General features: G+C 71.7%; 54 protein-coding genes and 1 tRNA gene (2 of these 55 cut by a window edge). 21 read left to right on the forward strand and 34 right to left on the reverse strand.

Going from position 1 to position 56768, the window contains the following annotated elements:
- The 5 genes from ACGFIG_RS21425 to ACGFIG_RS21445 all read right to left on the reverse strand — a co-directional run.
- Positions 1–234, reverse strand: the start of a protein-coding gene (locus ACGFIG_RS21425; protein ID WP_393005394.1) for a DUF5701 family protein. The gene continues 432 nt to the left of window position 1, outside the view; the window shows 234 of its 666 coding nt (coding positions 1–234); it begins with the start codon at positions 232–234; its stop codon lies beyond the left edge, outside the window.
- 520 nt (positions 235–754) lie between these two features.
- Positions 755–1516: a LytR/AlgR family response regulator transcription factor gene (locus ACGFIG_RS21430; RefSeq protein ID WP_393005396.1), complete on the reverse strand. Its 762-nt coding sequence runs from the start codon at positions 1514–1516 to the stop codon at positions 755–757.
- A complete protein-coding gene (locus tag ACGFIG_RS21435; protein WP_393005398.1) occupies positions 1513–2763 on the reverse strand; it encodes a sensor histidine kinase in 1251 nt (416 codons plus the stop codon). The genes ACGFIG_RS21430 and ACGFIG_RS21435 overlap by 4 nt, the downstream gene beginning before the upstream one ends.
- A 38-nt stretch (positions 2764–2801) precedes the next feature.
- The gene (locus ACGFIG_RS21440) at positions 2802–4373 is read right to left on the reverse strand and encodes a sugar transferase (protein ID WP_393005605.1); all 1572 of its coding nucleotides are present in this window, start codon (positions 4371–4373) and stop codon (positions 2802–2804) included.
- Between the two features lie 264 nt (positions 4374–4637).
- Positions 4638–5498 carry an Fpg/Nei family DNA glycosylase gene (locus tag ACGFIG_RS21445; protein ID WP_393005400.1) on the reverse strand — a complete coding sequence of 287 codons (861 nt, stop codon included), beginning with the start codon at positions 5496–5498 and terminating at the stop codon, positions 4638–4640.
- Between the two features lie 80 nt (positions 5499–5578).
- Between ACGFIG_RS21445 and ACGFIG_RS21450 the strand changes: the two genes are divergently transcribed.
- Complete coding sequence (locus ACGFIG_RS21450) at positions 5579–6847, forward strand: glycosyltransferase family 4 protein (protein WP_393005402.1); 1269 nt, start codon at positions 5579–5581, stop codon at positions 6845–6847.
- 567 nt (positions 6848–7414) lie between these two features.
- Here the strand turns inward: ACGFIG_RS21450 and ACGFIG_RS21455 are convergent.
- From ACGFIG_RS21455 to ACGFIG_RS21475, 5 genes are all read right to left on the reverse strand, one after another.
- On the reverse strand, positions 7415–8137 hold the full coding sequence (locus ACGFIG_RS21455) for a CDP-alcohol phosphatidyltransferase family protein (RefSeq protein ID WP_393005404.1): 723 nt from the start codon (positions 8135–8137) through the stop codon (positions 7415–7417).
- Positions 8112–9179, reverse strand: coding sequence for an iron-containing alcohol dehydrogenase family protein (locus ACGFIG_RS21460; RefSeq protein ID WP_393005406.1), 1068 nt, complete (start codon positions 9177–9179; stop codon positions 8112–8114). The genes ACGFIG_RS21455 and ACGFIG_RS21460 overlap by 26 nt, the downstream gene beginning before the upstream one ends.
- Entirely contained in the window at positions 9167–9898 is a 732-nt protein-coding gene (locus tag ACGFIG_RS21465; protein ID WP_393005607.1) for a sugar phosphate nucleotidyltransferase, read from the reverse strand. Before ACGFIG_RS21465 ends, ACGFIG_RS21460 begins: the two co-directional genes overlap by 13 nt.
- A 79-nt stretch (positions 9899–9977) precedes the next feature.
- Positions 9978–10751, reverse strand: a complete 774-nt coding sequence (locus tag ACGFIG_RS21470) for a hypothetical protein (protein ID WP_393005408.1) — start codon at positions 10749–10751, stop codon at positions 9978–9980.
- Positions 10748–11197, reverse strand: coding sequence for an NUDIX domain-containing protein (locus tag ACGFIG_RS21475; protein ID WP_393005410.1), 450 nt, complete (start codon positions 11195–11197; stop codon positions 10748–10750). The genes ACGFIG_RS21470 and ACGFIG_RS21475 overlap by 4 nt, the downstream gene beginning before the upstream one ends.
- 117 nt (positions 11198–11314) lie before the next feature.
- Here ACGFIG_RS21475 and ACGFIG_RS21480 point away from each other — a divergent pair, with 117 nt between their 5' ends.
- The 4 genes from ACGFIG_RS21480 (at position 11315) to corA (ending at position 14996) form a co-directional block, all read left to right on the forward strand.
- Positions 11315–11707, forward strand: coding sequence for a cyclic nucleotide-binding/CBS domain-containing protein (locus ACGFIG_RS21480; RefSeq protein WP_393005412.1), 393 nt, complete (start codon positions 11315–11317; stop codon positions 11705–11707).
- A 127-nt stretch (positions 11708–11834) separates the two neighbouring features.
- Positions 11835–12293 carry an ester cyclase gene (locus ACGFIG_RS21485; RefSeq protein ID WP_393005414.1) on the forward strand — a complete coding sequence of 153 codons (459 nt, stop codon included), beginning with the start codon at positions 11835–11837 and terminating at the stop codon, positions 12291–12293.
- 106 nt (positions 12294–12399) lie between these two features.
- Complete coding sequence (locus ACGFIG_RS21490; protein WP_393005416.1) at positions 12400–13494, forward strand: PLP-dependent aminotransferase family protein; 1095 nt, start codon at positions 12400–12402, stop codon at positions 13492–13494.
- A 353-nt stretch (positions 13495–13847) separates the two neighbouring features.
- The gene (gene corA / locus ACGFIG_RS21495; RefSeq protein ID WP_393005418.1) at positions 13848–14996 is read left to right on the forward strand and encodes a magnesium/cobalt transporter CorA; all 1149 of its coding nucleotides are present in this window, start codon (positions 13848–13850) and stop codon (positions 14994–14996) included.
- A 145-nt stretch (positions 14997–15141) separates the two neighbouring features.
- Here the strand turns inward: corA and ACGFIG_RS21500 are convergent, their stop codons facing one another.
- A complete protein-coding gene (locus ACGFIG_RS21500) occupies positions 15142–15951 on the reverse strand; it encodes a hypothetical protein (RefSeq protein ID WP_393005420.1) in 810 nt (269 codons plus the stop codon).
- An 84-nt stretch (positions 15952–16035) separates the two neighbouring features.
- Between ACGFIG_RS21500 and ACGFIG_RS21505 the strand changes: the two genes are divergently transcribed.
- The gene (locus ACGFIG_RS21505; protein WP_393005422.1) at positions 16036–16566 is read left to right on the forward strand and encodes a peptidylprolyl isomerase; all 531 of its coding nucleotides are present in this window, start codon (positions 16036–16038) and stop codon (positions 16564–16566) included.
- Positions 16567–16692: 126 nt separating this feature from the next.
- Positions 16693–17607, forward strand: coding sequence for a rhomboid family intramembrane serine protease (locus ACGFIG_RS21510; RefSeq protein WP_393005424.1), 915 nt, complete (start codon positions 16693–16695; stop codon positions 17605–17607).
- Positions 17608–17766: 159 nt separating this feature from the next.
- On the opposite strand, the gene ACGFIG_RS21515 is transcribed toward ACGFIG_RS21510, so the two are convergent.
- Positions 17767–18195 (reverse strand): PH domain-containing protein, encoded by a 429-nt coding sequence (locus ACGFIG_RS21515; protein ID WP_393005426.1) that lies wholly within the window; start codon positions 18193–18195, stop codon positions 17767–17769.
- A gap of 87 nt (positions 18196–18282) precedes the next feature.
- Between ACGFIG_RS21515 and ACGFIG_RS21520 the strand changes: the two genes are divergently transcribed.
- From ACGFIG_RS21520 to ACGFIG_RS21530, 3 genes are all read left to right on the forward strand, one after another.
- On the forward strand, positions 18283–19455 hold the full coding sequence (locus tag ACGFIG_RS21520) for a thiolase family protein (protein WP_393005427.1): 1173 nt from the start codon (positions 18283–18285) through the stop codon (positions 19453–19455).
- A gap of 53 nt (positions 19456–19508) precedes the next feature.
- A complete protein-coding gene (locus ACGFIG_RS21525; RefSeq protein WP_393005429.1) occupies positions 19509–20534 on the forward strand; it encodes a phosphotransferase family protein in 1026 nt (341 codons plus the stop codon).
- A gap of 127 nt (positions 20535–20661) precedes the next feature.
- On the forward strand, positions 20662–21174 hold the full coding sequence (locus ACGFIG_RS21530; protein WP_393005431.1) for a hypothetical protein: 513 nt from the start codon (positions 20662–20664) through the stop codon (positions 21172–21174).
- A gap of 4 nt (positions 21175–21178) precedes the next feature.
- Here ACGFIG_RS21530 and ACGFIG_RS21535 read toward each other — a convergent pair whose 3' ends face one another.
- The 4 genes from ACGFIG_RS21535 to ACGFIG_RS21550 are packed head-to-tail and all read right to left on the reverse strand — an operon-like array spanning position 21179 to position 24760.
- Entirely contained in the window at positions 21179–22390 is a 1212-nt protein-coding gene (locus tag ACGFIG_RS21535) for an ABC transporter permease (RefSeq protein WP_393005433.1), read from the reverse strand.
- Entirely contained in the window at positions 22387–23124 is a 738-nt protein-coding gene (locus tag ACGFIG_RS21540) for an ABC transporter ATP-binding protein (RefSeq protein ID WP_393005609.1), read from the reverse strand. Before ACGFIG_RS21540 ends, ACGFIG_RS21535 begins: the two co-directional genes overlap by 4 nt.
- Positions 23125–23135: 11 nt before the next feature.
- On the reverse strand, positions 23136–24212 hold the full coding sequence (locus ACGFIG_RS21545) for a peptidoglycan-binding protein (RefSeq protein WP_393005435.1): 1077 nt from the start codon (positions 24210–24212) through the stop codon (positions 23136–23138).
- Positions 24209–24760: a hypothetical protein gene (locus ACGFIG_RS21550; RefSeq protein ID WP_393005437.1), complete on the reverse strand. Its 552-nt coding sequence runs from the start codon at positions 24758–24760 to the stop codon at positions 24209–24211. Before ACGFIG_RS21550 ends, ACGFIG_RS21545 begins: the two co-directional genes overlap by 4 nt.
- Positions 24761–24942: 182 nt before the next feature.
- Between ACGFIG_RS21550 and ACGFIG_RS21555 the strand changes: the two genes are divergently transcribed.
- Positions 24943–25611 carry a response regulator transcription factor gene (locus ACGFIG_RS21555; protein ID WP_393005439.1) on the forward strand — a complete coding sequence of 223 codons (669 nt, stop codon included), beginning with the start codon at positions 24943–24945 and terminating at the stop codon, positions 25609–25611.
- A complete protein-coding gene (locus ACGFIG_RS21560; protein ID WP_393005441.1) occupies positions 25608–26678 on the forward strand; it encodes an ATP-binding protein in 1071 nt (356 codons plus the stop codon). The genes ACGFIG_RS21555 and ACGFIG_RS21560 overlap by 4 nt, the downstream gene beginning before the upstream one ends.
- 89 nt (positions 26679–26767) lie before the next feature.
- Here ACGFIG_RS21560 and ACGFIG_RS21565 read toward each other — a convergent pair whose 3' ends face one another.
- Together ACGFIG_RS21565 and ACGFIG_RS21570 are read right to left on the reverse strand one after the other, a co-directional pair.
- On the reverse strand, positions 26768–28363 hold the full coding sequence (locus tag ACGFIG_RS21565) for a ricin-type beta-trefoil lectin domain protein (RefSeq protein WP_393005443.1): 1596 nt from the start codon (positions 28361–28363) through the stop codon (positions 26768–26770).
- Between the two features lie 225 nt (positions 28364–28588).
- The gene (locus tag ACGFIG_RS21570) at positions 28589–30745 is read right to left on the reverse strand and encodes a hypothetical protein (protein ID WP_393005445.1); all 2157 of its coding nucleotides are present in this window, start codon (positions 30743–30745) and stop codon (positions 28589–28591) included.
- A 121-nt stretch (positions 30746–30866) separates the two neighbouring features.
- Between ACGFIG_RS21570 and ACGFIG_RS21575 the strand changes: the two genes are divergently transcribed.
- A complete protein-coding gene (locus tag ACGFIG_RS21575) occupies positions 30867–31574 on the forward strand; it encodes a glycosyltransferase family 2 protein (RefSeq protein WP_393005611.1) in 708 nt (235 codons plus the stop codon).
- A gap of 93 nt (positions 31575–31667) precedes the next feature.
- On the opposite strand, the gene ACGFIG_RS21580 is transcribed toward ACGFIG_RS21575, so the two are convergent.
- Both ACGFIG_RS21580 and ACGFIG_RS21585 read right to left on the reverse strand, forming a co-directional pair.
- A complete protein-coding gene (locus ACGFIG_RS21580; RefSeq protein WP_393005447.1) occupies positions 31668–32570 on the reverse strand; it encodes a transketolase family protein in 903 nt (300 codons plus the stop codon).
- 2 nt (positions 32571–32572) lie between these two features.
- Positions 32573–33340, reverse strand: coding sequence for a transketolase (locus ACGFIG_RS21585; protein ID WP_393005449.1), 768 nt, complete (start codon positions 33338–33340; stop codon positions 32573–32575).
- Between the two features lie 46 nt (positions 33341–33386).
- Between ACGFIG_RS21585 and soxR the strand changes: the two genes are divergently transcribed.
- On the forward strand, positions 33387–33851 hold the full coding sequence (soxR, locus tag ACGFIG_RS21590) for a redox-sensitive transcriptional activator SoxR (protein ID WP_393005451.1): 465 nt from the start codon (positions 33387–33389) through the stop codon (positions 33849–33851).
- A 19-nt stretch (positions 33852–33870) separates the two neighbouring features.
- Here soxR and ACGFIG_RS21595 read toward each other — a convergent pair whose 3' ends face one another.
- Positions 33871–34848 (reverse strand): NAD(P)H-quinone oxidoreductase, encoded by a 978-nt coding sequence (locus ACGFIG_RS21595; protein ID WP_393005453.1) that lies wholly within the window; start codon positions 34846–34848, stop codon positions 33871–33873.
- 9 nt (positions 34849–34857) lie between these two features.
- Positions 34858–35397, reverse strand: a complete 540-nt coding sequence (locus ACGFIG_RS21600) for an AAA family ATPase (protein WP_393005455.1) — start codon at positions 35395–35397, stop codon at positions 34858–34860.
- A 97-nt stretch (positions 35398–35494) separates the two neighbouring features.
- On the opposite strand from ACGFIG_RS21600, the gene ACGFIG_RS21605 reads away from it, so the two are divergent.
- Positions 35495–35584, forward strand: a tRNA-Ser gene (locus tag ACGFIG_RS21605).
- Positions 35585–35809: 225 nt separating this feature from the next.
- On the opposite strand, the gene ACGFIG_RS21610 is transcribed toward ACGFIG_RS21605, so the two are convergent.
- Complete coding sequence (locus tag ACGFIG_RS21610; protein ID WP_393005457.1) at positions 35810–36316, reverse strand: helix-turn-helix domain-containing protein; 507 nt, start codon at positions 36314–36316, stop codon at positions 35810–35812.
- 465 nt (positions 36317–36781) lie between these two features.
- On the opposite strand from ACGFIG_RS21610, the gene ACGFIG_RS21615 reads away from it, so the two are divergent.
- Positions 36782–39091, forward strand: coding sequence for an ATP-binding protein (locus ACGFIG_RS21615; RefSeq protein ID WP_393005459.1), 2310 nt, complete (start codon positions 36782–36784; stop codon positions 39089–39091).
- Positions 39092–39097: 6 nt separating this feature from the next.
- Here the strand turns inward: ACGFIG_RS21615 and ACGFIG_RS21620 are convergent, their stop codons facing one another.
- Positions 39098–40078, reverse strand: coding sequence for a TauD/TfdA family dioxygenase (locus tag ACGFIG_RS21620; protein ID WP_393005461.1), 981 nt, complete (start codon positions 40076–40078; stop codon positions 39098–39100).
- 12 nt (positions 40079–40090) lie between these two features.
- Positions 40091–40453: a cupin domain-containing protein gene (locus ACGFIG_RS21625; protein WP_393005463.1), complete on the reverse strand. Its 363-nt coding sequence runs from the start codon at positions 40451–40453 to the stop codon at positions 40091–40093.
- A gap of 98 nt (positions 40454–40551) precedes the next feature.
- Here ACGFIG_RS21625 and ACGFIG_RS21630 point away from each other — a divergent pair, with 98 nt between their 5' ends.
- Complete coding sequence (locus tag ACGFIG_RS21630) at positions 40552–41595, forward strand: D-cysteine desulfhydrase family protein (protein WP_393005465.1); 1044 nt, start codon at positions 40552–40554, stop codon at positions 41593–41595.
- A gap of 94 nt (positions 41596–41689) precedes the next feature.
- Here ACGFIG_RS21630 and ACGFIG_RS21635 read toward each other — a convergent pair whose 3' ends face one another.
- Entirely contained in the window at positions 41690–42208 is a 519-nt protein-coding gene (locus ACGFIG_RS21635) for a hypothetical protein (RefSeq protein ID WP_393005467.1), read from the reverse strand.
- 58 nt (positions 42209–42266) lie between these two features.
- The gene (locus ACGFIG_RS21640) at positions 42267–43070 is read right to left on the reverse strand and encodes a cyclase family protein (protein ID WP_393005469.1); all 804 of its coding nucleotides are present in this window, start codon (positions 43068–43070) and stop codon (positions 42267–42269) included.
- Positions 43071–43462: 392 nt separating this feature from the next.
- Between ACGFIG_RS21640 and ACGFIG_RS21645 the strand changes: the two genes are divergently transcribed.
- Together ACGFIG_RS21645 and ACGFIG_RS21650 are read left to right on the forward strand one after the other, a co-directional pair.
- Entirely contained in the window at positions 43463–44767 is a 1305-nt protein-coding gene (locus ACGFIG_RS21645) for a hypothetical protein (protein WP_393005471.1), read from the forward strand.
- Between the two features lie 26 nt (positions 44768–44793).
- The gene (locus ACGFIG_RS21650) at positions 44794–45621 is read left to right on the forward strand and encodes a PhzF family phenazine biosynthesis protein (RefSeq protein ID WP_393005473.1); all 828 of its coding nucleotides are present in this window, start codon (positions 44794–44796) and stop codon (positions 45619–45621) included.
- Here ACGFIG_RS21650 and ACGFIG_RS21655 read toward each other — a convergent pair.
- From ACGFIG_RS21655 to ACGFIG_RS21685, 7 genes are all read right to left on the reverse strand, one after another.
- Positions 45611–46846 carry an MFS transporter gene (locus ACGFIG_RS21655; RefSeq protein WP_393005475.1) on the reverse strand — a complete coding sequence of 412 codons (1236 nt, stop codon included), beginning with the start codon at positions 46844–46846 and terminating at the stop codon, positions 45611–45613. The genes ACGFIG_RS21650 and ACGFIG_RS21655 overlap by 11 nt on opposite strands.
- Before the next feature lie 92 nt (positions 46847–46938).
- The gene (locus ACGFIG_RS21660) at positions 46939–48297 is read right to left on the reverse strand and encodes a hypothetical protein (protein WP_393005477.1); all 1359 of its coding nucleotides are present in this window, start codon (positions 48295–48297) and stop codon (positions 46939–46941) included.
- A 75-nt stretch (positions 48298–48372) separates the two neighbouring features.
- On the reverse strand, positions 48373–49638 hold the full coding sequence (locus ACGFIG_RS21665; RefSeq protein WP_393005479.1) for a hypothetical protein: 1266 nt from the start codon (positions 49636–49638) through the stop codon (positions 48373–48375).
- Between the two features lie 8 nt (positions 49639–49646).
- The gene (locus ACGFIG_RS21670; protein ID WP_393005481.1) at positions 49647–50492 is read right to left on the reverse strand and encodes an aspartyl/asparaginyl beta-hydroxylase domain-containing protein; all 846 of its coding nucleotides are present in this window, start codon (positions 50490–50492) and stop codon (positions 49647–49649) included.
- A gap of 67 nt (positions 50493–50559) precedes the next feature.
- Positions 50560–51639 carry a DUF6421 family protein gene (locus ACGFIG_RS21675; RefSeq protein WP_393005483.1) on the reverse strand — a complete coding sequence of 360 codons (1080 nt, stop codon included), beginning with the start codon at positions 51637–51639 and terminating at the stop codon, positions 50560–50562.
- Positions 51640–51785: 146 nt separating this feature from the next.
- Positions 51786–52586, reverse strand: coding sequence for a DUF6202 family protein (locus ACGFIG_RS21680; protein ID WP_393005485.1), 801 nt, complete (start codon positions 52584–52586; stop codon positions 51786–51788).
- Positions 52587–52800: 214 nt separating this feature from the next.
- A complete protein-coding gene (locus ACGFIG_RS21685; protein ID WP_393005487.1) occupies positions 52801–54231 on the reverse strand; it encodes an FAD-dependent oxidoreductase in 1431 nt (476 codons plus the stop codon).
- A gap of 342 nt (positions 54232–54573) precedes the next feature.
- On the opposite strand from ACGFIG_RS21685, the gene ACGFIG_RS21690 reads away from it, so the two are divergent.
- Positions 54574–55974 (forward strand): FAD-binding oxidoreductase, encoded by a 1401-nt coding sequence (locus ACGFIG_RS21690; RefSeq protein WP_393005489.1) that lies wholly within the window; start codon positions 54574–54576, stop codon positions 55972–55974.
- 43 nt (positions 55975–56017) lie between these two features.
- Positions 56018–56768, forward strand: partial view of an ATP-grasp domain-containing protein gene (locus tag ACGFIG_RS21695; protein ID WP_393005491.1) — the 5' portion only. 485 nt of this gene lie beyond the right edge of the window; 751 of the gene's 1236 nt are visible here — the first part of the coding sequence; its start codon is at positions 56018–56020; its stop codon lies beyond the right edge, outside the window.

Genomic DNA, 56768 nt, shown 5'->3' on the forward strand with positions numbered 1-56768 from the left:
CGTGGTGAGCGCGACGCGCTCCTCGACGGGCACCAGCTCACGGGTGGTCACCAGCAGGAAGGGCACCCGCGCCTCGGTCGGGGCGGGCAGGCCGGCCGAGCCGGCGATGGCCGCCGCGCGCAGCGGCGCGACCAGGTCACGGAAGGCGTCCCCGGTCAGCTCGGCGAGGGCCGGGTAGCCCAGCCCCACGAGCCGGTCGAGCTGACGGTCGAATTCGGTCGCGGCGTCGAACAAGGCGGCCTCCTTTGTCGTACGGAGTACCGTACAGCGTACGACATGGTGCACGTATTCCCGGCCTCGAAAAGAATTTGAGGGCAAGCCACCGAGGCGCTGGCCTGAACAGTGCGGCCCGGGGTCGGCTTAACCGGACATTCCCGCCTTGATGGGGCGCCGCACCGGGCCGGAAAACGCCAAGCCCAACCGCGATCAGGAGGCCATGGACCTTAAGCCGGCCCGGTGAGGTCCATGGCGTCCTGATCGTCAGGCGGTGTTCGCCGCTGCGGACGGCGGCGCTGGTGGTGTCGAGTCCGACGATGCTCGCGTCACCGCCGCAGGCGGCGGGCTTCCCGTGGCACCAAGTCGACAGGGCCCCACGACCCCAAGCTGAGCCGCTGTCGAGCTGCCCCGTCCACGGGACCAGGAGAGTCCGCGCCCTGCCTCGTGGTGATGGCGGGGAGCGGGTGACGCCTCTGGTCTCACGCATGGGGCAGCTCGACAGGGTGCCAGCTGGGAGTAGTGCCCCGCGCGGGTCGGGTCAGCGGTTCCAGTCCTGCTTCGCCGCGCGGACCAGCTTGTCCTTCAGCTCGCGGGTGTGCCGGCGGCTGACCGGCAGCTCCGCCGAGTCGACCAGCACGACGTAGCCGGAGTTGACCAGCCGCAGCTCGGCGATCAGCTTGAGCTGCACCAGGTAGGAGCGGTGGATCCGGACGAACCCGGCGTCCGCCCAGCGTTCCGCGAGGGTCGCCAGGGACACCCGGACGAGGTGCGACCCGTCGGCCGTGTGCAGGCGGGCGTAGTCGCCCTGCGCCTCCACCCAGCGCACCGCCGAGCGGGGCAGCATCCGGGTGGTGCCCGCCAGCTCGATGGGGATGGTCGGGTCCTCCTCCGCGCGGGCCAGCGCCGCCGGGTGCGACGGCACCACCCGTGCGCCGATCACCCGGCGCAGGGACTCGGCGAGCCGTTCGGCGCGTACGGGCTTGCGGACGTAGTCGGTGGCGCCCAGGTCGAACGCGTCCACCGCCCCGTCGTCGTACGCGGTCACGAAGACGATCGCCGGCGGCCGGGCGAAGCGGCGCAGCACCCGGGCCAGTTCCATGCCGTCCAGCCCGGGCATCCGGATGTCGAGGAAGACCACGTCCACGTCGCCGTCGCGGAGCAGCCGCAGCGCCTCCGTCGCGTCGCCCGCCGTGTGCAGCCGGGCCACCCGGGGGTCGGCCCGCAGGTGGTACGCCAACTCGTCCAGCGCCGGCGGCTCGTCGTCGACCGCCAGCACCCGCAGGAACCCGGCCGCGCTCACGAACCCGCTCGTACGCCGGGGTGGAACTTCGGCACCCGCATGCTCACCTTCGTACCCGAGCCGAGGCCCGTCTCGACGACGAGGCCGAAGCCGTCGCCGAACACCGACCGGAGCCGCTCGTCGACGTTGGAGAGCCCGACGTGCTGGCCCGGGTCATCTCCGACGCCGGCCAGCGCGGCGTCGCCCGGGTCCCCGGCGGCGCCGGCCAGCTCGGCGATGCCGGCGGTCAGCGTGCTCGGATCCATCCCCACTCCGTCGTCCTCCACGGTGATGTGGCACTCGGTGCCCGCGTCGCGGGCCTCGATGCTCACCATGCCCGTGCCCGGCTTGCGGGACAACCCGTGCCGGACGGCGTTCTCGACCAGCGGTTGCAGGCAGAGGAACGGCAGGGTCACGGGCAGCACCTCGGGGGCGATCTGGAGGCGCACCTGGAGCCGGTCGCCGAACCGGGCCCGCTCGATGATCAGGTAGCGGTCGATCGAGCGCAGCTCCTCGGCCAGCGTGGTGAACTCGCCGTGCGCCCGGAACGAGTACCGGGTGAACTCGGCGAACTCCAGGATCAGCTCGCGGGCCCGGTCCGGGTCGGTGCGCACGAACGAGCCGATCGCGGTCAGCGCGTTGTAGATGAAGTGCGGACTGATCTGGGCGCGCAGCGCGCGTACCTCGGCGCGGGCCAGCCGCTCCCGCGAGGAGTCCAGCTCGGCCAGGGCGAGCTGGTTGCCGGCCCAGTGCGCCGTCTCCAGGGTGGCCTGGACCAGGCCCGGGGCCGGCTGGCCGTCGGCGACCGCGACCAGCGCGCCGACGGTGCGCCCGTCAGGGCCGGTCAGCGGGGCGACGACCGCGCCGCGTACCGGGCAGTCCACCCGGTCGCAGTGCAGCTCCGGATCGCCGAGGACGGTCGAGCGGCCGGACGCCACCGCCCGCCCGGCCGCCGCGACCAGTTGCGCCTCGTGGTGCCCGCCCCGCCCGTCCAGGGCGAGCACGCCCTCCCGGTCCGTCAGCGCCAGCCCGGCCGCCCCCACCAGCGCCCGCAGATGGCGTACGGCCTTCGCCGCGTTCGCGGCGGTCAGGCCCGCGCGCAGCGGCTCGGCGGCCAGCCCGGCGGTGTGCAGCACCTCGTACGTGGCCCGTTGGGTGGCCGTGGCGATGCCTCGCCGCGCGCGCAGCCGGATCACCGCGAACAGGGCCGCCCCCAGCGCGGCGAGCAGCGAGACGACGCCGAAGACGCCCGAGAGGTTGCCACCCACGCTGCGATCCTGGCCCCTGCCGGCCCTCAGGCCAAGGGTCAGTACGCGCCCTTGCGGGCGAGCACCACGCCGACGGTGCGCCACAGGATGCTCAGGTCGTACGCGAGCGACCAGTTGTCGACGTAGTAGAGGTCCAGCCGGACCGCCTCGTCCCAGGACAGGTCGGAGCGGCCGGAGACCTGCCACAGCCCGGTCATGCCCGGCCGGACCAGCAGCCGGCGGCGTACGTCGCCGAGGAAGTCGCCGTCGTCGGCGGGCAGCGGGCGCGGCCCGACCAGCGACATCTCGCCCTTCAGCACGTTGATCAACTGCGGCAGCTCGTCCAGCGACGAGGCCCGCAGGAAGCGGCCCACCGGGAAGACCCGGGGATCCTGCTTCATCTTGAACAGCATGCCGTCGGTCTCGTTACGGTCGACGAGGCTGGCGAGCCGGTCCTCCGCGTCCACGTACATGGTGCGGAACTTCCAGACCCGGAAGGTGCGGCCCTCGTGGCCAACCCGTGGCTGGCGGAAGAAGACCGGGCCGGGGTCGGAGAGTCGGATCGCGACCGCGATGGCCAGGAAGACAGGGGCCAGCAGCAGCAGGCCGACCCCGGCGGCCACCCGGTCCATCAGGTTCTTGGCCAGCAGCGCCGGCCCGGAGAGGGTCGGCTCCTCGACGTGCAGCAGCGGCAGGCCCTCGATGGGGCGGATGTGCACCCGGGGGCCGGCGATGTCGGTGAGCTGCGGCGCGACGACCAGGTCGACGCCGGAGCCCTCCAGTTGCCAGGCCAGCCGGCGCAGCTCGCCCGGCTCCGAACTCGCCGAGCCGCAGACGGCGATCGTGTCCCCGCCGACCTCCCGGACCAGGGCGAGCACGTCACGGCCCGCGTACACGGGGACCGGGGTCTCGATGCCCTTGGCCGCCGCGTAGCCGTCGGTGATGTGGATGGCGACCGGCATCAGCCCCGCGGCCGGGTTGCGGGTGACCGCCGTGTAGACCTCCAGGCACTCCGGCAGGGTGCCGATCAGCACCATCCGGTGACCGGCCTGGCTGATGTTGCGGCGGACCACGTGCAGCACGAAGCGGCAGAGGATGCGGTTCAGCAGGATCAGCAGCATCGCCGCGAGCAGGGCGGTGCCGACCGTGTAGCGGGACAGGTCGGTCTTGGTGGCGAAGGCGAGGAAGGAGACCGTCGCGGTGACGGCGACGCTGGCCCTGATCACCCGCTTGTACTCGTCCGGACCCAGGCCCAGGTAGCGCCGGTCGTAGGCCCGGTTGGCCCAGAGGCTGACGAGCCAGCCGAGCGGCAGGAGCAGGAACGCCACCGTGTGGAACCACGTCGGGTCCTGCTCGGCGTTGTAGAAGCCCGCCCGCGACTGGTCGAACGTCTCGATGGCGATCAGGCTGGCGACCGCGGCGGCTGCGAAGTCGAGCAGCAGCAGCAGGGTGATGTAGGGGCGGTGCCAGCGTGACACGCGACGGCGGGCCCGGGCCCACGCGGACCGGGGTACGCCGTTGTGGGACGGCGGTGTTGGCGGCTGGATCTCGAAGCTGTCGACGTGCCGCACGAGTTTGCTCCGGCCTGTGTTGGTTCCCGGGCGCTGGAGGCTTGTCGTCACCTCACCCATGTCCTCCCGCATGACACGCGCCGCTCACTCACCGTGAGGGCCCGGTCGCCCACCGTCCCAGTCTCCCATGCGGGCGCCAGCCTGCGCGTTGCCCCGAGGGACAATGCGCCGGTGTGGTGCCGCCGGGCGTCTGGCCGGCTCCGCGCCATTTCAGAAGCCGGGGACCGAGCCACTATACCGATGGATGGCGGGCCCGGTAGAGCCGCAACTCAGACCTTCGACGCGGGATGGCCGATTCCGTTGCGTAGTCGGCAGTGTCGTCACTCACCGTACGAGTCGCGACAGCCGACGGTCAGCGAGCGGCTTGCCGCCGGTCTGGCACGTCGGGCAGTACTGGAGGCTGGAATCGGCGAACGAGACCTCGCGGACGGTGTCGCCGCAAATTGGGCAGGGCAGCCCCGTCCGGGCGTGCACCTTCAGCCCGGAGCGCTTCTCGCCCTTCAGCTCGGCCGCCTTCTGGCCCACCGACCGGCGTACCGCGTCGCCGAGCACCTGCCGCGTCGCCGCGTGCAGGGTCGCCAGCTGCTCGTCGGTCAGCCGGTGGGTCAGCGCGAACGGCGACAGCTTCGCCGCGTGCAGGATCTCGTCGGAGTACGCGTTGCCGACCCCGGCCAGCACCGTCTGGTCGGTGAGCACCCCCTTGACCTGGCCCTTGCGGCTGCGCATCCGCTCGGCGAAGGTGGCCAGGTCGGCGGCGAGTGCGTCGGGGCCGAGCCGGGCCACCCCGGGCACCGTCGCCGGGTCGGTGACCAGGTAGCCGGCGAGGCTCTTCTGGGTGCCGGCCTCGGTCAGGTCGAAGCCCGAGCCGTCGTCGAGGCGCACCCGCAGGGCGATCGGTCCCTTGCCGGGGCGCAGCGGGGCGGCTGACGGGAACGCCTCCCGGTAGTGCAGCCAGCCCGCCCGGGCCAGGTGGACCACCAGGTGCAGCTCGCCGTCGAGCACCACGTCGAGGAACTTGCCGTGCCGGCGGGCGTCCGTCACGGTCCGCCCGACGGCGGCGGTGGGCGCCGGGTCGTACGTCTTCAGGGCGCTGATCGCGGCGACCTCCAACCGGTCGACCCGCCGCCCCACCGCGCGCTCACGCAGGTAACCCGCGAGCGCCTCAACCTCCGGTAGTTCGGGCACCAGCCAACGGTAGCCTTCTTTCCCGTGAGCGTGAGGAATGAGCTTGCGAGTCCCGCAATCGCGAACGAAAGGCAAGCTCCGTGAGAATCGTGGTGGCGCACAACCGGTACCGGGAGGCTCAGCCCTCCGGTGAGAACACGATCGTCGACGTGGAGATCGCGCAGCTCACCTCGGCCGGAGTGGAGGTGCTGCCGTTCATCCGCAGCTCGGACGAGATCCCGTCGATGTCGAAGTCGGCCAAGGCGCTGCTGCCGATCTCGCCGATCTGGGCGCCCCGCGCGCAGGAGGACCTGAGCCGGCTGATCGCCGAGCACCGGCCGGACGTGCTGCACCTGCACAACCCGTACCCCCTGATCTCGCCTTGGATCGTGCGGACCGCGCACCGGCACGGCGTGCCGGTGGTGCAGACGGTGCACAACTACCGCCAGGTCTGCTCCTCGGGGCTCTACTTCCGCGACGGGATGATCTGCCAGGACTGCCGGGGCCGGGCCCTGGGGGTGCCGGCGATCGTGCACCGCTGCTACCGGGGCTCGCGGGCGCAGAGCGCCCTGATGGCGACCACGCTGGCCGTGCACCGGGGCACCTGGCGCTCGGTGGACCGGTTCGTCGCGCTCACCTCGGCGGTCGCCGACCACCTGCGCGACTACGGCATCCCGGCCGAGCGGATCGTGGTGAAGCCCAACGGCATCCCCGACCCGGGGGCGCCCGCGCCGCTCGGCGACGGCTTCCTCTACATGGCCCGGCTCTCCCCCGAGAAGGGGCTGGACCTGCTGCTGGACGCCTGGCGGCGGCACCCGGACGGCGCGCTCGGCCCGCTGCGCATCGCCGGGGACGGGGAACTGCGCCCGCTGGCCGAGGCCGCCGCCGCCGAGCGCGCCGACGTGACCTACCTCGGGCCGCTGGACCGCGCCGGAGTACGCGCCGCGATCGAGGCCAGCGCGGTCATCGTGGCCGCCTCCACCTGGCACGACGTGCTGCCCACCGTGATCATCGAGGCGCTGGCCGCCGGCCGGCCGGTGCTCGGCACCGCGCTCGGCGGCATCCCGTACCTGCTCGGCGCCGACGCCCCCCGCGAACCCGCCGGCACCGGCCCGGCCGCCGTCGCCACGGCCACCCCGGGGGAGGGCCGCGTCGCGCTGCCCACCGGTGTGGAGGCGGGCGAGGCGGGCTGGGTGGTGCCCCCGGAGCCGGCCGCCATGGCCGCCGCCCTCCCGGTGGCCCGCACCGGCGCGGCGACGCTGGCCTCGGCCGCCCGGCTGCGCTACGAGCGCACGTTCCACCCCGACGTGGTCACCAAGCGCCTCCTCGACATCTACGCGGGCGTCTCGGCCCCCGCCTCACCCCGCTGAGCCCCGGCCCCCCCGCCTCGCCTCACGCCTGCCTCGCCTTGCGCCTGCCAACCGCTGGCCGACGGAGCCTGCCCCGCCCCGCTAGGCCACCTCGTTGGCCGGGGCAGCGGTGTCCCGGACGGAGTTGATGATCGTGATCAGGCGATCCAGGTCAGCGGACGGGAAGACCCCGCCTCCGTCGCCGGTCGGCACCCGTATCCGCTGACGGGCGGAGGATCCGTGGGCGGAACACTGTCGAGCTGATGTCGTAGACGACTCACCGCCGGTGGTGGCACAGCGGCGGCCCGGAGGCGACCGCCTGATGTCACAGACGACTCAGCTCGACAGCGTCCGTACGACCCTTTCGCCCGCGACTGGCCCGGCGAGCACCATCGCCCCACGGAGCACGGATCACCCGTTCAAGGCTGCGCGACGGGGCACATTCGTTTCGGAGCCGGGGCGCTTTTCTCTCGGTGGCCGCGAGTGGCAGAAGAACGCCGACGGCCATAACCGGCAGTGACGCTGCCTGCGGCAGCACCGCCATCGGCGCAAAGCCGTCCGTCCGGAGCCGTCCCCCGCCGTGGCAGCTCAGCGGAGGGAGGCGCGGGCCGAGAAGGCGATGCTGGCGAGCAGGAAGCCGCCGTTGACGATCGTGAACGCCACGATCACCCAGAGGACCAGGGCGGGGGCGAAGGCCAGCACCAGGCCGGCCGCGAAGATGACCGCGCCGTAGTCGCGGACGAGCTTCACGAGGCGTACGGGCAGCGAGGTCGAGGTGACCATGCTGGCGGCGTTCGGGCCGGCCTGCATCACCGACGTGACCAGGTTGACCATCCAGGTGCCGGCGAAGATCGCGACCAGCCAGCTCGGCGTCGACGGCTCCTGCGCCACCGCCGTCGCGGACAGGGCGGCGACCAGGGCGATCTGGGCGGCCACGTCGGCGAGCACGTCGACCCGGGCACCGGCGGCGCTGCCCTGCCCGGTCACCCGGGCGAGCTGACCGTCGGCACAGTCCAGGGCGTACGCCACCTGCCAACCGACCAGCGCGAGCAGCCCGACCGCCCAGGCCGGTACGTCGCTGGCGGCGACCCGCCCGGCGAGTGCGACCACGGTGACGGAGGTGGCCAGGCCGAGCACCAGGTTGGCGATGGTCAGCGCGGTCGGGCGCAGCCCGAGGCGCTGGGCGACGAGCGCGAAGACCGCGCCCAGCCACTGGCTGATCGATTCGCTGAACAGGCCGCCGCCCCGGTTCACCCGATGGAAGTCGGCGACGGTGGGACGGGGTTCAGCCACGGTGGTCGCGGATTGCACCGGCGTAGTCTGCCAGCCGCTCCCGCGTCTCGGAAGGCGACATCGCCAGGTGTTCGAGGATCGTGTAGCGGTCCGGCCGGGTCCGGGGCGCGAACTGCACGGCATCGACGAACTGCTCGTCGCTCAGGCCCAGGTCAGCCGGTGTGGTGGCGAGACCGTGCCGGTGCAGGCAGCGGGCGAGCCGGCCGAACCGGTCGGTGTCGCCGCGCAGGAACGTGCAGAAGAGGGCACCGAGCCCCACCTGCTCGCCGTGGGCGGCCGTGCCGGGATGGAGCCGGTCGATCGCGTGGGAGATCTCGTGGTCGCCGCCGCTGGCGGGGCGCGTCGACCCGCACACCGAGCTGGCGATGCCGCCCATGATCAGCGCCTCGGCCAGCGTGGTGAGGAAGCTGTCGTCGGTGATCTTGCCGGGGTGGTTGAGCAGCGCCTCCGCACCCGTGCGGGCCAGCGTCACCGCCAGCCCGTCGATGGGCTCGCCGCGTACCTCGTGGGCGAGTTCCCAGTCGGCGCAGGCGTTCAGGTTGCTCACCGCGTCGCCGATGCCGGCCTGGGTCTGCCGGTCCGGGCCGTTCTCCACGAAGTCGAGGTCGACGATCACCGCGATCGGGATGTGCACCCCGTAGGAGCCCTTGCCCCCCTCGTGGTCGAGCGAGGCGGTCGGGGAGGCGATGCCGTCGTTCGCCAGGCTGGTCGCCACCGTCACCATCGGCATCCCGTAGCGGGTGGCGGCGTACTTGGCGGTGTCGATGGTCTTGCCGCCGCCGATGCCCACCACGGCGTCGTAGTGACGACGGCGCAGCCGGTCACCGAGGTCGTTCGCCGCGTCGATGGTGCCGCCGACGACCGTGAAGACGTCGGCCGCGCCGAGCGACGGCCGGCACAGCTCGACGATCCGTTCGCCCTGGCCGGGGCCGACCACGACGGCCACGTCCCCGCCGGACGAGATCCGCCGGTCGGCCAGCACCGCCCCGAGGTCGGCCACCGCGCCCCGCCGCACCTCGATCACGAGCGGGGTGTTGACCGTACGGGCTAGTAGCGGCACGCGATCTCCCGCGCCCGGGCCAGGTCGGCGTGGTTGTCGACCTCGACCCAGGAGACGTCGCCGATCGGCGCCGCCCGGACCTCCCCGCCCCGGTCGGCGAACTCCTGGTAGCCGTCCTCGTAGTAGAGGTTCGGGTCACGCCGCCACGTCGCCTCCAGCGCGTCGGCGAGGGCGTCGGCCACCTGCGGTTCGATCAGCGTCGCGCCGATGTACTCCCCGTACGCGTCGCCCGGGTTCATCAGCTTGGTGATCCGGGTGAGCTGGCCGGCGGCGTCGAAGGTGGTCTTCATCTCCTCCTCGGCCAGCGGCTTGATCGTGTCGACGGCCAGCAGGATGCCGGGGCCACGCTCGGCCAGCAGCGTCTTCTCCACGCTCACCGGGTGCACGGTGTCGCCGTTGACCAGCAGCACACCCCGCGAGAAGTGCTCCCGGGCCAGCCAGAGCGAGTAGGCGTTGTTCCACTCCTCGGCCTTGTCGTTGTGCACGAGGGTGATCGTGACGCCGTACCGCTTCTCCAGGTCGGCCTGCCGGGAAACGACCGCGTCGGCGGCGTAGCCGACCACGATCACGACGTCGGTGAGCCCCACCTCGGCCAGGTTACGCAGCGAGATGTCCAGGATGGTGGTGTCGCCGTCGACCGGCACCAGCGCCTTGGGCAGGGTGTCGGTGTACGGGCGCAGCCGGCGCCCCGCCCCGGCTGCGAGCACCATCCCGATCATTGAGGCGTCCTCCGTCGTACGAGTCCCGGTCACCGCTGGAGGATAGCCCCGCGCGGCGGCACCGCTGCGGTCAACCGGGTCAGCCGGGCAGCGCCGCCAGGTCCGCCAGCACCCCCAGTCGCTCCTCGGCGGTCAGTACGGCGTACGGGCCGGCGGCCCGCCGGTCGGTCTCCAACTCGATGGCGAGCTGTTCCGGGCCGGGCGGCAGGGCGGTGGCGCTCGCCGCGCTGTGCCCGGCGGCGTCGCACGCGGCGGCGTGCGCGTCGGCCCGGTGGTAGCGCATCGTGCCGAGCCGGTTCAGCAGCAGCACGCCGGGCGGGGTGCCGTCCGGCTCGTACGGCGGTGCCGTGGCGGCGAACGCCGCACCCGCCGCCTCCGCCTCCTGCTCGTCGGCCAGCACCAGCGCGCACGTGAGCACCCGGCCGAACGCCTCCACCAGCCGCAGCACCCGGTCCTCGTGCCCCGCCCAGAGTTCCTCGGTGACCTCCGCGTGCACCTGCCACAGCTCGGCGAGGAAGGCCGTCCCGCGCTCCGTGGCGGAGAGTTCCCCGTCGGCGCTCCGGTGGATCATCCCGTACGCCACCTGCTTGTCCAGGGCCCGCCGGCACTCGACCGGGTCCCGGTAGCGGGTGACCGCCGCGAAGCCGGTCTCGTCGACCGTCCCGCCCGGCACCGCGAGGCGGGTGCGGAACTCCAGCAGGAAGCTGGTGGCCGCCGGGCCGCCGTACCGCTGGCTCAACTCGGCGGCGCCGCCGTCGCGGCCGGCGAGGATGCCGGCGACGAACGCCCGGTCCACCGCGGGGGCGACCAGGCCGGCGAACCGGTGCGGCGCCAGCTCGACGGTGTCGTTCACAGACCGATCGAACGCAGGGCGGCGAAGCCTTCGTCGGCGATCCGCCGGATGAGGCCGTCGTTGACGTCGCGGTTCTCGTCGAGCAGGTCGAGCTCGTCGGCGGCGAGCCAGCGGAACTCGGTGTGCCTGCCCACCTCCAGCGTCGGTCGGGTCAGGTCGCCGTCGACCCGGACGAGCCAGTCGCGTTCGATGCGCGCCAGGCCGTCGTCGGCGACGTAGCGGTACTCCCCGACGTAACCGAGCACGTGCGACACCGTCCAGCCGGTCTCCTCGGTCACCTCCCGGCGCAGCGCGTCCAGCCAGTCCTCGCCCGGTTCCAGGTGACCGCCGACGACGTCCCAGCAGTTGGGAAAGATGCGCCGGTGAGGAGACCGACGCTGGACGAAGAGTCGGCCGTCTTCGTCGAAGATCAGCGCGCAGGCGCAGCGTAGTGGCTCGGTGGACACGCCACGACAGTAGCGAGCCGGGGCGCTCCCCGGCGACGCCCGCTCTTGTCGCCGGGCAGCGTCTGTGCGCACCATGTTCCCTTACCGGGTGCCACCGTCCCACAGGGGTGATGCGTGATGCGGGTTCGGGAAGCGATGTCCAGCGAGGTTCTCGTGGTCGGCCCGGAGCACACGCTCCGCCAGGCGGCCCGGATGATGTCGGCCCGCGGTGTCGGGTCGGCGGTCGTGATCGACCCGGACTCCGAGGGCGTCGGCATCATGACGGAACGCGACGTGCTCAAGGCCATCGGCGCCGATCTGGACTGCGACGTCGAGCGGACGGGCTCGCACCTGACCTGGGACGTGGTCTACGCCGGGCCGGAGTGGACGGTGGAGGAGGCGGCCGCGGCCATGGCCCGGGGCGGGTTCCGGCACCTGGTGGTGCTCGACGGGCGCGAGGTGGCCGGGGTGATCTCCGTCCGGGACATCATGCGGGTCTGGGCGGAGAGCCGGATGGCCGAGGCGAGCTGACCCGTCCAGAGGTTCGTCCCGGGGGCCGGTCGCTCGACGCCGTCCTCGTCGCGGGTGTGGCGGGGCGATCGACGGGTAAGGATTCCGTACGGACACGGACGGGCCGTGATCCGCGACGGAGGTCCTCATGCGTGGCGCGGATCGGCTGGTCGAGCAGCAGTACGCGATGCTCCTGCGGCGGGACGTGGCCCGGCTGCCGGACCTCTACGCGGCCGACGCCTTCTATTCCATGCCCGGCGTCACGGTGCGCCCGATCGAGCTGCCCGCCCTGCTGCGCACCTGGACGGGGGCCTTCCCGGACCTCTCCGTCGACCCGATCGGGTCGGTGCAGACGGCCGGTGGCGCGGCCGTCGAGCAGCGGCTCACGGGCACCCACACCGGTGTGCTGCACACCCCGTTTGGGACCGTCGCGCCGACCGGCCGGCTGGTGAGCTGGGACGTGGTGGACGTCGTCCGGGTCCGGCGCGGCCGGATCGCGGCCTGGCGTTCCTACTTCGACTGGGGGCAGCTCATCGCGGCCCTCGGCCTGCACGTGGACGGGCTCTCCCGGGAGGCGCAGCACGACCCGCTCGGCCTTCCGGTCTGACCTGTCGGCGACCGGTGGATGCCGGTCACCCGTCCCGGTGGCTCAGGATGCGGACATCGCCGTGCCTGGCGCACACACCCCGTCGCCTTCCGTACGCTGAACAGCCATGACTGCCGAGCAGCTGATCTCCTTCGCCCGTGGCGCTCCCTCGCTGGACATCGTCGATGTCGAGGGGCTCAAGGCCGCCGCCGTCCGCGCGTTCGACGCCGATCCTGCCGGGGTGACCGCCTACGGCACCTCCGTCGGCTACCTTCCGCTGCGGAAGTGGATCGCCGAGAAGCACGGGGTCTCCGCCGACCAGGTGCTGATCACCAACGGGTCGTTGCAGGCGGACGCGTTCCTCTTCGACCACCTGGTCCGCCCCGGCGACGCGGTGGTGGTGGAACGCCCGACCTACGACCGCACCCTGCTGAACCTCCAGCGGATGGGCAGCGAGCTGCACGGCGTCACCATCCAGCCGGACGGGCTCGACACCGCCGAGCTGCGCAAGCTGCTGGAGTCGGGGGTACGCCCCCGGCTGGCGCACGTCATCCCGAACTACCAGAACCCGGCCGGCGTGACGCTGAGCCTGGAGAAGCGCCGGGAACTGCTCGATCTCGCCGCCGAGTACGGGTTCACGATCTTCGAGGACGACCCGTACGCCGACATCCGGTTCCGGGGCGAGGCGCTGCCGTCGATGCTCTCGATGGACACCCGCGACGTGGTGGTGCACGCCTCCAGCTTCACCAAGACGGTCTGCCCCGGCGTACGGGTCGGCTACCTGGTCGGCCCCGCGGACCTGATCGGCGACATCGCGAAGAAGGCGACCAACCTCTACATCTCGCCCGGCATGGTCTCCGAGGCGATCGTGCACCAGTTCTGCGTCTCGGGCGACATCGAGCGCTCGATCGAGACCGTACGCGCGGCGCTGGGCGAGCGCGCCCGGGTGCTGGCCGAGTCCCTGCGCCGGCACATCCCGGAGGCCCGCTTCGTGGAGCCCGACGGCGGCTACTTCCTCTGGGTCGAGCTGCCCGAGGACGTGGAGGTCGACCGGCTCGCGCCGGCCGCCGCCGAGCGCGGGGTCGCCGTGGTCAAGGGCAGCGACTTCGTCGTCGACGGCGGGCGGCACGCCCTGCGGTTGGCGTACTCGGCCGTGACCGCGGACCGGATCGACGAGGGGGTGCGGCGCCTGGCGGAGGCCATGGCGGCCGTCCGTAGCTGAATTTCTGTCAGATTTCTGACAGTTGCGCGATCGTGGCCGCCCCGGGTCTCCCGCCGGGGCGGCCGGCGGCTCACAATGCTGCGAGCGTCACTCACCACGTGTAGTGGAACTCACCGCCCGGTGCCGGCCCCGCCGCACCGGTGCCTGATTCCCCGCCGGCTCGGCCAGCGACACGTGGGGCGGCGCGACCAGCACAACCCCCGCCCCCAAAGGGCGCCGGGTGGGCCGTGTCGTCCCCTCACCCCCCTGATGCGACCCGGCCCGCCCGGCGCCACCCTCCGCCGATCGTCACCGGCGGTGATCATCGCCGCGCGGCGTACTGTTCACCCGCGGCAGCGCGTGGGAGGGGCGTGATGACGGACCGGGAACAGCAGGGGCGGACGACCGCGCCGAACGGCGGGCGGGTGCTGAGGCCCCGGGACTGGGTGGCGCCGGTGCGGGCGATGACCCGCCGGCTCAACTCCGACAATCCGCAGCAGGTCTCCTCGCCGGCCGGCCCCGAGCGCAGCGCGGTGGTCGACTGCGCCCTCTACGTGGACGGCCGCCGGCAGCCCGGCGACTGGCGGTACGCCGAGGCGCTCGCCGCGGCCCGCCGCGAGGAACATGGCTTCGTCTGGCTCGGCCTGCACGAGCCGGAGCTGGCCGAGATGACCGCCATCGCCGCCACCTACGGGCTGCACGAGCTGGCCGTCGAGGACGCGGTGAAGGCGCAGCAGCGCCCCAAGCTGGAACAGTTCGGTGAGGTCAGCTTCCTGGTGCTGCGGACCGCCCGGTACTGCGAGCACGCCGAGCTGACCGAGCACTCCGAGGTCGTCGAGACCGGCCAGGTGCTGCTCTTCATCGGCCCGAACTTCCTGGTCAGCGTCCGGCACGGGGACGCCTGCCGGCTGGCTCCCGTCCGCGCCGACCTGGAGACGAAGCAGGACCTGCTGCTCCAGGGGCCCTGGGCGGTGGCGTACGCGGTCACCGACCGGGTGGTGGACCTCTACCTGGAGGTGGCCGACCGGCTGGAGGACGACCTCGACACGCTGGAGGCCGACGTCTTCGACCGGCAGTCCAGCGGTCGGATCCAGCGGATCTACCAGATGAAGCGGGAACTGGTGGAGTTCAAGCGGGCCGTGATGCCGTTGCAGCGCCCGATGATGACGCTCACCGCGCAGATGAACCGCGACGTGCCCAAGGAGATCCGCCGCTACTTCCGCGACGTGCAGGACCACCTCAGCCGTACGGTCGAGCAGGTCAATTCCTACGACGACCTGCTCAACTCCATCCTCCAGGCGCGGCTGGCCCAGGTCACCGTGGACCAGAACAACGACATGCGCAAGATCGCCGCGTGGGCCGCCATCGCCGCCGTCTGGACCGCCATCGCCGGCATCTACGGGATGAACTTCGAGGTCATGCCGGAGTTGCGGATGACGTACGGCTATCCGGTCGTCCTCGCCCTGATGCTGGCCATCTCGCTGGCCCTCTACCGCTGGTTCCGCCGCAACGGCTGGCTCTGACGCCCGCCGCCCGCCGCCCACCGCCCGCCGCCGGCCGCGGAACCGCCGGCCGGGCGAGCGCCGGACCCGCAGTCGCCGCACGCGGAAGCGCCGGCGGTGCGGCGGGGAGCCGCTTCGCCGGCGCTTTCCGGGACCGACAGAGCTGTCAGCGGCGGCTGTTGGCCTTGGCGCCGCCCTTGCCGAGCGCCTGGGTCAGGTCGTCCGCCGGACGGCCCGAGGTGTCCTTGGCGCCCTCGGCCACCGACGGGACCTTGTCCGTCGGGTGGACCGCCGGCTGCTTGCCCGGGGTGGTGGTGGAGGCGCTGTCGCCGCCGGCCACCGCCGAGCTGCCGGCGCCGGTCGGGCCGCCGGCCACGCCCGGGCCGCTCGGCTTCGTCGAGGCGTCCGGGGTGCGGATCTCCATGGTCTCGACCTCGTCGCGCATCGGCTCCAGCGTGCGGGTCGGGTCGTACTCGGCCCACTCCTGCTGCTCCCGGCGCCGCCGCATCGCCATCGCGGCGACCCCGGCCACCGCGCCGGCCGCGAGCAGGCCGGTCATCATGGACCCGCCCCGCCGGGAGTTCTTCTTCCGGGCAGCCTTCATGTTCTTCGCCTTGACCTTCCTGGTGGCCGCGGCCTGCTTGGCTGCGACGGCCTTCCTGCCGGTGACCGCCTTGCCCGCCGCCTCGGCCTGCGCCTTACGGACGGCCAGGGCCAGCGGCGCGAGCGCGGCGACGGTGGACGCGAGGCCGCTGGACGCGCGGTCGCGCACCATGACGGCGGTCGGCGCGACGGCGCCCCGGGCCGCCTGGACCCGCGGGGCGACGGTGGCACCGGCACCCTTCGCGGCGTACGTCGCGGCCTGCCTCAGGTGACCGAGGCCCTGGTTCAGCTCCACCTTGGCCAGCTGTCCCTGAGTCTTACGCCGCCCGATTCCAAACACGGTCCCACCTCCTGGGAGTTGTTCCTTCGTCATCCTCCACCTTCGGATGCCTCCGCACTGCCAGATCGGGCACATGGGAGGATCCGCATGGAACTGACCAACGAGTGAGGAGTACCCGTGGCCGAGGCTGTCTACGCCACCTTGCACACCAACGCTGGCCCGATCCGGCTGGAGCTCTTCGGCAACCACGCCCCGAAGACCGTGCGGAACTTCGTCGAACTGGCGGAGGGCACCCGCGAGTACACCGACCCGCGCACGGGTCAGCCGGGCAAGGGGCCGTACTACGACGGCACCATCTCGCACCGGGTGATCAGCGGCTTCATGATCCAGATGGGCGACCCGACCGGCACGGGCCGTGGTGGCCCGGGCTACAAGTTCGGTGACGAGTTTCACCCCGAGCTGCGCTTCGACCAGCCGTACCTGCTGGCGATGGCGAACGCCGGGCCGGGCACGAACGGCTCGCAGTTCTTCATCACCGTGTCGCCGACGCCGCACCTGAACAACCGGCACACCATCTTCGGGAAGGTGGCCGACGAGCAGTCCGCGAAGGTCGTCGACGCGATCGCCAACACCCCGACCGGCCCGAACGACCGGCCGCTGCAGGACGTCGTCATCGAGCGGGTCGAGATCGAGCGGTCCGCTGCCTGAGCGCAACGCCGTCTCAGCGGTCCGCTGTCCGAGCGGTCCGCGAGGTACCTTTGCCGACATGACTGAGCGCTCCGAGGGCCGGGAACGGTTGGTGGTCCGCGTGATCCGCGACGGCGGGCGAACGTGGTGAGCGAATCGCCACCCACCACCCCGGTCTGCTACCGGCACCCCGGCCGGGAGACGTACGTCCGCTGCACCCGCTGCGACCGGTCGATCTGCCCGGACTGCATGCGGGAGGCGTCGGTCGGGTTCCAGTGCCCGGAGTGTGTGGCGGAGGGACGACGTAGCGTCCGGCCGGCGCGTACCGCCTTCGGTGGCGGTACCGCCGGCCGGCACGGCTACGTCACCAGGGCGCTGATCGCGCTCAACGTGCTGATGATGCTGCTCTCGATCGCCTCCGACCGGGGCGGGGACGCGGCGGTCGGCGGCTCCGGCTTCGGCGGCCTGATGGGCGGCAGCACCCCGCTGACCGACTGGGGCGCGGTGCTCGGCGGCGCGCTCTTCCCCGACGGCACGGTCGGCGGCATCGCCGAGGGCGAGTGGTACCGCCTGGTCACCGCGATGTTCCTGCACTACGGCGTGGTCCACCTGCTGCTGAACATGTGGGCCCTGTGGGTGCTGGGTCGGTCGCTGGAGGCCAGCCTCGGGCCGCTGCGCTTCCTGGCGCTCTATCTGGTCGCCGGGTTGGGCGGGAACGTCGCCGCCTACCTGTTCAGCGCGGAGAACCAGCTCACCGCCGGTGCCTCCACGTCGATCTTCGGCCTGTTCGCGGCGCTGGTGGTCATCGAACGGAAGATGGGGCGGGACATCTCCCAGGTGCTGCCCATCCTGGTGATCAACCTGGTCTTCACGTTCACGGTGCCGGGCATCTCGATCCCGGGGCACCTGGGCGGCCTGGTGGTCGGCGGGCTGCTGGCACTCGTGTTCGCGTACGCTCCGCGGTCGCGCCGGACGCTGGTGCAGTTCGCGGGCGGCGCGCTGATCGTGCTGGCGCTGATCGGCCTGGCCCTGGTCCGCACCGCGGCCATCGTCGGCGGCTGACCTCCGGCCCGGCTCCGGGTCCCCGCGCGGCCGGGCCGGGCGCGCGTGGGCCGGGCTGCGGGTGGGCCGGGACGGGGCGCCGGTGGTGATCGGGGCGGGCCCAGCGTCGCCACCTGGCCTGGTGGCGGGCCGCCCGGGGCGACGTCGGGCGCGCGTCGCTCAGCGCGGGCGGGCCTCGTGCAGGGCCTCGGCCACCTCGGCGGGGTGCGCGCCGAGTTCGTGGCGGCCGAGGAGGTGCAGCGAGTCTCCCGCGTCGATCTCCAGCAGTTCGCCGCTCAGGCCCCGCCGCGCGCGGCGGTCCACGGTCACCTTCTCGATGGCCGACCAGGGCAGCCGCCGGCGCCCCGCGAAGCCCTGGACGACCGTTATCCCGTCCGGGTCGACCGCGAGCCGGACCGGCGCGAGAAGGTCACGCGCCGCCCAGCCGGCGAGCGCGACGGCCGTGAGTACGGCCAGCGCCAACCGGATCCGGTCGCCCCCGTCGAGGAGCAGCGCCAGCGCCAGCAGTGCGACCGCGCCGGTCAGCTTGAGCGCCGGTAGGGCTGGCGGCACCCGCCACTGCCGGGTCGGTGCCGGGTGTGGAGGCATCCGTTCAGCATGCCAGGGCACGGGGGAGGACGCCGGGCCCGCCGAGGACGTAGGATCGGGGCCAGCCTATGTTACCGGGGAGTAGTCATGAGTGACGCAGTCATCGTCGGCGCGGTACGCACCCCGGTGGGACGGCGTAAGGGCAGCCTGGCGGCCGTGCACCCGGTCGACCTCTCGGCGCACGTGCTGCGCGCCCTCGCCGAGCGCACCGGCATCGACCCGGCGCAGGTCGACGACGTGGTCTGGGGCTGCGTCTCCCAGGTCGGCGACCAGTCGTGGAACGTCGCCCGCAACGCCGTGCTGGCCGCCGGCTGGCCCGAGTCGGTGCCCGGCACCACGCTCGACCGGCAGTGCGGCTCCAGCCAGCAGGCCCTGCACTTCGCCGCCGCCACCGTCCTCTCCGGCCAGGCCGACCTGGTCGTCGCCGGTGGCGTCGAGTCGATGACCCGGGTCGCGATGGGCGCCAGCGTGGCGGGCGGGTCGCCGTTCAGCGACCAGCTGCGCGACCGCTACCGGGGCGTCGAGGGCTTCGCCGACGACGCACCGCTGCCGTTCAACCAGGGCGTCGGGGCGGAGCTGATCGCCGAGCGCTGGCGCCTCTCCCGCGCCCAGCTCGACGAGTTCGCCCTCGCCAGCCACGAGAAGGCCGCCGCCGCGCAGGACGCCGGTGCCTTCGACGCCGAGATCGCCCCGGTCGCCCTGGCCGACGGCGGCAAGTTCACCGCCGACGAGGGCATCCGGCGGGACACCTCGCTGGAGAAGCTCGGCGAGCTGGCGACCCCGTTCCGCCCCGACGGCGTCGTCACCGCCGGCTCCGCGTCGCAGATCTCCGACGGCGTGGCGGCGCTCGCGGTCACCACCAGCGAGTGGGCCAGCCGGCACGGCCTGCGCCCGCTGGCCCGGGTGCACACCGCCGTCGTGGCCGCCGACGACCCGGTGACCATGCTGACCGCGCCCATCCCGGCGACCGCGAAGGCGCTGCGCCGCGCGGGGCTGGGCATCGAGGAGATCGGGGTGTACGAGGTCAACGAGGCGTTCGCCCCGGTGCCGCTGGCCTGGCTGGCGGAGACCGAGGCGGACCCGGAGCGGCTGAACCCGCGCGGCGGTGCGATCGCCCTCGGCCACCCGCTCGGCGGCTCCGGCGCCCGGATCATGACCACCATGCTCGCCCACATGCGGGACAACGACATCCGCTACGGCCTCCAGACGATGTGCGAGGGCGGCGGCATGGCCAACGCCACGATCGTCGAGCTGCTGTAGGGCGGCGGAAAACCCATGGCCCGACGGCCCGGTCGGCGGCTACGTTGCCCGGCGTGACAGACGCCGCCACGCAGCCCGACGACCGGGCCAGCACGCCACGCGCCGGCTGGGCCGACCCGGGCTGGCGGGACGCCGCGCTCGACTGGATCGGCGAGCGACTCGGTCGGCACGGCCGCCAGGTCGTCGGGCCGGTCGAGCCGCGGGTCCGGCCCTGGTCGCTGGTCTGGCGGGTGCCCACCGACGGCGGAGACGTCTGGTTCAAGGCGAACAACCCCGGCACCCGTTACGAGGCCGCGCTGCTGGCCGCGCTGGCCCGGCTCGCCCCCGGCCGGGTGCTCGACCCGCTCGCCGTGGACGCCGACCGGGGCTGGTCCCTGCTGCCCGACGGCGGCCGGACGCTGCGCGACGCGCTGGGTGGCGACCGGAGCCTGCTGGACCGCTGGGAGCAGGTCCTGCCCGAGTACGCCGAACTCCAGCGCGCGGTCGCGCCCGCAGCCGGCGAACTGCTCGCCCTCGGCGTGCCCGACCACCGGCCCGAGGCGCTGCCGGAGCTGTTCGAGGCGCTGCTGGAGGACGAGGAGTCGCTGCTGTCCGGGACGGAGGACGGGCTCACCGCCGAGGCGCACGAGCGGCTGCGCGCCCACCGGCCCGCGTTCGCCGAGGACTGCCGGCGGCTGGCCGGATCGGGCGTCGCGCCGACCGTCCAGCACGACGACCTGCACGACGGCAACGTCTTCGTGGCCGGCGCCGGGTACCGCTTCTTCGACTGGGGCGACGCCTCGGTGGCGCATCCGTTCGGCACCCTGCTGGTGACGTTGAACTCGGTCGCGGACGCGTTCGGGCTGCCCGAGGGCGATCCGGCGCTGGCCCGGCTCCGCGACGCCTACCTGGAGCCGTGGTCGCAGGGGCACGATCCGGCGACGCTGCGGGAGGCGGCCCGCCTGGCCGTACGCGTCACCCGGGTCAGCCGGGCGCTCTCCTGGCGCCGCGCCCTGCGGGGCGCCGACCCGGGCCGGGCGGAGTACGCCGCCGCAGTGCCCGGCTGGCTCCAGGAGCTGTTCGCGCCCGACCCGGTCTGAGCGGTGGCCGGCCCCGGCGGGCCGCCGGGGCCCGGGAGCCGCACAGGCGGTGCGACGGGCGGCCGTGGAAGTTCTGCAATTTGCGCGTGACCCATGTCACTACCATGCCGCCGTCGTTGGGCAGGGCATGGACGTCTTCTCCCGAACGTTCCTCCCGGCCGCCTCCGAGGCCGGGCTGGCGGTGCAGACCGTCACCCGCCACATGCCGGTCTTCCGGCGCTGCGTCGGCTCCGGCGACGCCACCATTCTCGTCACCCGGTGCGGCCGACCGGACCGCCCGATGGCCGGCGAGTACCTCCTCCTGCTGACCCACCGCCGGCTGGTCGTCACGCAGCAGACCCGCGTGCTGCACCGGCTGCGCCTGCACCTCAACACGGAGTTGCGGGAACTCAGCAACGTCACCTGGAGCCCCGATCCGCGCCTGCAGTCGGTCGAGCTGGCGGCCACGGCGATCGACGGGATCCGCGAGCGCTTCCTCATCCGTACCCGCCACCCGAAGCAGGTGTGGCAGCTCGACGCGCTGCTCAACCACGCCTTCCGGACCCGGTTGCGGACACCCCGGGAGCGGCTCGTCGCCACGATCGGCGACACCCCGCCGGCCGCGCGGCCCGTCGCCTTCCGTCCCGCCGTGGTGCGCTGACCACTCAGCTGCCGGTGAGGGCCTGGGTCGGCGTCATCCGGGCCGCGCGCATCGCCGGGTACAGGCCGGCTACGGTCCCCACGGCGAGGGTGGCCGCCATCCCGCCAGCGGTCGCCCACGGGGGTACGACGACCATCCACTGCCTGGTCGCGGCGTAGACGCTGGTGGCGATGATGCCGAACAGCACACCTCCGGCACCTCCGATCGCCGACAACAGCAGCGACTCGACCAGGAACTGCAATCGCACCTGCCCACGGGTGGCGCCGAGCGCGCGGCGTAGGCCGATCTCGGTCCGGCGTTCCAGGACGGAGATCACCATGGTGTTGGCGACCCCGATGGCTCCGACCAGCACCGCGACCGCACCGAGCCCGATCATCAGGTTCTGGAACGTCTGGTCGGTCGCGGCCTGGGCGGCCAGCGCGTCGGACGGGCGGGAGACGCGCACCTCGTACGGCGCGGCCGGGTTGACGGTCCGGCCGAGTAGCGTACGGACCGCCGCCACGGCGTCGGATCGTATCCGGGTGTAGACGCTGGTGGGATGACCGTTGAACCCGAGGTCCCGGACAGCGACGGACCACCCGATCAACGCGGCGAGGTCGAGCTCCGGAGCCAGCGGCGCCGGCGCGAGGATGCCGACGACGGTGAACCGTTGGCGACCGACGACGACCTGACTCTGCCCGGTGATCTCGTCGAAGCCGAGGTTCTGGGCGGCCTCGGCGCCGAGCACGACGGTGGGGAACTGGACGCTCGGCTCGGTGAGCCAGTGTCCGGCCGCCATCGTGGCGCGAAGGGTGTCGGGCAGGTTGAGGAGGGTCGCGTAGACGCCGATGCTGTTGGTCTCCTCGGCCGGTACGAGTTCGTTGCGGTAGACCGATGTCCCCGGCAGGACGCCCACGGCCGAGACGGACTCGACGGCGTCCATCCGGGCCACCATGGGAACGGCGGTCTCCGGCAGCGTGGCGGTCGCGCCGTACTCGGTCTTCCCCGGCGTGGCGGTGAGCATGTTGGTGCCGAGCTCGGCCAGCCGGTGGTCGAGGTCGGCGCGGCTGGAGGAGGAGATGCCGACCACGCTGATCATCGCGGCGATGCCGATGGCGATGCCGAGCGCGGACAGCACGACCCGTAACCTCCTCGCGCGTAGGCCGGCGGCCCCGACACGCACCACATCGCCCGGTCCGAGCCGGGCCGGCCGCGGCCCGTTCCGTCGCGCCGTCATGCGGTGCCCCCGTCCGGCCGGCCGTCGCCCCACCCGGCGACGGCGCGAGGTGGCGCGACCGCGTTCGAGCAGAGGAGCGTGTCGGCCACCACGAGGCCGTCGGCGATCTCCACCTGTCGGGGCAGGGCCATGGCGACCTCGTGGTCATGGGTGATGACCACGACAGTGGTTCCGGTGGTGTTGAGGTCCCGCAGCAGTTCCATGACCGTGGCGCCGGAGACGGAGTCGAGGTTGCCGGTCGGCTCGTCGGCCAGCAACAGTCGTGGCGCGCCGATCAGGGCACGGGCGATGGCGGCACGTTGCTGTTCCCCGCCCGACAACTCGTGCGGGCGGTGATGCAGTCGGTGGTCGAGCCCCACCCGCTCCAGCGCCTGGGCGGCCCGCCTACGCCGTTCGCGTAGGCCCACCCCGGCATAGAGCAGCCCGTCGGCGACCGCTTCGCAGACCGGCTGACCAGGGGTGAGGTGGAACTGCTGGAACACGAAGCCGATGGTGCTGGCCCGCAGCGCCGACAGTTGCCGGTCGGTGAGGTCGGTGACGGAGTGCCCGGCTATGTCCACCCGTCCGCTGGTCGGCCGGTCCAGCGTCCCGATGAGGTTCAACAACGACGACTTCCCCGAGCCCGAGCGGCCCACGACAGCCACCGCCTCGCCGCGCTCGATCACCAGGGACACGCCGGCCACGGCACGGACACCGCCGGGATATTCACGGACGACGTCCTCCAGGACGACCACGGGGCTTGTGCTCATGCGGCTACTCCCACGACCGTTCCCGCAACGAGGCCGTCGCCGCTGACCTCGACCTGCCCTTCGGCGAACAGACCGGTCCTCACCGGCACCACCCGCCGTTCGGCACCGTCGCGGATCTCCAGTCCGTACCCGCCGTCGGGGATCGCCAGCAGCGCCCCCACGGACACCGTCAGGACGTTGACGCGCGTCTGCGCGACGTACCGTACGGTCACCTCCGTGTCGTCGGGCAGGTCCAGCGCTGCCTTGTCCGCGACGCTCACCACCACCGGGATCCGCTGAGTGTCCGCGTTCCCGCTGGCGGCCGCGTCAGCCGGATCCGACTCGGCTCCGACAACCGTGACCCTGCCCGGCACCTCCCTGCCGCCAGGCAGGCGAACGGTGACGGCGTTGCGCACCCGGGCCAGGCGTTGGTCCCTCAGCGCGACGTCGGCGGTGACGACCCGGGTGGTGCTGGTGACCGTCAGCACCTCGCCCGTGGCCGTGGCGCCAACTCGTACCGACTGCGTCGCGATCCGCACCCGGCCTTCGGCATAGATCACGTCCGCAACCTCCACGGTGCCCGTCTCGTCGCGTTCCAGGGCCGCCTGCCAGCGTTTGACGGCCCTCGCCGTCGCGGCGGTGAACTCGGTGTCGACGGTGAAACCCGTGTATCCGAGCGCCTTGAGGTTCTGCGTGAACTGCTTGACGTCCTCGCCCCTGGTTCCGATCGTGAGCTGGCGATACATCGGCAGCGCCCCGTAGAGCAGCACCAGTGGCCGGTCGTCGATCCGCAGCAGCGCCTCTCCCCTCGACACCATGGCTCCTGGTGTCGGCAGCCACGTGACGGTGCCGGACGCCTGCGAGATCACCGGTGTCGGGTTGCCGTACGAGATGCGGCCGGTGACGGCCGTCTGGTCGACGAGGGTCTTGCGGATGAGGGTGGTCGTGTTCGCGGGCGCCGGGTGCTGGCCGGAACTCCCGGTGTTCCCACCGAGGCCGATCGCCGTGGTGGCGGCCCCGCCGACGACCGCCACCGCCAGTGCCACCAGCGCCGCCCGCCGGAGCAGGCGCGGAACCGGACGCGGCCCGGTCATCCGCCATCCGGCATCGGGATGCCCAACTCCTTGACGCAATCCTTGTAGGCCTTCTCCACCTCGGGCAGTTTCTTGAGGGAGTTGTACCTGCCCGGCGTCTGGTACTCCGGATTCGGATTCGGATCGGGGTAGTCGGCGAAACCGCGCTCCCGGACACACCTGGCGATGGCCCGCAGGTTCTTGAGCTCCTCGGGAGACATCTCGTACTTCAGATATGGTTCGGGCCGGTCGGCCTCGGCCGGCTGTTGTGCCCGGCACTGGGCCCAGGCGGCGTGGCTGTCGATAGCGCCGCTCGGGATTCCGTCGATTTCCATCTTCGCGTTCATCGCGGAGCTGTGGTGTCCGGCGTACTTCGCGTCGGGCATCCCGTTCGCACGCAGGCACCCCAGCCACGACTCCATCTTCCGGTCGTAGTCCTGCCACTGCCCGGCACCGGACCCGGCCGAGGATTCCGCCCCGGTCGAGCAGGCAACGCAGCCGAGCACCAGTCCGATCCCGACAACCGGCGCCAGGGCCGCTCGTAGCAGTCGACTTCGTGCTGTCGTCATGCTTGTCCCTTTCGTCGACACGTCGCCCGGCATCACCGAGCACGTGGTCCGGCCGCACCAACGGTCCGACCACGGCCATGGAGTCTGCCGACAGGCACGTAGGCCGGCCGTGAGCGAACGGCTGACGGAACCTTTACCTACGCCCTGGCATGCTCCGAGGCGATATCTGGAAGGGAGTTCCGGTGCGGATACTCGTGGCGGACGACGAGCGGCTGTTGGCCGACATGGTCGCGACCGGACTGCGGCAGCAGTCGATGGCGGTCGACGTCAGCTACGACGGCCACGGCGCCGTCGAACGGCTGAGTGTGAACAGCTACGACGTCGCCGTCCTCGACCGCGACATGCCTGGCCGTACCGGCGACGAGATCTGCCGCTGGATCGTGCGGTCCCAGCGGACGACGCGGGTGTTGATGCTCACCGCCGCTGGCGGCATCCGCGACCGGGTGGAGGGCCTCAACATCGGCGCCGACGACTACCTCGCCAAGCCGTTCGCCTTCGCCGAACTGGTCGCCCGGATCCAGGCGCTCGGGCGACGATCGGCACCGGCGGTGGCGCCGATACTCGAACACGACGGTCTCGTCGTCGACGTCGGCCGTCATGTCGCGCTGCGCGACGGGCGGGTCCTCGCCCTGACCCACAAGGAATTCGCCGTCCTGCACGTGCTCATGCGGCACGTCGGGCAGGTGGTGAGCAGCGAGGAACTGCTGGAACACGCCTGGGACGAACACGTCAACCCGTTCACCCACGTTGTGCGGGTCACCGTCATGACGCTGCGCCGGAAGATCGGCGACCCGCCGTTGATCCACACGGTGCGCGGTGCCGGCTACCGGGTCGGCGCGGGAGCGGCATGAACCTGCAGACTCCCCGCCGACGGCTCCTGGTCGTCTGCGTGGCGGCGTTCGCGGCCGGTTACGCCGTACGGATCCTCGGTCAGAGTCTGTTCACCTGGTTCTACCTCGGGCTGAAGGCCGCGTGCCCGGACCACGCCGTGTGCGTGAAGATCAGGGAGGAGGCGCACTGGCTGTTGCCGGACGCTGTCGCCGCACTTGCCGTGGTCGCACTGCTCCTGCTGCTACGGCCCGTCTCCTGGGCGCTACGGCCGGTACGCGACCTCGTCCCGGTCGTCGCTCGGATCGGCCCGCAGAACCTGGGTTACCGCACCGGTGTCATCAGCGGCCGCAACGACGAGTTTGCGGCGCTGTGCCGGGCGATCGACGACATGATGGACCGCATCTCGACCGGCTACGAGGGACAGCGCCGATTCGCCGCCAACGCCTCCCACGAGCTGCGCACCCCGCTCGCGGTGCAGCGGACGCTGATCGAGGTCGGCATGGCACAGCCGCTCACGGGCGAACAGCTCACGCTGCTCGCCACCCAGTTGCTGAAGACCAACGAGCGCAACGAGCGGCTCGTCGAAGGGCTGCTCGCGCTCAGCGAGGCGGACCACGGGTTGGTGTCACGGCTGCCGCAACGCCTCGATCAGATCGCGGCCTCCGTCATCGCCGCGCACCAGGCCACGGCGGACACCCACGCCGTGCAGCTCACCAGCGAGCTTCGACCACGGATCGTCGAGGGCGAACAGGTCCTGCTGGAGCGACTGGTGACGAATCTCGTGCAGAACGCGATCAAGTACAACCACGCCCAGGGCACCGTTCACGTCACGGTTGGCGAATCTCCCGCGCTCGTCGTCGTCAACACCGGGCAGATCGTGCCCGCGGACGCCGTGACCGGCCTGTTCGAGCCGTTGAAGCGGCTGGCGGCTGACCGGATCGCGCACAGCGGAGGCGCCGGGCTCGGGCTGGCCATCGCACGATCGATCACCCAGGCGCACGGCGGCACCATCACCGCGACCGCTCTCGACCGTGGCGGCCTGCGCCTGGAGGTCCTGTTGCCAGGCGTACGCGACGGCGGCCTGTGACACCCGCGGCGGGTGCTCCGTCACGCGGGCCGCCGGCGTGAGCGGTGCCGCCCGGGGAGGGGCGGCACCGCTCACGAGAAGAGCCGGGTTCAGTAGACGCGGGAGCCGATGAAGTCGTCGTGCCCGTAGCCCACCGGGTTGGCGAAGTTGCGCGACTCGAAGGACCACTGCTGCCGGGTGCTGGTGGAGCAGGCGGCCAGGCGCAGCCGGGGGGTGCCCGACGCCGGGCTGTCGAACGCCAGGCAGAGGCCGCTGTTGCCGGCCGTCCGGATCTGGTTGCCGGCGAACACGAACTTCTGGTTGGCGCCGCCGTGGCAGTCGTGGATGTTCACCGCCGTACCGGCGCTCAGTGAACCACCCGAGACGTCGAGGCAGCGGTCGTGGGACAGCTCCGAGTGCACCGACTGACGGGTCGCGTCGTACCAGAAGCCCTGGTTACGCCCGCCGTGGCAGCCGTACGACTGCTGTGGGGTGCCGTTGCGTGAGTCGTAGCCCTTGCCGTCGACGCAGGTGCCGGTGGCGGCGTTGCGCAGCTGCTTGAACTCGAGGAGTCCGGGGTAGAGCACGCCGTTGCCGGTGCTGGCCGGGTCGACGCAGGTGCCGCGCTGTTGCCCGGAGTTGAAGAACTGGGTGATGCACTGGGCGAACATGCCGTGTCCCCGGTAGTTCGGGTGGAACGACTGCCGCGCCGCGTTCTCGTCCCAGACGCCGACCTCGATGTGCAGCCCGCGTACGGAGGTGCTGTCGGTGCACACCTCGTGGCCGTGGAAGAGCCGGCTGGCGTCCAGGTAGCGGGTGCCGGTGTTGGCCGCCGCCGCGCGCAGCGACTTCTCGAACAGCGGCACCGCCTTGTTCCGCCCGAACGCGGAGTCGGCCAGGTAGGTGAGGCATCCGCCGGCGTACCAGCCGGGGAAGTTCGGGTTGTCCTCCACGTCGGGGCCGAAGGGGCTCGGGTACGACATGAAGACCAGCTCGTAGTCGGACTGCAGGTAGCCGGCCCCGGTCATGGTCCGCCGGATGTCGGTGAGCGCGTCCTGGACCGCCTGCCGGCTGCCGTCCGTGCGGACGGCCCACTGGTCGGTGTAGGTGGGGTAGCACGCGCCCTGGAGGAAGACCCGGCTGACGGCACAGTCGGTGGCGACCGGGCCGAACTGGATCGTGCCCTCGCCGTTGGCGCCGACCACCACCCAGATCAGCTTGATGTGCGTGTTGCGCGCCTTGATGGCCAGGTGGTCGCCCTGGTTGAGCTCGTTGTGCTGGGTCGGCCCGCCCCGGATCAGGTTCCACGGGGTCGCCCCGGAGCAGGCGATGTTGTACTTCTCGTTGGCGGTGATCCCGGTGCGGAAGACCGCCTGGTCGTACGAGCGGTCGCACCAGTTGCCGGGTTGGTGGGTGCCGGGGATGTAGTTGCCGACCCCCTCACCGGAGATCTGGCTGTCGCCCATGGTGATCAGCGCGGTGCGGCGCTGTTCGATGGGGCGGATGCCGGGCGCGCCGTAGAGCGCGGTGGCCTCGCTGGCGCGGATCGCCTCCAGGTTGGCGGCGAGTGGCTGGATGGCCGGGCGGTCGGCCGCGGTGGCGGGGGAGGCTGTTCCGGCGAGCATCGGCAGGACGAGCGCGGCGGCGGCGACGACGGTGAACACCCGTCGTCGGGCGCGTTCGCGCCTGGCAGAGGAACCAAGCATCGACCCACTCCTTTCGGCTCGATCGCGGGACGTCGATCGAGTCACCAGAAGGTAGCGCCGGCTTCGATGCATGTGAATGCGTCTCGGAATCGTTGCCGCAGAGTGAAGAACCGGGCGATCCGGGCAAACCGGGGCGGCGTGAGGTGTCGCCGGGCGACCGGAAGGGCCTCGGCCGGGTCGGTCAACCACCCCACAGCCACACTCGGCGTCGCCCTGCGGCGGCGGTCAGCTCCCGGGCGGGAGGGCGTAGCCCACGTAGCTCCGGAACTGCACGCGCCAGTCCGGCGGCACCAGCGCCGTGCACGCCGTCCGGCTGCCCGTGCACACGATGGCGTCGACCGAGGCCGGGTGGGCCGGCGGGCGTTCCGGCAGCACCGACTGGAGCGCCACCAGCTCCGGCGGGCGTCCGCCCGCGTCGCGCAGCAGCAGCCACCAGGGGTACTCCCAGTTGTCGTTCTGCTGCACCAGGCCGATCCGGCGGGCGCCCGTCGCGCGTACCGCGTCGGCGGCCCACCGGAACTCCTCCGTCCACTGGGGGCGACGCAGGAAACGCGTGTCCCATTCGGTGGTGGTGAAGACCGAGCCCGCCCCGACCAGCCGGCGCGGGAAGCCGTACGACACGGCCAGCACCCCGGCCAGCGCGCAGGTGGCCAGCACGGTCACCGCGAGCCCGGCGGCCACCGGCCGCCGGCCACCCACGCCGCCGGCAGCGCGCCGGAACAGCGCGTCCAGCCAGAGGCCCGCCAGCGGTACGGCCAGCGTCAGCGCGTAGAGCAGCAGGCGGTTGCCCCACGGCTGCCACTTGATCATGGCGGTGTGCAGCAGCACGGCCGCCACCACGACCACCGCGTACGCGCGCAGCGGCCCCGCCCGCGTCGGGCTGATCCGGCCGGGCCGGGTCAGCGCGACCGCCGCCCCGATCGCCGCCAGCGCCCCGGCCAGCGGGAAGGCCACCCGGTCCTCGTCGGGGTACCAGGACGGCACCGGGAACCGTTCCTGCCCGAAGGTGGTGGCCCGGTCCTGCGGGTCCACCCCGAGCAATCCGGCGCCGCCAATGATCGCCTCGGCGCCTGCCCGGCGCAGCGGCGCGAGCGGCGTGTCGAACGCGGTGTGCGCGATCCGCAGCGCGTTGACCACCAGCGACGGCGGGTCGTGCCGTTCCATCGGGATGGACTCGCGCAGTCGGGGCGGCCCGAGCGGGTGTCCGAACTCGGCGGTCACCCGAGCGAGGAACGGCCCGACCACCACCACCGCGACGAGCAGGATCAGCGCCGATCCGGCGACCGTCCGGCGCACCTGCCGCCGGGACCGGGAATAAGCGGTGCGGGCCAGCCGGAGCTGGGCCAGCCCCCAGAGCAGCAGCAGTGGACCGACGGCGGCCAGCCCACTGGTCTTGGTCAGCGCGGTCAGCCCGGTGGCCGCGCCCAGCGTCAGTATCGCCCCGACGTCGGCGCGTCGGTGCAGCCCGTCCAGCGCCACCGTGGCCACGCAGGCCACCCAGGCGGCGCAGACCAGGTCCGTCTGGGTGCTGGTCGCCTGGAGCGCCACCATCGGGGTGGTGGCGAGCACGAACGCGGTGAGCAACTGGGCCCGCCGCCCGCCGCCGAGCTGCGCGGTGATCCGGGTCGCCGCCAGCAGTACGCCGACCCCGGCCGCCCACTGCACCAGGTTGTGCAGCGCGTCCCCGCCGGTGAACAGGCGCAGGTGCAGCAGCAGGTACTCGGCGCCGGGCGGGATGGTCACCTGCCGGTGGATGGCCGTCGGCCAGAACTCCAGGCTGCCCTGGGCCACCCACTGCTCGACCTTGGGCAGGTGGTACGTCTGCGAGTCGAAGTTGTTGGGCTCGGCCAGCAAGGCGATCAGCAACTCGACGAGCAGCAGCCCGCCGACCGTGCCGGCGAGCAGCCGCTCGCCGCGACCCGCCGTACGCCAGGCCTGGGCGAGCGTGGCCGACCAGCCGGCGCGGCGGGACGCGACGCGACCGGCGGCGGCCGGCGGCGCAGGGGGCGGAGGCAGCGGAGTGCCGGCGGCCGGGCCGGCGTTCGCGCCGACCAGCGCCGGCTCCGGCGCGGCGAGAACCTCGACCGCGTCGGCCCGGACAAGGGCGCGCGCGGCGTCCCGGCGGCGGCGCCGGCCGGCGGCGACGGCCGCGCCGGAGAGGAACAACAGCCAGGCCACGGCGAACGCCGGCAGGGTGAGCAGCCGCGCGGCACCCAGTGCTTCCACGGTGAGCACCGCGAACGCGCCGGTGACCAGAGCCGCCCGGAGCAGCGCGAGTCGACGGCGGCCCACGGTCGGACGCGTGAGCGGCCGGAGCGCGATCGCGAGCAGCCCGACTGCGGCGACCGGCACAAGGACGAGCGGGTAGCCGACTGCCGACATGGCGGCAGTAAACACCATGAACCTGAAGTCGCCGCGCCCGATGCTCGCAGTGCTGAACACCGGGCCGGCGGCCTTAAGGCTAGGCTAGGGCCGACATATCGTCCCCACCGTGGAGACTCCCGTGAAGCTCTCGATCCTCATGCCGGTCTACAACGAGGAAGAACGCATCGCGGATGCCCTCAAGCAGGCATTGGCGGTCGACTACCCGTGTGAGATCGAGCTGGTCGTGGTCGACGACGGCAGCCGGGACGGCACCGGTGAGATCCTCGGTCGGGCCGACGACGCGCGCCTGCGGGTCATCACCCACCAGCGCAACGCCGGCAAGGGCGCCGCCATCAAGACGGCGGTCGACAACGCCGAGGGCGACTACATGGTCATTCTCGACGCCGACCTGGAATACGACCCGATGGACATCCCGAAGCTGCTCGACCCGGTGCTCGACGGGCGGGCCACGGTGGTCTACGGCAACCGCACCTTCGGCAGCCACAGCGCCTACAGCTTCTGGTACGTGATGGGCAACAAGGGCGTCACGATGGCCGCGAACGTGCTGTTCAACTCCTACATCGGCGACCTGGAGACCTGCTTCAAGCTGATGCCGGTCGCGCTCTACCGCTCGCTCGACGTCCGCTCCCGCGGCTTCGGCATGGAGGCCGAGGTCACGGGCAAGCTGCTGCGTCGACGCATCCGCCCCTACGAGGTCCCGATCAGCTACCGGGCGCGGGGCCGCGAGGAGGGCAAGAAGATCACCTGGAAGGACGGCGTCGAGGCGATCTGGATCCTCGGCCGCGAGCGCACCCGCCGCCGTCCCCTCGGCACCCCAACGCACTGACCCTTCCGCGTCGCCACGCGGGACGGCCCCGCCGCCCCGGTTCCCGTCTGTCCCGACCAGCACCTCCCGCCGCTGGTCGCTGGCCGGTGTGACTCAGCGGCCGGCCGGCACCGGAGCCGTTTCCAGGAACCCGGCGACCGAGCGGCGCAGCCCGGCGGCGTCCAGCCCGTGCCAGCGGGTGTGGTCCTCTGCGGAGCCGTAGCGGCGCAACTCCTCGCGTCCCACGCCGAGCGCCAGCAGCCGGTGTGGCCGGTCGGCCAGCGCCGCCGACACGACCCGGGCCGACGTTCCGGCCAGGTAGGGCTCCACCAGGATGACCGCGTCGCCGGCCAGCGCCCGCAGCCCCGCCGTGTCGAACGGCCGCGGCCGGTGGGTGTAGGCCACGCTCACCCCGAGGTCGGCCACCGCCGCCAGCGCCGCGTCGAGCACCGGCCCCACGGCCACCAGCAGCGGCGCGCCCGGGCCCGCGTCCCGGAGCATCCGCAGGGCGCCGTCGCCACCGTACGGCCGCGCGTTGTGCAGCGTGGACAACCGCAGGTACGCCGAGCCGTCCGCGGCCACCGCGTCCCGCAGCAGCGCCGGAACCTCGTCGGGGTGACCGGGAACGTGCACGGTCCAGCCGTGCAGGGTGTCGACGAGCGAGACGTCGGCCGGGGACAGGTGGGTCCGGCCCGCCGCCGCCCGGTCGTACGACGCGCCGACGCTGACCAGCACCGCGCTGACGCCCTGGTGGTCCAGGTCGAGCTTGATCTGCTCGTACGCCCGCTCGACGAGGAACGGGGCGTAGCTGTGCGCGATCGGCCGGAGCCCGGTCAGCGCGAGCCCGCCGGCGACGCCCAGGAGCAGTTGTTCCCGGATCCCGACGTTGAGCACCCGGTCCGGGTGCCGGTACGCGGCCGGGGTGAACGCGTCGGCGGAGATGTCCGCCAGCACCAGGGCCGTACGCGGATCCTCCGCCAGCAGCGCGGTGGTGGTCTCGATGAAGCGGTCCCGCACGGTCACTCCCCCTGGTCGACGACCGCGACGACGACGTGCGGCCGGTGGTTGTCGTGCCCGGTCAGGGCGGTGTGCAGGGCGTCGTGGTCGTGCCCGTCGACGGTGGTGGCGGTCCAGCCGTTGACGGTGAACCGGCTCGCCGCGCCGCCCGGCCAGCCGTGCGTGGCGGAGCCGTTGTCGACGACGATCGCGGTCAGGCTGGCCAGCCCGGACGCCCCCGCGTACGCGATCGCCTCGTGGTTGGAGCCCTCGTCCAGCTCGGCGTCGCCGAGCAGCACGTACACCCGGGGCGTCAGCAGGCCCTGGGCGCGCAGCCCGAGCGCGGTGCCGACGCCGAGGCCGAGCCCGTGGCCCAGCGAGCCGGAGCCGATCTCGACCCCGGGCACCAGCATCCGGTCGGGGTGGTCGCCGAGCCGGCTGTCGGGCCCGCCCTGGTCGTCGAGCCAGTCGGCGGGGACGAACCCCTTGGCGGCGAGCACGGCGTAGTAGCCGGCGACGGCGTGCCCCTTGGAGAGCAGGAACCGGTCCCGCCCGGGGTCGTCGACGGTCTCCGGGGTGACCCGGAGTACCCGGTCGTAGAGGACCCAGAGCACGTCGACCGTGGAGCGGACGTTCGCGCCGAACTCGCGGCCCGCGCGGATCCGTTCGTACCGCGGCGCGACGGGTGCCGGCAGCGGCGGGGCGGTCGGGTGACGGGGTGGCGCGGCGGCCGGGTCGGCGGGTGGCGCGGCGAACGGGGCCGGACCCGCGCTGGCGGTGGTCGTGGTCATGCCGCTAGCCTGCAAGTTGAAGTCCGCTTCAACTCAAGGCGACGTGATGCACGAGTCCCTCACCATCGGCCAGCTCTCCCACCGCAGCGGCGTGGCACCCTCGGCGCTGCGCTACTACGAGCGGCTCGGGCTCATCCGGGCGGAGCGTACGGGCGGCAACCAGCGCCGCTACGCGCGTACCGAGCTGCGCCGGGTGGCGTTCGTCCGGATCGCCCAGCAGGTCGGCATCTCGCTCGAGGAGATCCGGGAGGCGCTGGACTCCCTGCCCGCCTCCCGTACGCCGAACGCGGAGGACTGGGCGCGGCTGTCCGCGACCTGGCGGGAGCGGCTCAACGAGAAGATCCGGCTGATGACCAAGCTCCGCGACGACCTGGACGGCTGCATCGGCTGCGGCTGCCTGTCCCTGCAACGCTGCACGCTCTACAACCCCGGCGACTCGCTCTCCGGCGAGGGCCCCGGCGCCCGCCTCGTGCTCCCCCGCGAGGTCGCGGATCCGACGCCGGCGTCCTGACCCCGGGCGAGACCGCGCGTCAGCCGGTGGTGAGCAGCACCTTGCCGACGTGGTCGTTCGACTCGACCAGCCGGTGCGCCCGCGCCGCCTCGGTCATCGGCACCCGCCGGTCCACGACCGGCCGGACCGCCCCCGACTCGACCAGCGGCCACACCTGCTCGCGCACGCCGCGTACGATCTCCGCCTTCTCGTCCAGCGGGCGGGACCGCAGCGCGGTGGCCGCGATCGTGCCCCGCTTGGCCAGCAGCGCCCCCAGGTCCAGCTCGCCCTTGCGGCCGCCCTGCATGCCGATCACCACCAGCCGGCCGCCCGTGGCCAGCGCCGCCACGTTCCTGGGCAGGTAGGCGGCACCCATGATGTCGAGGATGACGTCCGCGCCCCGGCCGCCGGTGACCCGGCGGATCTCCTCGACGAAGTCCTGCTCGCGGTAGTCGATCGTGTGCGCCGCGCCCAGCTCACGCAGCCGCTCGTGCTTTCCGGAACGGGCGGTGACCGCCACGGTGGCGCCGAGCGCGACCGCGAGCTGGATCGCGAACGTCCCGATCCCGCTGCCGCCGCCGTGCAGCAGCAGCGTCTCGCCCTTGCCGAGCCGGGCCAGGTGCACGACGTTGGACCAGACCGTGCAGGCGACCTCGGGCAGCGCCGCGGCGTCGACCAGGTCGACGCCGGCCGGCACCGGCAGCAGCTGCCCGGCCGGCACCGCCACCCGCTCCGCGTAGCCGCCGCCGGACAGCAGCGCGCAGACCTCCCGGCCCACCTCCCAGCCGGCCACGTCGGGCCCGATCGCGCTGATCACCCCGGAGCATTCCAGCCCGGGGTACGCGGGCGCGCCCGGTGGCGGCGGGTAGTGCCCCTGCCGTTGCAGCAGGTCGGCCCGGTTCACCGCGCTGGCCCGTACGTCGACGATCACCTCGCCCGGCCCGGGCTCGGGATCGGGCACCTCGCTCCAGACCAGTGCGTCGGGTCCGCCGGGCTCCGGGACAGTCATCGCGCGCATGTTCCGTGTCTACCCCACCCGTCCGTCGGTCCACGCCCGGGCCAGGATTTCGTCCACCGTCCGGGCCGGGGTCAGCGCCGAGCTGTCCAGCCACAGCCCGATCCGGGGCGTCTGCGCCCGGAAGTCCGCGTCGAGCGCGGCGACCGGCCAGTCCCCGTACCCCTTCTTCTCCCGCGCCTGTTCGCGGGCGGCGACGACCTCGGGGCTCGGCGCGAGCACCACGACCGCCAGCGGCCGGTGCCGGATCCGGTCGACCATCGCCGGCAGCTCCGCGCCGAGGACGACGTCCTGGAGCACCACGGTGAAGCCGGCGGCGGCGTAGCGGTCCGCCGCCGACGCGGCGAGGTCGTAGCGCAGCCGCAGCTGCCGCCAGGCCTCCGCCGACGGCTCGGCGGTCATCTCCGCCCGGCCGCTCACCACCATCCGCCGGAAGACGTCGCCGCGCAGGTGCACCGCGCGGGTCAGCCGCCGGGCCAGCGCCTCGGCCACACTGGATTTTCCGGCGGCCATGATTCCGCTGATCAGCACCACCGACGGGACCTGCCACACACCGTCGATCATCTCAGCGCGGGCGCGGTGCCCGCTCGCCCGCAGCGGGAGCGTGGCAGACTAGGCACGTCGCGCACCCCACGGGGGGCGCGGACCGGGAGGGTTCGCCTAGTGGCCGATGGCGCTGGTCTTGAAAACCGGTAAGGCAGCGATGTCTTCGTGGGTTCGAATCCCACACCCTCCGCCACTCGACACCACAACGCCTCTTGACCAGGATTTTTGGCCGAGAGGCGTTGCCGTCAATATGGCACGTGGCACCTTCTCAACGTCGACCTCATCGAGGCGGTGGCTTCCAGCGGGAGTCTGCTCTCCGGAATCGTGCCCAGCACCGACTGGCTGCCGATGACGAGGACGTCCCGGTCTCCGGCGATTTGGCACGCGGACCGCAGCACGTGCTCCAGTTGCTCGCGTCTCACGCCGCTCGTTTCCAGCCGCTGCGCGTGAATGCCTCAAGGACCTTCTTGCGCTGTGGCTGTGACAGGACTCCGGCAAAGGGCGAGTTCTGTCGTAGCTCCACAGATTCCGGATCATCGGAGGTCAGCGCTTTCAGGACGGCACCGACACCCTCGTTGATCTTGTCGTGCCAGCGTTTCAGCCACACCTCGGTCATGGTCTCTCGGTGCTGGCGGAGGAGTCGATCGAGATTCTCCCTGGCCTTGCCCAGCACCTGGTCCGGGTCGGTGACCAAACTGCCGGCCACCGCTTGGTGCAGCCACAGCGACTTGAGTTGATCACGGGTCAGTTGCGGCTTGGGGCGCAGCAGTGCCTCAACCTGACTTCGCTCGATTCTCCGATGCGTGCCGACCCTCACGAACGGCAGTTCACCGCGCTCGCACAGGTTGACCACCTGCTGGCGCGACGATCCCAGCAGCTTGGCTACCTGACCGGTGGTCAGAAGGTCTCCACTCGTCGTCGCCATAGTGGGAGCATGCGCTACAAACGCTAAAAACGCAACTCGCCTGACCGCGTTCCCGCTGGTCAAGCCTTCGTGGGCTGCGTCTGGAACGGCGTTGCAGCGCTGCGTAACCCAGCCCTGACTCCCGCCTCGCGGGCGGATGCGTCCCGGCGGACCGGGTCGCGTCAGGCACAGGGACGAAGCTGCTGCCGGCGTTGGCCTGACGCGTTCAGGACCCGGCCGGTGCTTCAACTCCCGGTCTTCCAGCGAATGGCTGTGTCGCTCCGATCCTCGCCGACCCGCTGAGTGCAGGGCGACTTGATCGTTATTCCGCGTCGCGCGGCTGGATCTGCTTCCGGACATTCAGGAGCGCCTTTCCGTCGAGGGCTCGACATCATCGTTTGGTTCGGACAGCATCTATTGGCGACGTTGTGTCGATCGGCCGGGCCGAGGGGGCGGAAGATGCGGCGGTCCAGAGCCGGGTGGTGGGTGTGGTCACGGCTGGCGGTGCTGGTCGTTGCGGCCGGTGCCTTCTGGTTGACATATGTCGTGGCAAAGGCGTGGCTCGATGAGGCATTGGCCTGGATCGACGGCCACCTTCAGTTTGCGTTGAGTCGCGACGTCACGGAGGCGATCCGGCAGGCTGGTGCGGTCAGCGTCGCAGCGAGCATTGGCGGATGGCTGCTCCTTCAGGGATTCCGGCGGATCAAGGTCGCGGAGGCGGAGTTTGCTCCGGCGCGCACCGGCGACGCGTCCCCTGCCGTGGAAAGTGCCCAGAGGCGGACGATCCCCAGGCAGCTACCGTCTGCGCCGCAGCGGTTCGCCGGCCGGTCGGCTGAGCTGGCGATGCTGACCGACGCTCTGGACCATGCCACGCGAGCTGGCATGACCGTGGTGATCTCGGCGATCGGTGGGGCGGGCGGGATCGGAAAGACCTCGCTGGCGTTGCGCTGGGCCAGGCAGCACCTCGACCGCTTCCCGGACGGCCAGCTCCTGGTCGACCTGCGGGGATTCGCGCCGACCGGCGAGCCGATGTCCGTCGCCGAGGCCGTCCGCGGTTTCCTGTACGCGCTCGGCGAGGATCCGACGAAGCTTCCCCCCGACCTCGACACCCAGATCGGTCTCTACCGCAGCCTGGTGGAGGACCGACGCATGCTGATCGTGCTCGACAACGCGCGCGACCCCGCGCAGGTCGTACCGCTGCTGCCCGGCGGGCCCCGCTGCACGGTGTTGATCACCAGCCGGCGCCGGCTGGCAGGCCTGGCGACACAGCACGGTGCCCAGCTTGTGGACCTCGCGCCCCTCTCCGAGCCGGAGGCGCGTCAGTTGCTCGCCAACCACCTCGGGGAGGAACGGCTCAGAGCTGAGCCGGAAGCCGTCGCGGTGCTGCTCGCCATGTGTGGCGGGCTGCCTCTCGCGCTGAGCATCGTGGCCGCCCGCGTGATCGCCCATCCAGCCCTCCCACTGTCGGGGCTGGCCGATGAGCTGGCCGACCTGCGAACCCGGCTCGAGGGCTTCGACGCCGGTGAGATCCCGTTGCATCTCGAGTCCGTCTTCTCCTGGTCCTACCAGGCACTGACCGACCCCGCAGCCGAGATGTTCGGGCTGATCGGACTGGCTCCCGGGCCGGACATCAGCCTGCCGGCCGCGGCGGAGCTGGCCGGGCTGCCGCCGGCGCGGGCGAGACTCCTGCTGCGGGAGCTGGAAACCGCCCATCTCGTCGAGCAGCAGGTCGCTGGCCGCCACCGCATGCACGACCTGCTCCGGCTCTACGCGACCAAACAGGCTCGGGAGAACCTGTCCGACAGCAACCGCGAAGAGGCGCTCCGCCGGGTGATCGACTTCTACCGGCACACGGCCCACCGCGCCGAGCGGCTGCTCGACCCGCACCGGCACCCGGTCGGGATCGACGCGCCGGCCCCCGGCTGCCATCCGCTGCCGCTGGCCGACCCGGCCGAGGCAGTGGCGTGGCTCGAGGCCGAGCACGCGAACCTGATGGCCGCGCAGCAGCTCGCGGCCGAGCTCGGCATGCACGACCTCGCATGGCAGCTGGCGTGGTGCTTGGACACCTTCCACTACCGGCGCGGCCACCTTCGGGAGTGGCGTGCGGTCTGGCAGACCGGCCTGGAGTCGGCCCGGCAGGTCGGCGATCCCGCCGTCATCTCCCTGGCCCACCGGCTGCTCGGCGACGCCAACCTCAACCTGGACGATCACGAAGAGGCACTCGCACAGCTCACGCGCTCTCTCCAGGTGGCACAGGACGCTGGCGACCTGTCCGCCCAGGCACACGCGCACCGGATCCTTACGTGGGCCAACGGGCGGGCCGGCAAGGACCAGGCCGCGCACCGGCACGCCACGAAGGCGCTCCAGCTCTACAGGGAGCTGGGCCTGCGGGTACGGGAAGCGGCGATGCTCAACGCCGTCGGCTGGTTCGAGGCACGGCTTGGCGACTATGCCCAGGCCCAGGCGCACTGCGAGGCGGCGCTGGCGTTGTGCCGACAGCACGACTACCGCGTGGGTGAGGCAAACACCCTGGCCAGTCTGGGATATGTCGCTCAGCACACCGGCCGGCCGGATGACGCGCTCACGCACTATCACGCGGCACTCGCCCTTTTCCGAGGGCTGAACAGCGTCTACTACCAGGCGAACGCCCTCGATCGGCTCGGTCAGGTCCATGCCGCGGCCGGCCGCGCCGACCAGGCCCGCGAGGTCTGGGCCCAGGCGATCCGGTTGTACCGCGGGAAAGGGCGCCCGGTCGACGCGGACCGGGTCCAGAAGCAGTTGGACGACCTCGGCTGAAGCGGGTCAGACGCGGATCACGCGATCGATGGCCGAGCCACGGAGATGCCGTGACCGCTTGAGATCCAGGGTGATGTTGACGCGCTTGAGCCATCTGTCGGTTCCGGCATATGTCGCCTCGAATGAGGCCCGGCCATGGACGGCCCGCCGGTTGTCGAGAAACAGGAGGTCCCCGGAGTGAAGAGGGAGGTCGATCAGGTTCACCTCGATCGCGCGGCGCAGAGATTCAATCGCATCCCCGATCCCCTCGACGCCAGCCGGCAGGTCGATGTAGTCCTGGTCGAATCGCAGGTACGGATCGGCCGGATCGCCGAACAGGATGCTTCCCCTGTCCGGCCCGGGAAGGGGCTCAGCGCCGGAGACGAAATAGGACGGGTCGGGCCTGAACGTGAACACCGGCTGGGCAAGTAGCTGCCGGTCGCGGTCGCTCAGCAGGCTGCTGTCGAGAAACCCGACGGTCGTGGGCACCTCGGCGGGATTGCGGACGCACAGGAGGCCGACGTGGTCCGCCCGGCAAGGGTGGAACGCGTCCTCCGTGTGCCAGTTGATCGCCTGTCGGCTGCCGGTGCCGAGCCCGGTGTCCTCGTGCTCGAGCCGCGGCGCCAGGTCGTGGATCAGGGAACCGTCGTGCTGCAGGCGCCAGCCGAAGACGTCGCCGAGGCACGAACTCAGCAGTACGGCGACGAGCTCCGCCCGGGTCTCGCTGGCGGCCTTCACCCGCTGACGGCTGGAGACCACAGGCGTCGGGCCCATGCGCTCAGCTTCGACCGGCAGCCCTCTGACGCGACAGGCAGGGGAACTTTCGGTGACCCGGAAGTCCTCGAGAAACGTACGGAGGCCACGGGGAAGCTCGTCGGCCCGGACCGCGGTCCGGGCGAGGAACCGTCCATCGTCGATGCTCCCGCCCTCGAGTGATCTGGTCAGGCTCCGGATCCGCTCGACCTCACTCGACGACAGCACGTATTCAGCTACCGCCGGAGCGCCCACGATCTCTCCATCTCAGCCCTCTTCCACGGCGTCTTGTGGCTCCACGGACGGCCACCACACGGAGAAGAAGGCGAAATCCCCTTCGGGATCGGTGTTGTTGAAGGTGTGCTCGACATTGCGCGGAATGAAAACCGCGTCGCCCTCGCGTACTTGCCAGACCTCCCCGCCGGCGATAATCTGTCCCTGACCTCGGTAGATGAATGCGATCTCGTCCTGATTGTGCTGGTCAGGCTCACACTTCTCGCCGGGCGAGATGCAGCAGGTCATCGCCCCGAAAGGGGGAGTCGCGGCCTCCGGCCAGGGGAAGACGTAGCCCTCTGCGAAGCGCTCGTTCGGGCTTTCGGTCACCAGTCTCTTCCGTGCGATCACAACCATATGTGGATTGTGGCGTCTCAATTGAGACCGGTCAATGATCCAGTTAGGCTCGCCTCATATCTACCCTCAGTCCACGCTTAATCTTGAGGGAGGCAGCGATGCCCCGTCCCGCCGTCGACTTGTCGCGCTTTCCCAAGGTCGCGCTGGGCCATTGGCCGACCCCGCTGGAGGCGTGCCCTCGCCTGACCGAGGAGGTCGGCGGACCCCGGATCCTGATCAAGCGGGACGACGTCAACGGACTGGGTGTCGGCGGGAACAAGTTGCGGAAACTCGAGTTCCTCCTGGGCGCCGCCGTCGCTGATGGCGCTGACACGATCATCACGTTCGGCGGCCTGCAGAGCAACCACGGCCGCCAGACCGCAGCGGCCTGTGCCCGGCTCGGCCTTCGCTGCGAGTTGCTCCTCACCAGGCAGGTGACTCGCATCGCCGGATCCTCCGCCCGGACCGCGCCACGGTCCGACGAGGCGTACGAGCGGTCGGGAAACGTGGCGCTCGATCTCCTTTACGGCGCCCGGGTCCACGTCTGCGAACACGATGAGGAGACGGCTGCCACCCACCGGCAGATCGTCGCTGAGGCAGCGGGAGAAGGCCGGCGCACGGCCACCCTCCCGGTGGGCGGATCCAACCCCCTCGGGGTGCTCGGCTACCTGAACGCTGCCGCTGAGCTCAGAGAGCAGCTGGAGGATGTCGACCGGATAGTCCTGCCGGTGGGGAGTGCGGGCACCGCTGCCGGCCTGGCCATCGGTGCGACCCTGCTGGACTGGCCGGTGCGGATCGACGCCGCCTCGGTGTCCGAGCCGGCGGCAGACGCGTCAGCCAGCATCCATGAGCTCGTCGGCGAGACGGCCGCGATGCTCGGCGTCCCGGCGCCGGCACTGACCCGCGTCCACGTGACCGAGAGAGCGCTGGGCTTCGGTTACGGACTGCCCTCACCGGCGGTATGGGAGGCGATCCGCCTGTTCGGGCGCACGGAGGGCATCACCCTCGACCCCGTCTACACGGGCAAGGCCGCGGCGGCGCTCATCGACTCCGTACGCGCGGGCGACATCGCCGCGACGGAGACCGTGGTGTTCCTGCACACCGGCGGGCTTCCCGGCCTCTTCGGCTACACACCGGACCTGATCAAGGAGGCCGGGGCCTGACCGTCCACGGTGGCCCCGGCGTGGAGTCGGCCCTGGCCCCGGCGCACCGGCAGCCTGACCAGCGGTCAGCGGGCCTCCGTCGCAATGGTGGAAGTCAGCAGCGGAGGTAGGTGCCGCACAGCGGCGGCGCCTCGACGCGGCAGACCTTCCAGCCGCCGCCGAGGCCACCCTCTTCCGTCGTGTGGAAGCGCCATCGGTGGGTGGCGCCGGTGAGGGTGACGTTTCCCGTCGGGTCGATCTCCGTGAACCGGAGGTCCACCATCGCGGAGACCGTGCCGTCCGAGTCGGTGTGCCAGTTGGTCGTCTCGACCCGTACGCCGAAGGTGGCCTGCGACGCGACCTGTTTGCGCAGGTCGCGAGCCTGCCGGAACAGCTCGTCCCGATTGTCGCCGCACAGGCACCGGTTGATGTCGGGGCTGTCGTCAGGCTGGAAGACCGCCAGGAGGTACGCCTCGGCCGCCGCAGCGGGCGTCCCCTCGCCCCGCCCCGCCTCGATCGCCCTCGTCACCGCCTGCCTGATCGGCGCGGCTATGCAGGCCACCGCGAAGGCGACAGCAGCGGCGACCGCCGCCCGGCGACGCCATTGCCGAGCGGTGAGCGGCATCTCGATCACCGGCCGAGACTACGCGCCCGAGCGACGACGGGGATGGCGCGAGGCGGCCGGGCGCGGGTCACACGACGGCCAGCGGGCGTACGGGCGAGCCCGTGCCGCCGACGATCGGCAGCGGGGCGAGGACGAACAGGAACTCGCTCACGCCGGCCTCCGCCAGCGAGTCCAGCCGCAGGTGTTCGACGATGTAGATGCCGGCCTCCACCAGCAGCAGGCGGTGGACGGGGAGCGCGCGGAGCCCGGCGCCGGGAGGGATCTGCTCGTAGGCGGTGGTGTCCGCGCCCGTCAGGGCGACCCAGTGGTCCGCGAGCCAGGCCGCGCCGGAGGGGTCGACCCCGGGCACCCCCGTGTCGAGACCCAGATAGGCCGCCGGCTCCGACCAGTGCCGGGCCCAGCCGGTACGCACCAGCGCCACGTCACCCTCGGCCAGCCGCACGCCCGTACGCCGCAGGCACCGCTCGAGGTCGTCGGCGGTGACGCCGTACCCGCCGGGGAGGACGTCGACGCCGTGGGCAGAGGCGACGTCCAGCAGCACCCCCCGCCGGACGAGGGGCGGAATCGTCTCGGCGCCGTGCACCCGGAACCGGCCACCGGACTGCGCCTCGGCGGCGTCGTGGCCACCGTGCAGCAGCCCGTCCTGCGAGATGTGCGACAGCGCGTCGACGTGGGTCCCGACGTGCCCGCCGGTGACGATCAGCTCGCCGGCCGACGAGCCGCCGTCGGCGCGTACCACGTCGCCGTGCCGGCGTAGCAGAGCCAGGCGGAACCCCGGGTGGTTCGGCGCGCAGGGCATCCCCTCCTCGAACGGCTGGCTGAGGTCGTGGATGGTGACGCCTGCGGCGACGGCGTCCAGGAGTGCGGTCATGGCGGTGATCCTGTCTCTGCGGGGGATGACGGATGCGTACCGGGCCGATTCCGGGTGCGGCATCGCGGGCGATTCGCGGGTGACGGTTCCGTGTCCGGCATCGGGACACGCGCGAAATCGCGATTGCGTCGGCCGATGTCGTCACCGTCGCGTACGAAGCGGGGACCAGCCGCCGGCCGGTCACTGTACTCGGCGACCCCGGCATTGGTCGACCCCTGAAATGTTCGACACTTACCGTGTCCGCAATCAATACCACGAGTTCGCCCCTGCCCGTCGGGCCGCTCGTGCCGTACACTCGCATCCGATTCAATAACGAGGCGGGCGAAGGGGTGCGGTTCACGGTGCGGGATCAAAACTCGGACTGCAATTTCGCGGAATTGAACGAGCCGCTGGTGGCCGCGCTGCAGACCGAGCCGGCGCGGTCCGCGTTCGTCGCCGCCGCGCCCCCGGTGCGGCGTTTCATGGACGATCTCGGCGCCACCCGGATGCGGTTCATCCCCTATCCGCTCGTCATCGACCGGGACGAGTTCGACCAGATGGCCGAGGCCGCCCGCGCCCTGCTGGAAGCGCAGACGGTGGTGCTCCGCGAGTTCCTCCGGTCGGGGCCGCGCGAACAGTTGTTGACGGAATTCGGCCTGCCCGCCGAGATTGCGCCCTTCGTCAACTGGGAACAATTGGAGTCGATCGAGCAGGTCTTCGCCCGAATCGACGTGCTGCCGACCCCGTCCGGCTATCAGTTCTGCGAATTCAACGTCGACTCGTCGATTTCCGGATTCGAGTTCCACGACTGCTACCAGGTGATGGGTGAGGCGCTCGACATCCCGTGGCTCGCCGACACGCCCCGGCCCGAGGAACAGATCGCGGACGTCGTCACCAAGGCGTTCCATGAGGGCAGTTTCGACCGGGTGGTGGTGTGCGACTGGTCGAGCCGCATCGGGGTCGGCTACTTCGGCTTCGAGTTGCTGACCGAGACGCTGCGCCGGCGACTGCCCGACGTGCCGGTCGACCTCGTCTACCACGGCGACTATCCGCAGCGGTGGCTCGAGCCGTCGGCCGGCAAGCGCACCCTGGTCTATCGCGGCTTCATGCACGAGGACATGGACGACGACTACGACTTCATCACCCGGCTGGTCGGCAGCGGCGCTTCCGTGATCAACCTCTTCGAGGCCGAGATCCGTACGCACAAGCGCTGGCTGGCGATGTTCTGGGAGGAGCGCTTCGCCAGCCTGCTGCCCGCCGGCGTACGCGACATGGTGGCCCGCTACGTGCCCCACACCGTCTCGGTGACCCCGGAGAACCGTGACCGCCTGCTGGCCGACCGGGCCGAGTACGTGTTCAAGTTCGGGCACTCCTCCGGCGGGCACGACGTGATGCTCGGGGCCGACCACGACGCGGACACGATCGCCGCCCGGCTGGACGAGCGCGGCCCCGACGGCTGGCTCGCCCAGCGCCGCGTGCAGCTCGCCGGGTGCCGGTTCGCCCCCGAGGCCGCCGCCGAGCCGGTGCCCCACCACGTCGTGCTCGGGCTCTACGTGCTCGGCGGCGAGTGCTCCGGTATGAACATCCGCGCCGACCGGGGCTCGGCCGTGGTCAACATCCACCAGTCGGCGGCCAGCGGCTGGGCCATCCCGTTGGACGCCGACGAGCGCCGACGGCTGATCGAGCGCGTGCGGGCGATCGGGCCGGCGGCCCGCTGACGACACCGACACCAGTTGGAGGCACGATGGAGATTCCCCTTTACCAGGTCGACGCGTTCACCGACCGGGTGTTCTTCGGCAATCCGGCCGCCGTCTGCCCGCTGGACGAGTGGCTCAGCGACGAGGTGATGCAGGCGATCGGCCTGGAGAACAACCTCGCGGAGACCGCGTTCATCATCGACCAGGGCGACAGCTTCGCGCTGCGCTGGTTCACCCCGTCGATGGAGGTCGACCTCTGCGGGCACGCCACGCTCGCCGCGGCCCACGTGGTGCTGCACCACCTGCGGCCCGAGTGGGACGAGGTCACCTTCCACTCCCGTACGGGTCCGCTCGTGGTCAGCCGTACGCCCGAGGGGCAGTTCTCGATGTCCTTCCCCGCGTTGCCGCGCGAGCGGGTCGACCCGCCGGAGGCCCTGCTCGCCGGGCTGTCGATCGCGCCCACCGCCGTCTACGGCGGCATGGACTACATGGCGGTCTACGACAACGAGGAGGACCTGCGCGCGATCGAACCCGACCAGCGGATGCTCGGGACCCTCGACCGGCGCGCGGTGGTCGTGACGGCCCCCGGCGTCTCCTCCGACTTCGTCGCCCGCTTCTTCGGCCCCAAGCAGTCGATCCCGGAGGACCAGTTCACCGGGTCGGCCCACTGCATGCTGGTCCCCTACTGGGCGGAGGTGCTGGGCAGGACCAGCCTGACCTCCCGTCAGTTCTCTCCCCGGCTCGGCAAGACGCTGACCATCCGCGCCAACTGCGAGCTGCGCGGCGACCGGGTCATCCTGGGCGGATCGACGCGCCAGTACCTCGCCGGCGTCATCACGCTGGACGACGACGAGGTCGCTCAGCTCAGTCGCTGAGCTGCCGTGCCGCCGGCCGTGCCCCGTCGCTCGCCGCCCCCTCGGGCTGCGGCTCCGGGGCCGGCTCGGGCTCGGGCTCGGTGGGCATCTCCATCACCCGACGCAGCGGCGAGAAGTACAGCGGGACGATGGAGACGAGTTCGCCGGCGATCGCGAGCGCGAGGGTCTGGCGGACGCCGATGACGTTCGCGACCAGCCCCGCGACCGACGCGCCCAACGGGATCACGCCCCAGACCAGGAACCGCATCGTCGCGCTCAACCGGGCCTGCATGCCCGGCGCGCACAGCGCCTGCCGGACCGACAGTTGCAGGATGTTGGAGACGACGATGCAGCCCGAGGCGACGCCGTAGCCGATGCCGGCCACGATCAGCCAGGCTCCGCTGCGCGCGAACGGCAGCGGAATCGACACGATCCCCGCCAGCACACACGCGGCGAGGACGGTCGGCCCCACGCCGAAGCGCCGGGACAGCCGCACCGCCAGGAGGGCGCCGAGGGTCGCTCCGGCGCCGGCGCCGGAGAAGATGATCCCGATGTACGCCGACGGCAGCCGCAGCACGGACGCCAGCAGCAGCAGGAACATGGTGGTGGTCGCGATGTTGCAGAAGTTGTACGTCGAGCTGCGGATGGCCATCACCCGGAACATCGGCACCCGCAGCACGTACCTGATGCCGTCGCGTACGTCCTTGACCAGCGTGGTGGTGCGTGCCGGAGTGGCCGCCGCCGCACCGGTCACCCGGATCCGGCTGAGCAGCAGCGTGGCGATGCCGAAGCAGACGGCCGTGGCGCCGAGGACGTACGACGACGTGGCCAGCGCCAGCAGGAAGCCGGCGATGGCCGGGCCGGTGATCTCCGCCAGCGAGAGGGTGAACTCCACCCGCGAGTTGGCGCCGGGCAGCAGCTGCCGGTCGACGATCCGCGGCAGGACGCTCTGGTAGGAGATCCCCAGGAAGACCGTGCACAGGCTCCCCGCGAACATCAACGCGTACAGCGCGGGCATGGTGAGGTTGCCGGCCAGCGCCAGTGCCGCGACGACCCCGAACACGGCCGTACGGCCCAGGCTGGAAAACACCAGGACCCGTTCCCCGCGCCGGCGGTCGATCCACGCGCCCGCCGGCAGCCCGAGGAGCAGGAAGCCCAGGAACTCGCAGGTCACCAGGAAACCGACCTGCGCCGGCGTGGCGTTCAGCGTCTTCACGGCGAACAGCGGAATGACGACCGTCGCCACCTCGAAGCCGAACTGGCTGACGGTCTCGGCGCTCCACAGCAGGCGGAAGTTCTTCTTCAGGGTGATCTCCTACCCGTGACCGGCGGCGATGTTCAGGCCCCCGGGTGCAACAGCACCGGTGCCAGCAGGACGTTCGCGATGCCACGGACGACGGTCCCCGGCACGGTGGTCAGGCGGCAGGTGAAGCCGGTGTGCCCACCGGGCCCGTAGTGCATCCCCCACACCGCGTACCAGTCCCGTTCCGTGACGCCGTCGGTGTCGAAGCCCGGCTCCGCCCGCTGGACGACCCTCCGTTGCAGGATGTGGCGGCCGCTCTCGGCCGCCGAGGCGAGCGCCGCCTGCCACGTCCCGTCGTCGACCGTCCAGCCGGCCACCGTGCCCTCACCGCGGGCCAGATTGGTGGGTTTCAGGATGGTGTCCGCCCGGTCGCGGACGAAACCGGTCAGGTCGGTGGCCGCGTCGACGTAGGTCGTCTCGGGGAGGACGCGCCGCAGCGCGGCGCGTTCGTCGTCGGTCAGCGCGTCCTGTACCTCGGGGAGCCACACCAGGGCGAGGCACGCCTTGCTGTTGTACATGTCGTGCACCGGCGAGGTGACCATCGGCGGCAGGGCGGAGCCCGGCGCGGGGTGCAGCCGCCGCCAGGCCAGCACGGGATCCGGCTCCTCGGCGAGCTCCATCAGGTTGAACAGCCGCAGGAGGTGGGTCGCCCCGGCGACGTGGTCGGCGACGCGGCCGTCCGGCTCGTGCAGGTCCGCGACCTCCGCCAGGCGGGTCCGCAGCGGACGATCGGAGTACGCCTCCAGGCATTCGCCCAGGGGACGCCAGTCGTCGGCCCATTCCTCGAGCGCACCGGTCGCCTCGACCATCAGCACCTCCGCCGGCCCGGGCTCGGCGTCCTGCCCCCTGCCCGTGCTCTCCACCGTGCGCAGCACGTCGAGCAGGGCGGTGATGGGGTCGAGGTGTCGTAGTCCGTGCCGCTCGGCGAAGGGCCGGAAGGCCGGCTCCGCCATGACGGCGGGGAGCCAGGCGGTGCGTTCGGCACCGCCGACGGCGGGGCTCAGGCCCAGCTCCAGGACCTTGAACCCGGTCCCGTCGTGGATCAGATCGGCGCGGCCGTACGGCACCAGGGCGGGCAGGTCGGTGCCGGCCAGCAGCGGGCGCAGCACCTCCGGCACGTCGGTCAGCGCGCCGAACGCGGCCGTGTCGCCACCGGCGAGCAGGTGGGGCAACCGTCCCACGACGTCGAGCAGCACCGTGAAGTCGGCGTAGAACGACGCGAACTCCCGCTCGTCGACGAACATCACCCGGTGGAAGCTCTGTGCCTCGATGTCGGGCCCCAGCACCCGGGCGGCCGTGCGGGCCGGCAGGTCCGGTGGCAGCTCACCCTCGCGTACCGCCCGCAGGTAGTCGGTTGCCGGGTCCTGCGACACGGTCCGATCCGGCGCGCTCACGCGGCCGACTCCCGCCTGGCGGCCCGCTGGCGGGGGCGTGCGGTGCCGCCGGCGGGCGGCTGCGGCGTGTGCCGGTCAGGCCGACAGGAACAAGGCACCCGCTGCCTCCAGTTCGCGTAGCTTGCGGTAGTCATCCGAGATCGTCTCCGGGCTCTCGTGGACCAGGAAGACCAGGCCCGGGGTCGTGTACGAGTTGACGGTGACCTGCAACGGGTCGCCGGCCACGAGGTATGTGTCGACCGCGTGGAAGGACGGCAGCTCGCGGAGCAGGCGGAGATCGTAGCCGGCGAGGGTCCCCGAGTGGCGGGACAGCAACTGCACCATGGCGGCGTGCCGGCGCAGGACGGGGCGCCAGTCCGCGCGGACCCGCTCGGCGAAGCGGTCCGGAGCCACGATCGTCTCGGCCACCAGCTGCACCGTGTTGGTGCCCGTCGCCCTGGTCAGTTGCGAGATGTCGATCGAGCCCATGAACCGGGCGCCGGTCTCGACGAGCACCGGCTCACCGGCGATCATCATGACCTCCGTGTGCGCCGTACCCTCGCGGATGTCCAGGGCGTCGAGCACGGTCCCGACGAAGCCGTGCAACCGCTCGAAGACGGCGTCGCGCGGATCGACGAGCCGCTCCAGGTCGTAGAGCGCCGTACCGCCCTCGTGGCGCTTCTTCGTGTGCCAGATGTCCGAGACGATGTACTCGCCCCCGGCCGACACGGTGTTGACGGCGTACTCGTCGCCGGTCATGAACGGCTGGACGAGGAGTTCCCCGATCGGGGAGCCGAACACGTCGGGCGCGCCCAGCCAGCCCTTGAACGCGGTGTCGAGGTCCGCCTCGGAGCGGCAGCGCAGGAAGCCGAAGCTGCCGGAACTCGATCGGGGCTTGACGACGGCGTCGCCCAGCCAGCCCCCCGCGCGCAGCCACTCCGCCGCCTCGTCGCGGGAGGCGGTGCTCAGGTGCGGGATGACGGCGACGCCCCCGGCCGCCGCAGCACGTGCCATGTGGTGCTTGTCGCGGCGGCACCGGGTCGTCGCCGGGTCGTTGCCGGGCACGCCGAGCGCCTCGGCCAGCTGGTCGCCCAGCTCGACACCGGTCTCGGCGCCGGCCACGACGCTGCGCGGGCGCAGGCCCGCCCGGTCGAGCCGGTCGACGATGGTGTTGACGTCGCCGTCGTGCAGGTAGGTGTCGACATAGGCGTGGTCGACGCCGGTACGCAGGAGGAACTGCGGCAGGTCCGGGTCGCTCTGCACGTGCACCGTGCCGAGGCCGTACCCGGCGAGGGCCGGCGCGAGCGCGTTGGCCGTCGAGTACCCGTCCACGACGACACAGACTTCGCTGGCGTGTCGCATGATCCGCCTCAGGACTCTCGGGCCAGCAGGAAGTACGTCCGCATCGGGGGGATCATGTCGAGCTGCGCGGCGACGGGCGAGTGCCGGGCCGCCCCCTCCAGCATGTCGAACACGCCGTCGGGGGTGATGTCCCGGGTGAACATCGTCTTGATGGCGATCTTCAGGAAGTCCCGGTAGTTGGTGGTGTCCATGAGCGCCCCGGCGCGCTCGAACGCGGCGATCTCCTCCTGGTCGATCGGCAGCCGCTCGACCTGGTGCGTGCTCGGGATGCTGGGCGGCTGGACCTCGCCGGTGAAGCAGGCGGCGAGCGAGTCGGCCTGGAAGTCGAGCACCAGGTGGGTGCGGTCCTTCGTCCACCCGGAGACCGCGCTGTGGGCCTGGGTGGCGTCTAGGAACCAGATCTCACCGACGTTCATGTGGTACAGGGTCGTGTTGTGCGAGCTGACGCAGGACTCGTGGGTCTCCAGCGGCAGGTGGATCCGGATCAGGTTCGTGTCGAGTTCGAGGTAGTCCCGGTGTGGCACGAGTGCGCTGCCGGGGGTCAGCCGGGCGAGCCGGCCGTACTTCAGGAGGGACAGGTCGAACAGCTCACCCACGAGATGCCGCACGTACGGCAGGCGCTGGCCGAGGTCGGTGACGACGGCCGGGCCCTCGTAGGGGTTGAGTCCCGCGTCGAGACCGCGGCCCGTGCCGTTCCACACCGCGCAACTCTTCCAGGCGCCGCAGACGAAGTCGCTGTACTTGTCCGTGTAGGGGAACGACGCCATGGTGTCGAGGTCCGTGGCGAGGCTGTCTGCGTCGATGCCGCAGGTGCCGAGGATGCCGGTTTCGGTCGAGTTCATAACGGTGGTCATGGTCGGTACTCTCCAGCGGGAGTCGAGGCGGAGCCGTACGTCGATGGGAGGGGACGGCCGGCGCGGCTCACACGCCGAGTCGCTCCTTGAGCTCGGCGAAGAAGGGCACGTGGAGGAACTCGCGCTTCTCGGCGTCGTACCGGGTGTAGCGGCGGGTGAACTCGATCAGGCCCGTGCGGGCGGCCTCGACCCCCTCGGTCAGGACGACGTCCTCCAGCTCGGTGATCTCGGTGACGAGCGTCCGCAGCGCCTCGGGCAGGGTCGGCAGGAGCCGGATGCGCCCCTCGTCGATCGTCAGGCCCCCCTGCTCGCGCAGGTAGTTGAAGAGCAGTTGCGACGCGATCGCGTCGTAGTTCGGCTTCGGGATCCCCTCGACCGAGTACCGCAGCAGCCGCTCGGCCAGGACGAACTCGAAGGTCAGCGCGGCGAGCTCACGATCGATGTCCGCGTCGTCGAGGCAGACCAGCATCGACTTGACGTCGACCCGCATCTCCTCCAGGCCGGCCAGCGGCTTGTAGCTCTTCGCCGACAGGAACTGCGGGATCGGCATGCTGCCCGTGCGGTGGTGGAACTCGTGCAGCCGCACCCAGGAACCGGCGGCCCGCTCGACGCCGGTGTCGTCGACACTGGACAGCAGCGGGAACGAGTCCGCAACCATGGCGGCGTCGATGAGCCGGCGGGTGAGGCGGTGCCGGGAGACGAACTTGTCGATGAAGTAGAAGATCAGGTCATCGGGTTCCTGGCGGCCGTCGATGTGGTTCTCCGGGAAGAGCGCCACGACGACCCGACTGTCGAAACCCGCGCTGTGCCGGCGCAGGTTGACCGGCATCGTCGGGCTCGGGTAGCGGTCCACCAGTACGGGGTCGGACGGGATGGGCTCGTACTCCAGGTAGTCCAGACCGAGAGTCGGGAAGTACGCGGCCGAGAACACGGACAAGAGGGTGTTGTCGGCCCGCGAGTTGATGTGCCGCTTCGTGGCCGTGAGCTGCGGCTTCTCGTGTCCGCCGGTGAGATCCTCGACGAGTGCCCGGGCGGCGGGCCGGGCACCGAGCGTCGCCGAGTCGGCGATCCAACCGGCCAGCCGGCGCAGCGCCTCCGGCGATCCGGGCTCGGTTTCGCGCTGGTAGCGGGCACGCAGCTCGTTCACTTCGTTGACGACAGCGTCTGTATCCGCTGCGGGGAGGGACGATCGCATGGCAGCTCCTTTCCTCGAAACCGGATGACTCCGGCGGTCGCCAGCACGTGCCAGGGGCGTCGTCGATGGCGGCCGTCCGTGCCGATCCCGGTTGGTCGCTACGACAGGTCCCGGGCGAAGTCGTTCAGCAGGTCCGCCCACGCCGGGACGTACGACTCCGCGAGCGCGACGAAGTGCCGCGCCTCGGCCGGGGTGGAGACCAGGTGGCTCATGCCGGCCTCGTCGTCGCTGACGGACGCGGCGTGCCCCGTCTCCGCCCGGATGTGCGAGTCGATCCACGCGTAGTCGCGCTGCTCGGGGAGGACCTGGCGACCGTCCACGCTGACCTTGGCGTACAGGCGGCGGAACGCGACCGCGATGTCGAGGGCGATGGTCTCCACGACGCGGAGCTGGACGGCGCCGCCGAGTTCCTCGGCCGCCATGGCGTCCATGACATCGAGGATCCGGGCCAGCGCGGGGGACTCGGCGGGCGCGTCGGTGCTGCCCAGGGCCGACCGCAACGGCGCGCAGATCGTGTCCGCCCACCACAGGTAGTGGATGCCGTCCACACCCTCCGGTGCGACCTCCGCGAACGCCGCCGCCCGATTGTCCAGATCGTCCCCGATGACGCGGTACGCCATCTGATACGCTCCGAGTACCTCTCGACTCACTGTGTAGTCGCGAGCCAGGCGTCGCCCGTGGGCACCGAGGCTGGAAATGGTGGTGAACATAAACGACTGAGTGGTCCGCTGCCACTTCTCGGCGATCCGCAGCGCACCGGCGGGGCTCACCGAGGTGGCTTCCTTCGCACCGGCGAAGAACCGGTTGTTGCGTCGCGTGAGACCGGCCTCGTCGATCAGTCGATCGATGGTGGTGTCGGCCTGTAGACGGAGGTCGGTCAGGTCGAGTGCGGTGGTCATCGTGCCCTCCTCGCTTGTAGGGACCGGGCGGAGCGCTCCCTGAAGCCCGCCAGGACAGGCCAACGTCGACGAATATGTGCCAGCCGACGCGGGCCTATGATCATCGAATACCGTGTATCGCGCAACGGGAAGGCAATCGAACCCCTGTGCCTCCCCCTATGCGGGTGACTGCTCCTTGTGCGGTGCCTTCGGAGCCGAAATTCCGTGACCAGCGTCAACTCGACGCGAGCGACGGCTCGGCGCGGTTCAGACCCTCGTCCGCCCCGGCGATGTCCACAAACGGCCTCGCCAACTGGTCCGGCACTCCCATGTTCTGCGCGAAGATCCGTAGCCGGCGCTGCCAGGCGGACACATCGGACGGTGGCGCGATCGGCGCGGTGGCGCGGGCGACCAGCCCGGCGTACTCGTCGCGATCCGCGTTGCCGGTGGCGATCGAGTGCCGGAGGGCCGCCTCCAGGTCGCGCTGCGCGTTGACCACACACATCGTCCACTTGAGCAGGACCGTCGCGGTGCAACCGGGAGCGACGTCGAACACCCCGGCGTTGCGACGGAGCCGCGACGAGTCGGTGGTGTTGATCGCCACCTTGAGGTGGGAGGACACCACCTCCGCGCCCCGCACCTCCGGATACCACTGGCTGAGCTGGCGGAGCGCCAACCGGGCGCGCTCGGCCGCCTCGGGGTGACCGTTGCGCAGGAAGTGACGGAAGTCGTCGGGCAGCGCGTAGGTCGTCGGATCGACGCGGTGCACCGCGATGTGGGCCGCCGGCGGGTAGTAGACGAGCGCCGTGTCCCGGCTGAAGGGACTGAGCATGCCGCCGTACTCGTCTTCGAGCTTCAGGCACGTGTAGTTCCTCGACGTGCCCTCGGGCAGGTGCACGAAGAGGATCTGGCGCAGGGCCATGTAGATGGGCGGCAACCCGAGCGAGGGGTTGAGTCGCCGGGCCACCGCGGGGGTCTCGGTGGCGGCACAGAGACTGACCTGGTCGCCGACGACCGTCCTGCGGTCACCGTCCTCGACGTACTCCACCTGGTAGGTGCCGTCGGGCCGACGGCTCACGTCGGTCACCTCGGCGCCACCGCGTACCTCGACCCCGCACCGGCGCAGCTCCTGGTCGAGGAGGGCGGTGACGACGACCGGGTTGATGCCCCGCTGCGGAGTGACGAAGGTGGCCGCGACGTCGGAGACTCCGTCCGGCGTGGGGATCTCCCGGCAGATCTGGTCCGGCGCGCCGAACAACGCGTCGGCCGGGTCGTCGGCACACCGCTGGGCGTAACGCTCCTGGATGACCCGCATATTGTCCCGGCACTGGCCGACGATGTCGGTGCCGCTGTCCTGCATGGCCCTGGAGGCGATGACCCGGCTCTGGTCCTTGCCGCCGAAGATCAGGTCCGGGAAGAACCGTTCGTTGACCAGGCGACCGTCGAAGCAGTCCCGGGCGCTCTGCGGATCGAACGGATACTCGGCACCACTGTGGTTCTCGCTGACGATGTTGCTGGCCCCCGTGCAGATCGGGTATGCCTCGGGCGAGCGGGCCTCGGCCCGCTCCAGCAGAAGGACCCGGTATCCCGCGCGTCGGCGCATGATCGCGGCCAGGCAGCCCGCGATACCTCCGCCGATCACGATGTGCAGCTCGGTTCGCTTCACTCTGTCAATCCCTCTGTCATGGGCAACGATCCTGCGCCGCGACACGAGCTGAAACGGGTCTCGGTTTCAACACCGTGTCCGGCCGGACAGCGCGTCCTGCGGCGGATCTTCGGATGGGAGAGCGGGTGATGTGGCAGGCCGGGGGACGTGGCTGGAGGAGGGGGCCCTCGTTGGCGGTAGACGGTAACAAACTTCGATCAACCTCGGAAGGATCTTCCGGTACGGCTGTCGATCGATCGACCGGGCCTGCTCACACCCCTTCCACCAGTGCCACGCGGGCGGCTCGGCGGCGGCAACTTTCGCACTTCGGAGCGGGTGACATCGATCTGTACCCTCTCTGCCATGGCTGGATCTCCCCTCGTCAACGACCTGCGGGCGGCGCTCGGTGACGACGCCGTACTGACCGACCCCGACCTGCTCCGGCTGCACCGAAAGGACGAGGCCGATCTGTGCGATGCGGGGATGCCCCTGGTGGTCGTCCGTCCACGCCGGACGGCCGATGTGGTCGAGGTGGTGAGGGTCGCGGGGCGGTACGGGGTGCCGGTGGTGCCGCAGGGGGCGCGTACCGGGTTGGCGGGTGCGGCGAACGCGGTCGACGGTGCGGTGGTGGTGAGCATGGTGGCGATGGATGCCGTGCTGGAGATCGATGCGGTGAGCCGGATCGCGGTGGTGCAGCCGGGTGTGGTGAACGCGGCGTTGTCGGCGGCGGTGGCGAAACAGGGGTTGTGGTATCCGCCGGATCCGGGATCGTGGGAGATGTCGACGATTGGTGGCAACGTGTCCACCAACGCGGGTGGTATGTGCTGCGTGAAGTACGGGGTCACGACCGAGTACGTGTTGGGTCTGGAGGTGGTGCTGGCCTCGGGTGAGGTGTTGCGTACGGGTCGGCGTACCGCCAAGGGGGTTGCGGGTTACGACCTGACGCGGCTCTTCGTGGGTTCCGAGGGCACGCTCGGTGTGATCACGGAGGTGACGGTGGCGCTGCGGCCGGCGCCGCCGGAGTCGCTGACCATGGTGGCGGTCTTCCCCACCACCGCCGCCGCGGGCCGGGCGGTCGCCCGGATCGCCGAACAGGGGCTCACCCCGAGCCTGCTGGAACTGATCGACCGCACGTACCTGCGGGCGATCGAGGCGTACCGGCCGATGGGCCTGCGTACCGACGTCGAGGCGCTGCTGCTGGCGTCGGCGGACACCGGGCCCCAGGCCGCAGGGGACCTGGCGCGGCTCGCCGAGCTGTGCGAGGCGGCCGGCGCCGACGAGATCCACACGGCCACGGACGCCGTGGAGGCGGCGGCCCTGTTGCAGGCCCGCCGGCTGGGGCACGCGGCGATGGAGAAGTTCGCCAGGGAGTCGTTCCCCGACGGCAACGGTGGGATGGTCATCGACGACGTGGCGGTGCCCCGGGCGGCGTTGGCGGCGCTGCTCGACGGGGTCGCACGGATCGCGGCCGAGTGCGACGTGACGATCGGCGTGGTGGGTCACGCCGGGGACGGCAACATGCACCCGAACATCGTGGTGGACCGCGCCGACCCGACCAGCCTCGAACGCGGCCGACGCGCCTTCGACGAGATCATGCGCCTCGGCCTCGAACTCGGCGGCACCTGCACCGGCGAACACGGCGTCGGCCTACTCAAACGCGACTGGCTCGCCCGCGAGATCGGGCCCGTCGGCATGCGGGTGCACCAGGCCATCAAGACCGCCCTCGACCCCGCCGGCCTGCTCAACCCCGGCAAGGTCTTCTGATGCCCGCCACCCCTACGGCGGGTCGTACGGAGATGAGGAGAGCGTGCCGACCATAGCCATCGTCGACGGATACTCCACCGGCAGCGCGCTGAGCCGGGCGCTGGCCGAGCGGGGGGTGACCTGTGTCCATGTACGCAGCGGCGAGTCCCTGTACGACTACTACCTGAAGACGTTCCGCCCCGGCGACTACGCGGTCGACCTCGGCTTCGTCGCCGACGCGGACCTCCTCGTCGACCGGCTGCGGGCGCTCGGCGTCGACCGGGTCGTCGCGGGCACCGAGCCGGGGGTGCTCCTCGCCGACACGCTCAACCACCTGCTCGGCACGCCCGGCAACGACATCGCCACGGTCACCGCGCGGCGAGACAAGTCGGCGATGGCGGCGACCGTGGCCGCCGCCGGTCTCGCCGTGCCCGCCGGCCGGTGCTTCGAGTCCGTGGACCAGGCGGTCGACTGGTACGCGGCCAGCCTGTCCGGCCCGGCCGTCGTCAAGCCCGTGGACGGCGCGGGCACCGACAACGTGCGGTTCTGCGAGGGTCCCGACGAGGTGCGCCTCGCCTGCGCCACGGTCCTGGCCTCGGCCAACCTGTACGGCGTACCCAATCGACGGGTGCTGGTCCAGGAGCGGCTCGTCGGGACCGAGTTCTACGTCAACACGGTCTCGTACGCGGGCGCGCACCGGGTCGCCGAGATCTGGCGGTACACGAAACGGCCGGGTCCTGGCGGCGGTCCCATCTACGACTACGAGGAGCCGGTCGACCGGGGCTCGGCCCTGGCCCGGCAGCTCCGTGAGTTCG

Origin of the sequence: Micromonospora sp. NPDC049048, from assembly GCF_043197615.1 — a bacterium.
Taxonomy (GTDB): Bacteria; Actinomycetota; Actinomycetes; order Mycobacteriales; family Micromonosporaceae; genus Micromonospora.

Coding starts and splice junctions, on each gene's coding strand:
- ACGFIG_RS21440 (WP_393005605.1), bottom strand. CDS start 4,373: ATGGGTGAGGTGACGACAAGCCTCCAGCGCCCGGGAACCAACACAGGC.
- ACGFIG_RS21465 (WP_393005607.1), bottom strand. CDS start 9,898: ATGATCGGGATGGTGCTCGCAGCCGGGGCGGGGCGCCGGCTGCGCCCG.
- ACGFIG_RS21480 (WP_393005412.1), top strand. CDS start 11,315: ATGCGGGTTCGGGAAGCGATGTCCAGCGAGGTTCTCGTGGTCGGCCCG.
- ACGFIG_RS21485 (WP_393005414.1), top strand. CDS start 11,835: ATGCGTGGCGCGGATCGGCTGGTCGAGCAGCAGTACGCGATGCTCCTG.
- ACGFIG_RS21490 (WP_393005416.1), top strand. CDS start 12,400: ATGACTGCCGAGCAGCTGATCTCCTTCGCCCGTGGCGCTCCCTCGCTG.
- corA (WP_393005418.1), top strand. CDS start 13,848: ATGACGGACCGGGAACAGCAGGGGCGGACGACCGCGCCGAACGGCGGG.
- ACGFIG_RS21500 (WP_393005420.1), bottom strand. CDS start 15,951: ATGACGAAGGAACAACTCCCAGGAGGTGGGACCGTGTTTGGAATCGGG.
- ACGFIG_RS21515 (WP_393005426.1), bottom strand. CDS start 18,195: ATGCCTCCACACCCGGCACCGACCCGGCAGTGGCGGGTGCCGCCAGCC.
- ACGFIG_RS21520 (WP_393005427.1), top strand. CDS start 18,283: ATGAGTGACGCAGTCATCGTCGGCGCGGTACGCACCCCGGTGGGACGG.
- ACGFIG_RS21530 (WP_393005431.1), top strand. CDS start 20,662: ATGGACGTCTTCTCCCGAACGTTCCTCCCGGCCGCCTCCGAGGCCGGG.
- ACGFIG_RS21535 (WP_393005433.1), bottom strand. CDS start 22,390: ATGACGGCGCGACGGAACGGGCCGCGGCCGGCCCGGCTCGGACCGGGC.
- ACGFIG_RS21545 (WP_393005435.1), bottom strand. CDS start 24,212: ATGACCGGGCCGCGTCCGGTTCCGCGCCTGCTCCGGCGGGCGGCGCTG.
- ACGFIG_RS21550 (WP_393005437.1), bottom strand. CDS start 24,760: ATGACGACAGCACGAAGTCGACTGCTACGAGCGGCCCTGGCGCCGGTT.
- ACGFIG_RS21560 (WP_393005441.1), top strand. CDS start 25,608: ATGAACCTGCAGACTCCCCGCCGACGGCTCCTGGTCGTCTGCGTGGCG.
- ACGFIG_RS21565 (WP_393005443.1), bottom strand. CDS start 28,363: ATGCTTGGTTCCTCTGCCAGGCGCGAACGCGCCCGACGACGGGTGTTC.
- ACGFIG_RS21570 (WP_393005445.1), bottom strand. CDS start 30,745: ATGTCGGCAGTCGGCTACCCGCTCGTCCTTGTGCCGGTCGCCGCAGTC.
- ACGFIG_RS21585 (WP_393005449.1), bottom strand. CDS start 33,340: ATGACCACGACCACCGCCAGCGCGGGTCCGGCCCCGTTCGCCGCGCCA.
- soxR (WP_393005451.1), top strand. CDS start 33,387: ATGCACGAGTCCCTCACCATCGGCCAGCTCTCCCACCGCAGCGGCGTG.
- ACGFIG_RS21595 (WP_393005453.1), bottom strand. CDS start 34,848: ATGCGCGCGATGACTGTCCCGGAGCCCGGCGGACCCGACGCACTGGTC.
- ACGFIG_RS21610 (WP_393005457.1), bottom strand. CDS start 36,316: ATGGCGACGACGAGTGGAGACCTTCTGACCACCGGTCAGGTAGCCAAG.
- ACGFIG_RS21625 (WP_393005463.1), bottom strand. CDS start 40,453: ATGGTTGTGATCGCACGGAAGAGACTGGTGACCGAAAGCCCGAACGAG.
- ACGFIG_RS21630 (WP_393005465.1), top strand. CDS start 40,552: ATGCCCCGTCCCGCCGTCGACTTGTCGCGCTTTCCCAAGGTCGCGCTG.
- ACGFIG_RS21640 (WP_393005469.1), bottom strand. CDS start 43,070: ATGACCGCACTCCTGGACGCCGTCGCCGCAGGCGTCACCATCCACGAC.
- ACGFIG_RS21650 (WP_393005473.1), top strand. CDS start 44,794: ATGGAGATTCCCCTTTACCAGGTCGACGCGTTCACCGACCGGGTGTTC.
- ACGFIG_RS21665 (WP_393005479.1), bottom strand. CDS start 49,638: ATGCGACACGCCAGCGAAGTCTGTGTCGTCGTGGACGGGTACTCGACG.
- ACGFIG_RS21670 (WP_393005481.1), bottom strand. CDS start 50,492: ATGACCACCGTTATGAACTCGACCGAAACCGGCATCCTCGGCACCTGC.
- ACGFIG_RS21680 (WP_393005485.1), bottom strand. CDS start 52,586: ATGACCACCGCACTCGACCTGACCGACCTCCGTCTACAGGCCGACACC.
- ACGFIG_RS21690 (WP_393005489.1), top strand. CDS start 54,574: ATGGCTGGATCTCCCCTCGTCAACGACCTGCGGGCGGCGCTCGGTGAC.